At 66.9% G+C, this 57,671-nt stretch carries 45 protein-coding genes (2 of these 45 only partly in view); 38 read left to right on the top strand and 7 right to left on the bottom strand.

The genetic code is table 11. The annotated features are described in order from the left end of the window. The 13 genes from AC5QAB_RS03545 to AC5QAB_RS03485 form a co-directional block, all read left to right on the top strand. Nucleotides 1-425: the end of a RelA/SpoT family protein gene (locus tag AC5QAB_RS03545; protein WP_005418955.1), read on the top strand. The gene continues 1,738 nt to the left of window position 1, outside the view; the window shows 425 of its 2,163 coding nt (coding positions 1,739-2,163); the start codon falls outside the window, past its left edge; it ends in the stop codon at nt 423-425. Nucleotides 426-574: 149 nt separating this feature from the next. Further along, nucleotides 575-961: a RidA family protein gene (locus tag AC5QAB_RS03540; protein WP_005418954.1), complete on the top strand. Its 387-nt coding sequence runs from the start codon at nt 575-577 to the stop codon at nt 959-961. A 7-nt stretch (nt 962-968) separates the two neighbouring features. Further along, nucleotides 969-3,080, top strand: coding sequence for an ATP-dependent DNA helicase RecG (gene recG, locus AC5QAB_RS03535; RefSeq protein WP_197562146.1), 2,112 nt, complete (start codon nt 969-971; stop codon nt 3,078-3,080). Nucleotides 3,081-3,403: 323 nt separating this feature from the next. Continuing rightward, nucleotides 3,404-4,342, top strand: coding sequence for a nucleoside hydrolase (locus AC5QAB_RS03530; protein WP_049465719.1), 939 nt, complete (start codon nt 3,404-3,406; stop codon nt 4,340-4,342). A gap of 88 nt (nt 4,343-4,430) precedes the next feature. Next, nucleotides 4,431-4,673, top strand: coding sequence for a type B 50S ribosomal protein L31 (locus tag AC5QAB_RS03525; RefSeq protein WP_005410871.1), 243 nt, complete (start codon nt 4,431-4,433; stop codon nt 4,671-4,673). Nucleotides 4,674-4,969: 296 nt separating this feature from the next. Then, a complete protein-coding gene (locus tag AC5QAB_RS03520) occupies nt 4,970-6,247 on the top strand; it encodes a citrate synthase (RefSeq protein ID WP_014038331.1) in 1,278 nt (425 codons plus the stop codon). Nucleotides 6,248-6,539: 292 nt separating this feature from the next. Beyond that, a complete protein-coding gene (locus tag AC5QAB_RS03515; protein ID WP_197561502.1) occupies nt 6,540-7,628 on the top strand; it encodes a hypothetical protein in 1,089 nt (362 codons plus the stop codon). Nucleotides 7,629-8,004: 376 nt separating this feature from the next. Next, nucleotides 8,005-8,511, top strand: coding sequence for a CS1 type fimbrial major subunit (locus tag AC5QAB_RS03510; protein WP_046984294.1), 507 nt, complete (start codon nt 8,005-8,007; stop codon nt 8,509-8,511). Nucleotides 8,512-8,560: 49 nt separating this feature from the next. After that, nucleotides 8,561-11,284: a TcfC E-set like domain-containing protein gene (locus AC5QAB_RS03505; RefSeq protein ID WP_197561501.1), complete on the top strand. Its 2,724-nt coding sequence runs from the start codon at nt 8,561-8,563 to the stop codon at nt 11,282-11,284. Between the two features lie 20 nt (nt 11,285-11,304). Then, on the top strand, nt 11,305-12,414 hold the full coding sequence (locus AC5QAB_RS03500; RefSeq protein WP_197561503.1) for a CblD like pilus biogenesis initiator family protein: 1,110 nt from the start codon (nt 11,305-11,307) through the stop codon (nt 12,412-12,414). 19 nt (nt 12,415-12,433) lie between these two features. Further along, nucleotides 12,434-13,132 carry a pilus assembly protein gene (locus AC5QAB_RS03495; RefSeq protein WP_105164584.1) on the top strand — a complete coding sequence of 233 codons (699 nt, stop codon included), beginning with the start codon at nt 12,434-12,436 and terminating at the stop codon, nt 13,130-13,132. A gap of 67 nt (nt 13,133-13,199) precedes the next feature. Then, nucleotides 13,200-18,023: an ESPR-type extended signal peptide-containing protein gene (locus AC5QAB_RS03490; RefSeq protein ID WP_495233159.1), complete on the top strand. Its 4,824-nt coding sequence runs from the start codon at nt 13,200-13,202 to the stop codon at nt 18,021-18,023. A 69-nt stretch (nt 18,024-18,092) separates the two neighbouring features. Further along, complete coding sequence (locus tag AC5QAB_RS03485; RefSeq protein WP_197561499.1) at nt 18,093-18,836, top strand: hypothetical protein; 744 nt, start codon at nt 18,093-18,095, stop codon at nt 18,834-18,836. Nucleotides 18,837-18,972: 136 nt separating this feature from the next. Here AC5QAB_RS03485 and AC5QAB_RS03480 read toward each other — a convergent pair whose 3' ends face one another. Both AC5QAB_RS03480 and AC5QAB_RS03475 read right to left on the bottom strand, forming a co-directional pair. Further along, nucleotides 18,973-19,617 carry a hypothetical protein gene (locus AC5QAB_RS03480; protein ID WP_495233158.1) on the bottom strand — a complete coding sequence of 215 codons (645 nt, stop codon included), beginning with the start codon at nt 19,615-19,617 and terminating at the stop codon, nt 18,973-18,975. Nucleotides 19,618-19,799: 182 nt separating this feature from the next. Continuing rightward, complete coding sequence (locus tag AC5QAB_RS03475) at nt 19,800-22,223, bottom strand: PBP1A family penicillin-binding protein (protein ID WP_197561497.1); 2,424 nt, start codon at nt 22,221-22,223, stop codon at nt 19,800-19,802. Nucleotides 22,224-22,442: 219 nt separating this feature from the next. On the opposite strand from AC5QAB_RS03475, the gene AC5QAB_RS03470 reads away from it, so the two are divergent. From AC5QAB_RS03470 to AC5QAB_RS03400, 15 genes are all read left to right on the top strand, one after another. After that, a complete protein-coding gene (locus tag AC5QAB_RS03470; RefSeq protein ID WP_014038321.1) occupies nt 22,443-23,501 on the top strand; it encodes a pilus assembly protein PilM in 1,059 nt (352 codons plus the stop codon). Continuing rightward, on the top strand, nt 23,501-24,385 hold the full coding sequence (locus AC5QAB_RS03465) for a PilN domain-containing protein (RefSeq protein WP_087923501.1): 885 nt from the start codon (nt 23,501-23,503) through the stop codon (nt 24,383-24,385). The genes AC5QAB_RS03470 and AC5QAB_RS03465 overlap by 1 nt, the downstream gene beginning before the upstream one ends. Continuing rightward, nucleotides 24,382-25,038: a type IV pilus inner membrane component PilO gene (locus AC5QAB_RS03460; protein WP_005418916.1), complete on the top strand. Its 657-nt coding sequence runs from the start codon at nt 24,382-24,384 to the stop codon at nt 25,036-25,038. Before AC5QAB_RS03465 ends, AC5QAB_RS03460 begins: the two co-directional genes overlap by 4 nt. Beyond that, nucleotides 25,038-25,571, top strand: a complete 534-nt coding sequence (locus AC5QAB_RS03455; RefSeq protein WP_005418914.1) for a pilus assembly protein PilP — start codon at nt 25,038-25,040, stop codon at nt 25,569-25,571. Before AC5QAB_RS03460 ends, AC5QAB_RS03455 begins: the two co-directional genes overlap by 1 nt. Before the next feature lie 21 nt (nt 25,572-25,592). Continuing rightward, a complete protein-coding gene (locus AC5QAB_RS03450) occupies nt 25,593-27,563 on the top strand; it encodes a type IV pilus secretin PilQ family protein (protein WP_197561496.1) in 1,971 nt (656 codons plus the stop codon). Nucleotides 27,564-27,736: 173 nt separating this feature from the next. Further along, nucleotides 27,737-28,762, top strand: a complete 1,026-nt coding sequence (locus AC5QAB_RS03445; protein ID WP_197561495.1) for an AAA family ATPase — start codon at nt 27,737-27,739, stop codon at nt 28,760-28,762. Between the two features lie 8 nt (nt 28,763-28,770). Then, nucleotides 28,771-29,700: a DUF58 domain-containing protein gene (locus tag AC5QAB_RS03440; RefSeq protein WP_197561494.1), complete on the top strand. Its 930-nt coding sequence runs from the start codon at nt 28,771-28,773 to the stop codon at nt 29,698-29,700. Continuing rightward, on the top strand, nt 29,697-30,146 hold the full coding sequence (locus AC5QAB_RS03435; RefSeq protein WP_014648253.1) for a DUF4381 family protein: 450 nt from the start codon (nt 29,697-29,699) through the stop codon (nt 30,144-30,146). The genes AC5QAB_RS03440 and AC5QAB_RS03435 overlap by 4 nt, the downstream gene beginning before the upstream one ends. After that, nucleotides 30,143-31,147, top strand: a complete 1,005-nt coding sequence (locus tag AC5QAB_RS03430) for a vWA domain-containing protein (protein ID WP_014648252.1) — start codon at nt 30,143-30,145, stop codon at nt 31,145-31,147. The genes AC5QAB_RS03435 and AC5QAB_RS03430 overlap by 4 nt, the downstream gene beginning before the upstream one ends. Further along, nucleotides 31,144-32,982, top strand: coding sequence for a VWA domain-containing protein (locus AC5QAB_RS03425; protein ID WP_495233157.1), 1,839 nt, complete (start codon nt 31,144-31,146; stop codon nt 32,980-32,982). Before AC5QAB_RS03430 ends, AC5QAB_RS03425 begins: the two co-directional genes overlap by 4 nt. Next, nucleotides 32,979-34,694: a BatD family protein gene (locus AC5QAB_RS03420; RefSeq protein WP_197561492.1), complete on the top strand. Its 1,716-nt coding sequence runs from the start codon at nt 32,979-32,981 to the stop codon at nt 34,692-34,694. The genes AC5QAB_RS03425 and AC5QAB_RS03420 overlap by 4 nt, the downstream gene beginning before the upstream one ends. A gap of 57 nt (nt 34,695-34,751) precedes the next feature. Further along, nucleotides 34,752-36,071, top strand: coding sequence for a dicarboxylate/amino acid:cation symporter (locus AC5QAB_RS03415; protein ID WP_014648249.1), 1,320 nt, complete (start codon nt 34,752-34,754; stop codon nt 36,069-36,071). Between the two features lie 216 nt (nt 36,072-36,287). Then, nucleotides 36,288-38,285 carry a transketolase gene (gene tkt, locus AC5QAB_RS03410; RefSeq protein WP_014648248.1) on the top strand — a complete coding sequence of 666 codons (1,998 nt, stop codon included), beginning with the start codon at nt 36,288-36,290 and terminating at the stop codon, nt 38,283-38,285. Nucleotides 38,286-38,591: 306 nt separating this feature from the next. Continuing rightward, the gene (locus AC5QAB_RS03405) at nt 38,592-38,870 is read left to right on the top strand and encodes a type II toxin-antitoxin system RelE/ParE family toxin (RefSeq protein WP_032962148.1); all 279 of its coding nucleotides are present in this window, start codon (nt 38,592-38,594) and stop codon (nt 38,868-38,870) included. Between the two features lie 11 nt (nt 38,871-38,881). Further along, nucleotides 38,882-39,187 carry a HigA family addiction module antitoxin gene (locus AC5QAB_RS03400; protein WP_495233156.1) on the top strand — a complete coding sequence of 102 codons (306 nt, stop codon included), beginning with the start codon at nt 38,882-38,884 and terminating at the stop codon, nt 39,185-39,187. Nucleotides 39,188-39,274: 87 nt separating this feature from the next. On the opposite strand, the gene AC5QAB_RS03395 is transcribed toward AC5QAB_RS03400, so the two are convergent. Together AC5QAB_RS03395 and AC5QAB_RS03390 are read right to left on the bottom strand one after the other, a co-directional pair. Continuing rightward, on the bottom strand, nt 39,275-41,227 hold the full coding sequence (locus AC5QAB_RS03395; protein WP_495233155.1) for an acetyl-CoA hydrolase/transferase C-terminal domain-containing protein: 1,953 nt from the start codon (nt 41,225-41,227) through the stop codon (nt 39,275-39,277). Nucleotides 41,228-41,260: 33 nt separating this feature from the next. Next, the gene (locus AC5QAB_RS03390; RefSeq protein ID WP_069118237.1) at nt 41,261-41,818 is read right to left on the bottom strand and encodes a flavin reductase family protein; all 558 of its coding nucleotides are present in this window, start codon (nt 41,816-41,818) and stop codon (nt 41,261-41,263) included. A 118-nt stretch (nt 41,819-41,936) separates the two neighbouring features. On the opposite strand from AC5QAB_RS03390, the gene AC5QAB_RS03385 reads away from it, so the two are divergent. From AC5QAB_RS03385 to AC5QAB_RS03375, 3 genes are read left to right on the top strand one after another with little or no spacing between them, the layout of a single operon-like run. Then, nucleotides 41,937-42,302, top strand: coding sequence for a BlaI/MecI/CopY family transcriptional regulator (locus AC5QAB_RS03385; protein WP_014648244.1), 366 nt, complete (start codon nt 41,937-41,939; stop codon nt 42,300-42,302). Next, nucleotides 42,295-43,536: a TonB family protein gene (locus tag AC5QAB_RS03380; protein WP_197562136.1), complete on the top strand. Its 1,242-nt coding sequence runs from the start codon at nt 42,295-42,297 to the stop codon at nt 43,534-43,536. Before AC5QAB_RS03385 ends, AC5QAB_RS03380 begins: the two co-directional genes overlap by 8 nt. Beyond that, entirely contained in the window at nt 43,533-44,096 is a 564-nt protein-coding gene (locus AC5QAB_RS03375; RefSeq protein ID WP_197562135.1) for a hypothetical protein, read from the top strand. Before AC5QAB_RS03380 ends, AC5QAB_RS03375 begins: the two co-directional genes overlap by 4 nt. A gap of 53 nt (nt 44,097-44,149) precedes the next feature. On the opposite strand, the gene AC5QAB_RS03370 is transcribed toward AC5QAB_RS03375, so the two are convergent. The 3 genes from AC5QAB_RS03370 to AC5QAB_RS03360 form a co-directional block, all read right to left on the bottom strand. After that, nucleotides 44,150-44,950, bottom strand: coding sequence for an MBL fold metallo-hydrolase (locus AC5QAB_RS03370; RefSeq protein ID WP_014648241.1), 801 nt, complete (start codon nt 44,948-44,950; stop codon nt 44,150-44,152). Nucleotides 44,951-44,961: 11 nt separating this feature from the next. After that, entirely contained in the window at nt 44,962-45,780 is an 819-nt protein-coding gene (locus AC5QAB_RS03365; protein WP_049406223.1) for a S1/P1 nuclease, read from the bottom strand. A 558-nt stretch (nt 45,781-46,338) separates the two neighbouring features. Continuing rightward, nucleotides 46,339-46,968 (bottom strand): OmpW/AlkL family protein, encoded by a 630-nt coding sequence (locus AC5QAB_RS03360; RefSeq protein WP_495233154.1) that lies wholly within the window; start codon nt 46,966-46,968, stop codon nt 46,339-46,341. Nucleotides 46,969-47,161: 193 nt separating this feature from the next. On the opposite strand from AC5QAB_RS03360, the gene gap reads away from it, so the two are divergent. The 7 genes from gap to AC5QAB_RS03325 form a co-directional block, all read left to right on the top strand. Continuing rightward, complete coding sequence (gene gap, locus AC5QAB_RS03355; protein WP_005414333.1) at nt 47,162-48,166, top strand: type I glyceraldehyde-3-phosphate dehydrogenase; 1,005 nt, start codon at nt 47,162-47,164, stop codon at nt 48,164-48,166. Nucleotides 48,167-48,291: 125 nt separating this feature from the next. Further along, on the top strand, nt 48,292-50,970 hold the full coding sequence (locus AC5QAB_RS03350; protein WP_495233153.1) for a DUF2339 domain-containing protein: 2,679 nt from the start codon (nt 48,292-48,294) through the stop codon (nt 50,968-50,970). Further along, on the top strand, nt 50,967-52,343 hold the full coding sequence (locus tag AC5QAB_RS03345) for a DUF3999 domain-containing protein (RefSeq protein WP_032962132.1): 1,377 nt from the start codon (nt 50,967-50,969) through the stop codon (nt 52,341-52,343). Before AC5QAB_RS03350 ends, AC5QAB_RS03345 begins: the two co-directional genes overlap by 4 nt. A 625-nt stretch (nt 52,344-52,968) precedes the next feature. Continuing rightward, entirely contained in the window at nt 52,969-54,144 is a 1,176-nt protein-coding gene (locus tag AC5QAB_RS03340) for a phosphoglycerate kinase (RefSeq protein ID WP_049405010.1), read from the top strand. Next, a complete protein-coding gene (locus AC5QAB_RS03335) occupies nt 54,141-54,794 on the top strand; it encodes an HAD hydrolase-like protein (RefSeq protein ID WP_197562082.1) in 654 nt (217 codons plus the stop codon). The genes AC5QAB_RS03340 and AC5QAB_RS03335 overlap by 4 nt, the downstream gene beginning before the upstream one ends. 210 nt (nt 54,795-55,004) lie before the next feature. Beyond that, nucleotides 55,005-56,471 carry a pyruvate kinase gene (gene pyk, locus AC5QAB_RS03330; RefSeq protein WP_014648234.1) on the top strand — a complete coding sequence of 489 codons (1,467 nt, stop codon included), beginning with the start codon at nt 55,005-55,007 and terminating at the stop codon, nt 56,469-56,471. Between the two features lie 224 nt (nt 56,472-56,695). Further along, nucleotides 56,696-57,671 carry the 5' portion of a class I fructose-bisphosphate aldolase gene (locus tag AC5QAB_RS03325; protein ID WP_014648233.1) on the top strand. Its footprint extends 29 nt past the window's final position, so 976 of the gene's 1,005 nt are visible here — the first part of the coding sequence; it begins with the start codon at nt 56,696-56,698; its stop codon lies off the right edge, out of view.

Below are 57,671 nucleotides of genomic sequence, written 5' to 3'. Positions count from 1 at the left end.
TCAACGGCAGCGAGCGTGGCGTGGTCACCTTCGCCGGCTGCTGCCAGCCGATTCCCGGCGACGAGATCATGGGCTACCACACCGCCGGCAAGGGCATCGTGGTGCACCGCATGGACTGCCCGAACCTGGCCGAGCTGCGCAAGTCGCCCGAGCGCTGGGTGCCGATCGGCTGGGACACCACCGTCTCCGGTGACTACGACACCTCGCTGGTGGTGGAAGTGGAGAACGGCACCGGCGTGCTGGCACAGCTGGCCGCTGCCATCGCGCAGAGCCACTCCAACATCGAGCGCGTGGACTACCTGGATCGCGATTTCAACGCCGCCGTGCTGGCGTTCAACATCCAGGTGCGCGACCGCAACCACCTGGCCGAAGTGATGCGCCGCCTGCGCCGCCTGTCGGTCGTGCAGTCGGTACGCCGCCAGTAGGTCCACGCCATGCGTGGATGACGTTCCGCGCACACGACATACGGGGTCGGATCCGTTTCCCGCCGGGAAACGGATCCGACCCCCAGCCGATGCCGCGCCCACCCGGTACAATCACCGCTCTGTTTTCCCCCAAAGCACCGGAGCGACCCATGTCCCGCCAGATCATCAACACCGAAAAGGCCCCCGCCGCCATCGGCCCGTACTCGCAGGCCGTGCGCGCCGGCAACACCGTGTACTTCTCCGGCCAGATCCCGCTTGACCCGGCCACCGGCGACATCGTCGGCGCTGGCGACGTCGAAGCGCAGGCCCGTCGCGCCTTCGACAACCTCAAGGCCGTGGCCGAAGCCGCCGGCGGCTCGCTGGACAAGGTCGTGCGTCTGGGCCTGTACCTGACCGACCTGGGCGAGTTCGCCAAGGTCAACGCGGTCATGCAGGACTACTTCCAGGCCCCGTACCCGGCCCGTTCCACCATCGAAGTCTCCGGCCTGCCGAAGGGCGCCAGCTTCGAGGTCGACGCGGTGATGGTCATCGACTGACCACCACGTGGCACGCAAGGCGGCGGTCACCCCGGTCCTGTCACCGTCCGGCGAAGCATCCCTGGCGATGCTCGCCGGCGTCGGTCCGGCCGTGGCCGCCAAACTGCAGGCGCGTGGCCTGGCCACCCTGCAGGATCTCTGGCTTCACCTGCCCCTGCGCTATGAAGACCGGACCCGGCTGACCCGCATCGAAGACCTGCGCAACGGCGTGCCGGCCCAGGTGGAAGGGCGGGTGGTCGCGGTAGAGCGCGGCATGCGCTACCGGCCGATGCTGAAAGTGGCGGTGGAAGACGAAGGGCAGGGCACCCTGGTGCTGCGCTTCTTCCATTTCCGCCAACAGCAGGTCGGCCAGTTCGCGGTCGGCAACCGGCTGCGCTGCTTCGGCACGCCCAAGCCCGGCCACCTCGGCCTGGAAATCGTCCATCCCAGTTACCAGGTGCTGGGGCGCAACGACAATCCTGAACTCGGCGACCGCCTCGACCCGGTGTACCCCATCATCGAAGGCGTCGGCCCGATGACCATGCGCAAGCTGATCGGCCAGGCGCTGGACCGCCTGCCCGAGGAAAGCGCGCTGGAACTGTTGCCCGGCGGCTGGCTCGATGGCCTCGGCCTGCCGTCGCTGCGCAGCGCGCTGCTGACCGTGCACCGGCCACCACCGGACGCCGACCTGGCCGCGCTGGCCGCCGGCACGCACCCGGCGCAGCGCCGCCTGGCGATGGAAGAACTGCTGGCCCACCACCTCAGCCTGCGCCGCCAGCGCATTGCCTTGCAGGCACACCACGCGCCGCCGCTGGCGGGCCCCGGCAAGCTGGCCAAGGCACTGCTGAAGCAGCTGCCGTTCGCCCTGACCGGTGCGCAGGCGCGCGTGTTCAAGCAGATCCGCGAAGACCTCGCGCGCCCCAGCCCGATGCTGCGCCTGGTGCAGGGCGATGTGGGTTCCGGCAAGACCGTGGTCGCTGCGCTGGCCGCGATGCTGGCGGTGGAGCAGGGCAAGCAGGTTGCGTTGGCCGCACCCACCGAACTGCTGGCCGAGCAGCACCTCAACAACCTGCGCGGCTGGCTGGAGCCGCTGGGCGTGCGCATCGCCTGGCTGGCCGGCAAGGTCACCGGCAAGGCACGCGCCAAGGTGATGGCGCAGGTCGCCAGCGGTGAAGCGCAGGTGGTGGTGGGTACCCACGCGCTGATGCAGGAGGCGGTGGTGTTCCAGGATCTGGCTCTGGCCATCGTCGACGAGCAGCACCGCTTCGGCGTGCACCAGCGCTTGGCGCTGCGCGACAAGGGCGCGGGTGGCAACAGCGTGCCGCACCAGCTGGTGATGACCGCCACGCCGATTCCGCGCACGCTGGCGATGTCCGAATACGCGGACCTGGATGTGTCGGCCATCGACGAGCTGCCGCCGGGCCGCACGCCGGTACAGACCGTCGCCCTCAACAATGACCGCCGCCCGGAGCTGATCGAGCGCATCGCGCTGGCCTGCCAGGAAGGGCGGCAGGTCTACTGGGTGTGCACGCTGATCGAGGAAAGCGAAGAGCTGGATGCCACTCCGGCGCAGGCCACCTACGAATCACTGCAGGCACTGCTGCCCGGCGTGCGCGTGGGGCTGGTGCACGGGCGGCTGAAAGCGGCCGAGAAGCTGGCGACGATGGTGGCCTTCAAGGCCGGCGAGATCGACCTGCTGGTCGCGACCACGGTCATCGAAGTGGGTGTGGACGTACCGAATGCTTCGCTGATGGTGATCGAGAACGCCGAGCGCCTCGGCCTGGCCCAGCTGCACCAGCTGCGCGGCCGCGTCGGCCGTGGTTCGGCGGTGTCGCGCTGCGTGCTGCTGTACCAGGCTCCGCTTTCGCAGATGGCGCGCGAGCGCCTGCAGACCATGCGCGAAACCAACGATGGGTTCGTCATCGCGGAGAAGGATCTGGAACTGCGCGGCCCCGGCGAGCTGCTGGGCACCCGCCAGACCGGCCTGGCCGGTTTCCGCATCGCCGACCTGGCCCGCGACGCCGGGCTGCTGCCCGGCGTGCACGCACTGGCCGAGCGCCTGCTGGAGCAGCAGCCTGCACTGGCCGATCGGGTGGTGCAGCGATGGATCGGCACCGCCGTGCGCTACGCCTCGGCGTAAGCACCCTGGGGTCAGAGCCCTTTGCGCAGCAATGGCCTCTGACCCCATTTCCGGCACGCTCATCCACGCACGGCGTGGATCTACTGTAGAGCCGAGCCCACGCTCGGCTGCCGTGCGCGCTGCGCGCGGGAGTCGAGCATGGCTCGACTCTACAGAGAGCTCTTCCCTGCCATCCGCGGGAAACCCGTTTTCGGCGTTGCTGTTGAAGTTGTCGGCCAGCGGCCGGCACTACCGCGGGTGCAGGTCGCAGCCCTGCCGCCCCCCATACTTGCAACGGTCATCATCCCGGTCCACACTTCGTTGCCGATCTGAAGACGGCAACGATGACCCACAAGATCCCCCTGTTGATCGACACCGACCCCGGTGTGGACGACGCCCTGGCCCTGCTGATGGCCTTTGCCGATGAACGGCATGACGTGGTCGCCCTGACCATCGCCGCCGGCAATGTCGGCCTGCAGTACACCGTCCGCAACGCCCTCAAGCTCTGCGACATCGTCGGCCGCACCGACGTGCCGGTGTTTGCCGGCAGCCCGGATCCGCTGCTGCATCCTTCCGTAGACGCTGCCCACGTGCATGGCCGTGATGGCTATGGCGACGTGGACCTGCCGCCGCCGAGCCGCCAGGCCGAAGCCGAGCATGCTGCGCTGGCCATCCTGCGCCTGTCGCACGTGCATGCCGGCGAACTGATGCTGGTGATGCTGGGCCCGCTGACCAACCTGGCACTGGCGCTGAAGCTGGACCCGACCCTGCCCCAGCGCATCAAGCGCATCGTGGTGATGGGCGGCGCAGTCACCTGTCACGGCAACATCACTCCGGCGGCCGAATTCAACATCGCCTTCGATCCGGAAGCTGCGCACGTGGTGTTCACCGCGTTCAAGCACCTGCTGGTGTCGGACTGGGAGGCCACTGTTGCCCACGGTCTGCCGCTGGAAGAAGCCGAGAAATGGCTGCAGGCCGATTCCGATCGCGCCCGCTTCTACGAGCTGATCTCGCGCAAGACTCGTGGCCTGTCCGAGGACAGCAAGGGCGGGCGCTGGTACACCGCCGACGCGGTGGCCATGGCCTGGGCACTGAACCCGGAAGGGCAGCTGCGGGTCGAGTCGCGTCCGCTGAACGTTGAGCTGAACGGCACGTTCAGCCGCGGCGCCACCATCGTCGACTGGAACCGCCAGACCGGCCAGCCGGACAACTGCGATCTGCTGATGGCCTACGACCAAGGGCGTTTCGAAGCCCTGGTGCGCCAGGCCCTGGGCGCGGACTGACGTCCGTTGCCCGGCACCGGTTGCCCCGAGCGGCAACCGGTGCTTATAATGCCGCTCTTGACCACCAGCCCATTTACGGTGTGAGCCCATGAAGGCCGATATCCATCCGAACTACCGCGACGTCGTCTTCCATGACGTCACCTCCGATTTCAAGATCCTGACCCGCTCCACCATGGCGACGAAGGAAACCATCCAGTGGGAAGACGGCAACGAATACCCGCTGGTCAAGGTTGAAATTTCCTCGGCTTCGCACCCGTTCTACACGGGCAAGCACAAGGTCATCGACACCTCGGGCCGCATCGACAAGTTCCAGAAGCGCTACGCGCGCTGATCTGTCGATCCAGCTTCGAACCGACGGCCGCGCTCTGCGCGGCCGTTTGTTTTTCCCCAACGCCAACCCAACGGGCGTTTGGATGGACAGAACACTGCGTTCGTGTGACAACGCTTTTGCCGATCCGGGCCGCTTGCTGGCCGGGTTCTGGCCGCCTGCCGTCTACGACTTCTGTCTAGCGCCGGGCAAATGCTGCTGTGCGATAATGGCATGATCCCCGGCACAGGCCGAGGACGTCATTCACGTGCCTGACCAATGCGCTTGGGCAGGCGCCTTCCCATGAAGGAGCGCACACAGTGTCCGATCTTGATCAGGTCACGCTCAACGCCGGCGATAAGTCCGTCGTTCTGCCCGTCATCAAACCCACCCTTGGCAACGACTGCGTCGACATCGCGAAGCTGACCAAGGAAACGGGGTTTTTCACCTACGATTCCGGCTTCACCGCGACGGCCAGCTGCAAATCCGCCATCACTTACATCGACGGCGACAAGGGCGTGCTGCTGTATCGCGGCTACCCGATCGAGCAGCTGTCGGAAAAGTCGAGCTACGTCGAAGTGGCCTACCTGCTGATCAACGGCGAGCGCCCGAGCGCCGAGCAGCTGAAGGCCTTCACCGATGAGCTGACTGCCGAAGCCAATGTCGACGACTCGATCAACACCCTGATCGGCAGCTTCGCCAAGGACGCCCACCCGATGGCCATACTGGCTGCTGCGATCGCGCAGCTGTCGGCCATCTACCACGACTCGCTGGACCTGTCCGACGCCGAACAGCGCCGCCAGGCCGCCGTGCGCCTGATCGCCAAGGTGCCGACCCTGTCGGCGCTGATCTACCGCCATGGCAAGGGCCTGCCCGCCAACAAGCCGGACACCTCGCTGGACTACGTCAGCCGCTTCCTGAAGCAGACCTTCGAGTCGGCTGACGGCCAGTACGATCTGAACCCGGACGTGGTCAAGGCGCTGGACCTGCTGTTCATCCTGCACGCCGACCACGAGCAGAACGCCTCGACCTCGACCGTGCGCCTGGTCGGTTCGACCGGTGCCAACCCGTACGCGTCGGTCGCCGCTGGCGTCACCGCGCTGTGGGGTCCGGCCCACGGCGGTGCCAACGAAGCCGTGCTGAAGATGCTGGAAGAGATCGGCAGCGCCGACAACGTCGAGTCCGCCGTGGTCAAGGCCAAGGACAAGACCTCCGGCTTCCGCCTGATGGGCTTCGGCCACCGCGTCTACAAGAACTTCGATCCGCGCGCCAAGGTCATCGGCGAGATGACCAGCAAGGTGCTCAAGCAGCTGGGCGTGCAGGATCCGCTGCTGGACGTGGCCGTGAAGCTGGAACAGGCCGCGCTCCAGGACGAGTACTTCGTCGCCCGCAAGCTGTACCCGAACGTCGATTTCTACAGCGGCATCATCTACAAGGCGCTGCAGATCCCGACCGAGATGTTCACCGTCATGTTCGCCCTCGGCCGCACCTCCGGCTGGGTCTCGCATTGGCTGGAACAGCAGGTCGACCCGGAAATGAAGATCGGCCGTCCGCGCCAGGTCTACACCGGCAGCGACGTGCGCGACTACCAGGGCTGATCTCCTGCCGTAGTTCGTGATGAAACGCCCCGCATCCGCGGGGCGTTTTTTTTTGCGCGGACCTGGTAGGTGCGGACCGTTGGTCCGCACGATTTCGGCGCCCGCGAAAAATCATCCACGCATGGCGTGGATCTACCACCGCATCCGCCTTCGGTAGGTGCCAACCTTGGTTGGCACGCGCTTCACCGCGCCAAGACCGCGTGATTCAAGGGTCTCGCCAGCTTCACAACCGCTCGCGCAGCCTCAGGACACCAACTGCATCCGCAGCACCTGAAATGGAGCATCCATCCCGATGAGTACCCGATTCGACCCACCCGAGCGCGGCCCGCTCGGCCCAGACGTCGCCACTGTCGTCACCGCCCCCATCGTCGCCCCTCCCAGCGAAAGCGCCGTGTCCTGGGGCGCGATCTTCGCCGGCGCCGCCGCTGCCGCTGCACTCTCCCTCATCCTGCTGATTCTCGGCGTGGGCCTTGGTCTGTCATCGGTGTCACCGTGGTCGTTCGAAGGCGTCAGCAAGGAAACCTTCGGCTGGTCCAGCATCATCTGGCTCACCTTCACCGCGCTGGCCGCTTCCGGCCTGGGCGGTTATCTGGCCGGTCGCCTGCGCACCAAGTGGACGCAGATCCACGGCGATGAAACCTACTTCCGCGATACCGCGCACGGCTTCGTGTCCTGGGCCGTGGCCACCCTGCTCACTGCTGGCCTGTTGACCTCGGCCATCGGTGGCGTGCTGGGCGCTGGCGCAAAGGTTGCCGGCGCCACTGCAGGCGCCGCTGCATCCACGGCCGGCGTTGCCGCCGCGGGTGCCGGTAGCGCCGCTGCGGCCGCACCGGAAGGCGACCTCAACTATTGGGTGGACTCGCTGTTCCGCAACGCCACCCATGCAGACCCCGCAGCTGCGAGCGCGCCGCCGGCCCCGGGCGCCGCCGACGCTACGCCGGGCGTGCCGCCCATGGGCCCGGCCACGCCTTCCCCGGTCGCCAGCGTCGGCCCACGTGACGCCCGCACGGCCCCGCCGCCGCGCCCGATGTTGGGCAATGGCCCGATGGGTGACCGCCGCGAACTCCGTGCCGAAGTGAACCGCATCATCGTCAACAGTCTGCAGGGCGATGGCCTGGATCCGGCCGATACCCAGTACCTGTCGCAGCTGATCGCGCGCGAGACGGGCATGAGCCAGGCTGAAGCGCAGGCCCGTGTGACCGACGTGCAGACCCGCATGCGTGCTGCGCTGGAAAAGGCCAAGAACACCGCCAAGCAAGCTGCCGACGATGCGCGCAAGGCCACGGCCTATGCCGCACTGTGGCTGTTCATCACCCTGCTGATCGGCGCGTTCTTCGCCAGCCTCAGCGCCACCTGGGGCGGCCGTCGCCGCGACCTGTAACCCCATCTGATGCAAGGAGACCTGCCATGAAAACGCTTCTGCTCTGGTTCCTGGGTGTGCCGATTCCGCTGTTGATCCTGTACGCGATCTTCTTCTAGGCACCGCACCGTTCATCGCATCAGGCCGCCGAAAGGCGGCCTGATGCATTTTGGCGTCAGTGCAATGAGGGTTGTTGCAAAGGACTGGTGAGGACAATTGCATAGCCCTCAAACATTGAACGCCTTCAAGGAATCTCCTTAACACGCATCTATTTAGGAAAGCTTGAATGGCCGCAGGGTAGGGCGCTGCCTACCATTCTCTCCGTCGCCCGCCCCCACGCAGGCGGGTGATGCCTCCGCACTGGAGGCCTCATATCCCACCGTCCGAGAGAGACACCATGAACTCCATCCTGAAGAAGGCCGCGCTCGCTGCAGCGCTGGCTACCGTTTCGCTGTCCGCCAATGCATTTGACGCCGACATCAAGGTCTGGGCCAACGTCGATCCGACCCTGGCCCTGCTCAAGGCCGATGGCACGGCGCTGGATTCGGTGGTCAACATGGTCCACAACCCGGTCAGTGGCCTGGTGCCCTGGTCGCAGCAGGTGCGCATCTACTCCAACGATGAAAGCAAGGACATCGAAGTGCGTGTTGGCAGCACCCCGCAGCTGCTCAACACCGATGGTGGCGGTACGCCGGTGCCGCTGACCGTCAGCCTCAACGGCAGGGCGCTGACCGTGGCGGCGCAGGATTTCACTGCATCCGATCTGTTCGATGGCGCCATGCCCGGTGCGTCGATCCCGATGGCGCTGCGTATCGCGCAGACCAGCCCGGCGCCGATCACCCGCGGTGGCCGCTACGAAGGCATCGTCACCATCGCCATGCAGCAGAAGACCACCAGCCCGTAAGGCACCCGCGCCGGCCCGCTTGCCGGGCCGGCTGCTTCCGGTAATCCCCATGAATGCTCCCGCACCCGCCGTCACCCGGCTGGCGGTCGCGCTCGCCCTGTCGCTGGCCACACCCCTGGTCGCGGCGCGCGGCGTTCCCGCCGGTTTCGAGGATCTGGTCGAAGGCCAGACCGAACAACTGGAGATCCGTCTGTTCGGTCGTTCGACCGGGCTGGTGCCGGTGCGCGTGACCCTGGAACACGTGCAGCTGGAAACCCCGGCCGAGGCGCTGCAGGCATTGCAGCTGTCCGCCGAAGCGCAGGCAGCGCTGCTGCCGGCGTTGTCGAAGCCGCTGCCGCGCAACAGTCATCTGGCATGCCGTTACGGCGGTGCCAGTGCCGGTTGCGGGTACATCGATCCTCCCCAGGAGCCCACTGCCGTGCGCGCGCTGTATGACGAAGGCGAGGGCGCTGTGCGCCTGTTTGTCGCCCGCCAATGGATCCCCGGCGAGCCGGCCGCCGAGCGCTACCACCAGGTCAGTGCCAATGCCGAGAACGCCTTCCTGCACCAGCACACCTTCAATGTCAGCGGTGGCCGCGGCTACCAGGCGCTGGCCGCGCAGGGCATGGGTGCACTGGGCGTGTTCCAGCGCGGGCACCTGTCCGCCGACTGGACCTTCAGCCAGCAGCACTACCGCGGCGGTCTTGCCAGCCGCCGTTTCCAGCTCGACAACGCCTACTACCGCCATGACCTGGGCCAGCAGCACTACCTGCAGGCCGGGCGCATGGACCGCCGCAACCTGAGCAGCCCGCAGGGCGGCACCTTCAGTTTCAGCATGCTGCCGATGGATCGCTTCCAGGGCCTGCGGCTGGGCACCACGCAGGCCTACGTGGACTCCGCCGCCGCCGTGCAGGCCACGCCGCTCACCGTGCTGCTGGCGCGCGATGCGCGTGTGGATGCGTTCGATGGCGAGCGCCTGTTGCAGACCTTCTACCTGCAGGCAGGCATCAACCAGCTCGATACGCGCCGGTTCCCCATGGGCAACTACACCGTCAGCCTGCGCATCTACGAAGACGGCGTGCTGGTACGCAACGAGGACGCGCCGTTCGACAAGGGCGGTGACTGGACCGACAGCAGCGTGCAGTGGTTCCTGCAGGGCGGCCGCCGCAACGAGCGCCGCAGCGACCGCTTCAACGACGAACTGGCGGCCATGGGCGGTCTGCGCGTGCCGATGGGGCGCAACGTGGCCATGACCGCTGGCATCGCCGATCTGGGCGGTTTCAGCTACGGCGAACTGCGGGTGGACCTGCGCCATGTGTTTGCCACCCAGGAAGTCCGCGCCACCTTCAGTGGCATGCACGGCAGCGATGGCAGCCGTGGCCAGCAGCATCAGCTTTCCTACCGTCGCCGTGCTTCGTGGAATGTGTACCACCAGCGCATGCGCGGCCGTGCCTGCCAGTTCGAGGATGACGCGCGCGACCGGCTGGGCTGCGCCGATTCGCTCAGCGCCTCGATGGCGCTGCCGGTGGCCGGCGGCAACGCCTACGTGGCCTATACGCGCCGCCAGACCTGGCGTGCAGGCACCGTGCGGCCGGGGCTGGATGATGATCCGCTGGCCGGACTTGACCCGCTGCTGCCGCCGTGGATGCCACAGCCCACGCGCATACCGCAGCTCAGCCGCACCTGGCAGGCCAGCTACAGCCGCAGCCAGCGCTGGGGCGAGTTCAGTGTCTCCAGCCGCATCGGCGTGTGGCAGCAGACCAGCGGCGGTGGGCTGCGCGACGGCCGTGACCGCGGCATCTACCTCAATTTCAGCCTCAACCGCCTGCAGCACGATGACCGCGGCAGTTCGCAGCGACGCTATGGCGTGGACGTGCGGCAACCACAGCATGCGCGCCCGGACATCAACTACAGCGCCGGGCAGACGCTGCGCCAGGAATACGAGGATCAGTACCGCGAGGTATCCGGCGAACTGCGCGGCAACAACAACGAGCGCTACAGCGCCACGCTGAGTACCCAGCTGCAGAACCGCATCGGCCAGACCGGTGCCACGGTGTCGCGCTACCAGCACCAGGGTGGCAACGAAGTGGCGTACAGCGCCACGCACAGTTCCGGCCTGGCCATCGGCAAGCGCGGCGTGTACTGGGGCGCTGGCGTTGGCGCCGACGCGGGGCTGGCGGTGCAGGTGGATGACACCGACGACCTGGACCTGAGCGGCGTTGCCGCCGAGCTGCAGGTGGGCGGGCTGCGCCGGCAGCGACTGAAGCTGGGCGAGCGCCGGCTGCTGCCGATTTCCGCCTACCAGTCGCACCGCGCTGAAGTGCAGGACGCCAGCGCCTTGGACAGCATCGCCGCCGTGCGCGTGAGCGGTGTGGGCGGCGCGCGTCCGTTGTTCCTGCCACCGGGCCGGCTGGTGCGCATGCCGGTGCCGATTGAAGTGACCTACACCTTCATCGGCAACGCCCAGGACATCGCCGGCGCACCGCTGCGCGGTGCCCGCATTCTCAACGCGCCGGTGCCCGGCACCGGCAGCAACGGAGGTTTCGTGGCCGACTTCCCACGACGCGAGAAGACCCTGTACCTGCTGCAGGACGACCGGTTGCTGCACTGCCCGCTGCAGGTGCGCGAGCGCCGCAGCGTGGTGATGCTGGTCGGCGCCGTGCAGTGCGAACCGCTGGCCGTGGCCCAGCTGCCCGCCGACATCCGCCACCAGGCACGGGTGACGCGGCTGCTGCAGGAGCAGGCGCTGATTGCCGCCACGCCACAGACCGCAGCAGCGGGAGGTGCGAAGTGAGCCGGCGCGTGTGGTGGGTGATGGCGGTGATGTGTGCGATGGTGGTGTTGGTGCCGCGGGCGAAGGCGCAACAGCCGCCGGAGACCGACCCCAGCCCGATAGTCCAGCAGGTCACCCGCGCATGGGATCGATCATCCATGCCCGGTGATCTCGAGATTTGGCCAGACCGGACTGTTCTGGGCTTCAGTCGCGACGTCTCCCGCAAGCTCGGACAAATACACCTGACCTGCCGATCTAACATCGACCCGTCGCAAGGCAGCTGCAATATCTCTGGCGATGAGAGTGTTTCATTCAGGCCGTCAGACATCGTACTTCGGATGGTCGAACAGCGATCTGGTCTTCCAACAGAAGTGAGGTTGAACGGATGGCTACGACGGATTGTGTCCGGTCGCGCATGCTCTGGCGATTTCTGGACCCCACACGTGTATCCGCTTTACTCGGCTGCTTGGGACCAGTGCAATGTTGATTCCCCACTAGGTACCGGGGTGAGGCTTGTACTTCCCCAAGAAGAACTGAGCCGATTGGTCGCCGGCCACTGGCGGGGCGAACTCCTCCTCGATCTCAGAGTGGATCCAAAACAGGCCGCAGTGCTCACCAACACGGTCTCCTTCGACTTTACCATCACCGACCACAACGCGGTCTCCATCTACTTCCCGCTTTTCGACCAAGTCACCCCGCACGTCGGCCTGAACCTGCAGTACGACCCGATCGCGCAGACCGTCGGCGGCCGTACCCAGCTCGACATGTGCCTGTACGACGGACTCGGTTCGCAGAGCAGCTACCTGGGCGTCACCGTGCGCGACAGCGGCACGCAACCTCCCGGGCCCTCGGGCTACTCGGTATGGCACGTCGATGGCGGCAGCGATGCCAGCCAGCGCGTGGACTACACCGTCACCCTGGATCACAACGGCAGTGCAGTGCCCCTGCCCAACGGCGTGGAACAGCTGCTGCACGGCATCGACAGCGCGCGGCTGCGCTTGGTGTTGCTGCCCGGCATGACGCAGCCGGTGTTCTGCGTGCCTACGCCATTGACGCTGGAAACACCGCGCGTGCCGGTCAGCACCAAGCGCCCCGGCTACTACAGCGGCGATCTCAAGGTGGAACTACGTGTTCCCACCGTCACGCCCTGAACCCCACATGGAGTCCCCGATGAAACCCCTAGTCCGCTGCCTGCTGCCGCTGTCACTGCTGATGGCGTTGCCTGCCCATGCCAATCTCACCGTGCACCCCATGCGTACGTCGGTAGACGCGAAGAAAGGCGCACAGATACGCATCTACTCGCAGTCCACCCAACCGCAGTACGTGCAGGCATCGATCAAGCGCATCGTCGACCCGGCGGGGGCAGGTGAACAGGAGGTTGAGGTGGAGCCGAATGAGGCCGCAATCGCCATCACGCCGGGAAAGTTCGCCCTGGCCGGTGGCGGCAACCGGCTGATCCGTGTGATTCCGCTGCAGCCAGTCGAAAAGGAAACGGCATACCGCGTGTACTTCGAGGGCGTGCGCGGCCCCGAACGTGCAGACCCGGCAGGCGAGGGTGAGAAGGCCCAGGCCAATGTCGGCGTCAGCCTGGTCTGGGGCGCGCTGGTCAATGTACTGCCCGCGCAATCGACGATGGACGTGCAGGTGGAGGGAAATCAGCTGCGCAACACCGGCACGGTACGCGTGGGCATCACCAGTATCGCTGACTGCGATGGCGCGCGCTGCACCGCGCATGACGTCTCGCGCAGCCTGTACCCCGGCAGCGCGCTGGAACTGCCATTTCCCCTGCAGCCGGGCCACACGCTGCAGCTGCGCTATCGGCTGACCCGCGATGGCTATCGCGAGCACGTGCACAACGTCGCGCTCTGAGTGCATCTCACCGCTGCGACCTTACACCGCAGCGGTTCCTTCTGTTCCGTTTGTTAAGGAGAATCCCTTGAACAAGATCTATCGACGACTCTGGTCCGCCGCCCGCCAATGCTGGGTGGTTGCAAGTGAACTTGCCACAGCCCGCGGCACGCGCAGGCACACGTCGCGTGGCCCCGGACTGGCGCTGATGCTGGCCATGCTGCCGGCATCGGTCATGGCAGCCACAGCGGGTCATTCCGATACAAGCGCTGATGAGTGGACGGAAGATGCCCTCTACGCTGCCTTTGGCCCGTTCAACACAAGCGCCATGCTTGCGCACGAAGATGCCGCCATCGCTCCCAGCGGGCGAGCGTTCTCGCGCGCGAACGCGCTTCCGCTGGCCTACAGCGATTTCGTCCAGCTCGGTTCGTACGCCGGTGCCCGTGACAGGGCGGTCGCGGTCGGTGTATGGGCATTCTCCAACAGCTACGGCGCGGCACTCGGTTACCAGGCCAATGCCAATGGGCAATACGCGACCGCGCTTGGGCACAAGTCGGTCGCTTGGGAGCTCGGCGGAGTCGCGGTGGGCAACGATGCGAAGTCATACGCGCATAACGCGGTCGCACTGGGAAGTGGTGCGCTAGCTTCCGGACGCAATTCCGTCGTACTGGGGGCTGACTCCAACGACTACGGCGACAATCAGGTGTCGGTCGGTAACGGCAGCATGCGGCGCAAAATCGTATACCTTGCCGACGGTGCGGTCGACGCCAACAGCAGCGATGCAGTGACCGGCAGGCAGCTGCATGCTACCCAGCAGGCGCTGGCCAGCGTGAGCCAGAGTCAGAAGTTGCTGGCGACGGGGACCGCGGCGACCAATGCCAACGCTGCCCAAGCAGTGGGTAATCGTGCGCTTGCGATGGGCATTGGGTCAACGGCTGATGGCGATGATACCGTTGCGTTGGGCGGGGGCGCTCGCACAGCGTCCGGCTCGGGCATCTCCCGCATCGCCATCGGTGCAGGCGCCTTCGCGGGCACCAGCGGTTGGACGGGTGCCATCGCCTTGGGTGGGAGCGCCAGTTCCACGCATGACGGCGTTGCCATCGGCTATCAGGCCAAGACAAGCAGCAGCGGTACGGCCGCGCTTGGCCGCGGGGCAACGGCAACGCACGGAAACTCTGTTGCACTTGGTGCCAACTCTGTGACCTCCAGCGCCAATACGGTGTCGGTGGGCAGCAGCAGCAACAAGCGCAGGATCCAATACCTCGCCGATGGCGTGATTGCGGCGGGCAGTACCGACGCGATCACCGGCAACCAGTTGCACGCCACCAATGCGTCGGTGGCGGCCGCTGCGGCGGCGGCGAATGCAGCCAAGGCGGGCGTTGATGCGGTCAACAACCGACTCAACGCAGAAGCGCTGGCGCTGGGCAGCGGTGCGCTTGCTGAGTTCAATACCTATGGCATCAGCACCGCAGTCGGGCGCAACGCCAAGGGCTACAACGGCAAGAGCCTCGCACTGGGCGACGACGCGCGTTCCGGCGTGGACAAGGACGGGAACCGTGTTGCCAATGCCAATGCGGGCGTCTCGGTGGGGGCCATGTCACGCAGCGGCAATGGCGCTGTTGCGGCAGGGCTGCAGGCCAGCGCGGTAGGTGACCGTGCCATTGCCATCGGCCATGAGGCGTCGGCGGATGCAATTCATGCCACCGCCACCGGGTACCAGAGCAAGGCCAGCGCCGGCCAGTCCACGGCACTGGGCCGTGGTGCGCAGGCCAGTGCAGCCTTCGCAACGGCCGCGGGTAATCTGGCCAGGGCCTCGGCCGAGAGTGCCGTGGCCATTGGTGATCGCTCCGTAGCTCAGCACAAGGGATCGGTGGCGTTGGGTAACGGGTCGCAGACCAGTGACACCAATCAGATCTCCGTCGGCAGCAGCGCCATCAAGCGCAAGCTGGTCAATCTGGCTGACGGTGCGCTCAGTAGTTCCAGCACCGAGGCCGTGACCGGCAAGCAGCTCAACGCTACCAATGCCAATGTGACCACTGCACAGAATGCGGCCAATGCCGCGCAGACGGCGGCAACCGGCGCCAAGGCTACTGCGGACAATGCGCTGGGCAGGGCCACGGCGTTGAGTGGTCTGGTCAGCCAGGTATCGGCCACGGGCAATGTGCGCCTGGGCGCAGACAATGCGGGCACCGTGGTGGATGTGGCCAACAAGGACGGCGCGAAGCGGCGCGTCAACAACGTTGCCAACGGCGTGCTGAGCGGCACCAGTACCGATGTCGTGACCGGACAGCAGCTTCATGCCACCAACCAGTCTGTTTCCACGCAGGGTCAGTCGCTGGTACTGCACGGCCAGCAGCTGGCAACACACGAGCAGGCTCTGGTGGAGCAGGACAGGCGGGTCGCGACCAACCGCGCCGACATCGATCAGCTTCGTACGGACGTGGACAACTTCGACCCGGACCTGGATGGGGTGGTGAAGTTCAGTGCTGATCGCCTGCTTGTGGACATGGAAGGTGCGCGCGTATCGGGAGTGGCGGCAGGGGATGTCAGCTCTGCGGCCAGTACTGATGCGGTAAATGGTGGGCAGTTGTTTGTGGCCAACGAGCGTATAGCGGAGATTGAAAGCGCTGGGCGATTCCTGAGCATAGGAACTGACAGCCTCAGTGAGGCGGCAAGGTCGGGCTCTTTTGGTGTGGCCATTGGTGATTCCGCACAGGCAAGCACTGATCATGAGGGAGGAACGGCGGTCGGGGCCTTTGCTGTCGCGGGCGGTAAGAATTCTGTAGCCCTTGGCAGAGGGGCGCTTGTGGAGAATGGGGCAGAAGGCTCTTTTGCTCTAGGTACTGGCTCACGCGTAGCGGGAGTCGAGGCGACTGCGATTGGCGCGAACAGTAGAGCTGAACCAAGTGCTGTCAGAGCGGTCGCCGTAGGAGCTGGATCAGTCGCAAGGGAATCAGACACCGTTTCATTCGGCACTGATGTTTACCAGCGACGCTTGGTCAATGTCGGTCGGGGCATAGGGAAGGGGGACGTATCAACAATCGCGCAGCTCGAGGAGGCTCTTGCTGCATTAGGTGGCGGATCCGATCTGGACGGTAGTGGTTCAGTCATTGCTCCAACCTATAACGTGCAGGGCGGTACGCAGAATAATGTTGGTGAAGCCTTGGCTGTGCTCGATGGCGCAGTGATCAAGGCCGGCAGTCGCGTAGATGGCGTTGAAAGCCAGTTACGCGCGACGTTCCAACAGTCGCCATCAATCAGCACGGATGGAATCGGTCAACTGAACCTGGCTGGTGCGCAGGGGATGGTTCTGTCGAATCTCGCCGATGGGCGTATTGCCGCGGGTAGTCGTGATGCGGTGACCGGGAGTCAGCTGTATGCGGCGAAGCAGGACATTGCTCGCAACAGGAGTGATTTGGAAACTCTGCTCGATGCAAACGTATCCAGAGTTGCTCCTGCTGCGAAAGCAAACAGCGTGATCGACTTTGGCGGCGCAAAGCTTACAGGTGTGTCCGATGCAAAGCTGTCTGCCGAGAGCCGGGAAGTGGTAAACGGATCGCAGCTGCATGCAACAAATTCAAAGATCGAGAAAATGGAGGGCCACGCAGAGATGTTCGCGGTCGGTTCGGAAGTCAATAGGGAGCGTGCCGAGGCGGGAATCTACGGCGTTGCTGTGGGTAATGGAGCGCAGGCTTCGATGGGATCTGAAGGTGGGACGGCTGTTGGCAGCTACACGAGCGCACTCGGTAAGAACTCTGTTGCCTTGGGGCGTGGGGCGTATGTCAGTTCTTTCGCAGAAAATGGCTACGCACTCGGCGCAGGATCGAGCGTGGATCAGCGCAATGGAGTTGCATTGGGAAGTTATGCACTTGTCACGGAGGGCGCCATGGAGTCCGTCGCTCTCGGCGCATACTCTTTTGCTGGAGAAAGCCGAGTGGTTTCCTTTGGCAATGCGTCGCTCAAGCGAAGATTGACTAACGTCGCTAACGGCCGCAACACCAACGACGCCGCCACCATCGGCCAGCTCCGTGGCGCACTGTCTGCCCTCGGCGGCAACATAGACGCCAACGGCAACGCCACAAGCCCCGGCTTCAACGTCCAGGGCCAGCACCAGAACACCATCAGCGAAGCTCTCACCACGCTCGACTCGGCCGTAGTCACCGCCCACTCCCGTGTCGACAGTGTGGAAACCCAGCTCCGCTCGGTGGTCCAGGAATCTCCCTCCATCCGCAGCGACGGCACCGCCCAGCTCACCCTGGCGGGTGCCAACGGCATGGTCATCTCCAACGTCGCCAACGGCTTGATCGCCGCCGGCAGCCGCGAGGCGGTCAACGGTGGCCAGTTGCATGCCGCGCAGCAGCAGCTCAACGGTCGCATCGATGGCCTGGAGCAACGCGTGGACGGCCAGCCGCAGGCGCGTGCAATGGCTACGGCATCGGCGGCGCCGACCGAAGAGATCATGCCAAGCCCGGAAGCCAGCGGTTCGCCGCAGGTCGCTTCGGCAGGCGAGGGCGCTTCGACTGCATCGCAGCCGAAGGCGAGAAAGGATGACTCGCCCGCGCCCACGCCGCAGGTTGATACCGCCGAGCTGGAAAAGATGCTGGCCCGCGCCAACGAGTACACCGATGGTGCGATCAGCAACGTCGAGCGCCGCCTGGACAAGATGGACAAGCGCTTCAACCGCATGGCGGCGATGAGCAGTGCGCAGACGGCCATGGCCATGAACACGGCCGGCCTGGCCACCTACAACCGCCTGGGTGCGGGCGTGGGCTACGCCGAGGGCGAGTCGGCCATGGCGGTGGGCTACCAGCGCGTACTCAACGACAAGGGCTCAGCCACCTTCAGCCTAAATGGTGCCTTCACCAACAGCGGTGAACGCAGCATGGGCGTCGGTGTGGGCATCGGCTGGTAAGCCATGGAGCCCTGGCGTGACGCGCGTAATCCACCCCGTCGCGCCGGGGTCCTTGCCGAGGAGATGGCCATGTACCGATGGGTAAGCCGGTTCATCAGCTACCGCACGTTCTATCTGTGGCGGGCGCGGTACTTCTACTACACCCGCAATCTGGACAGCTGGGTGCTGTTCACCCTGCTGTGCCTGACCGGCATGGTGCTGGTGCTCTGGTACCACTGGCGGGTGGTGAGCGTCCCGCCGCCGCGCGTGCACCCGGAGGTGGCAGCGCTGCGCGTGGAGAACATCACCGGCGAGGCGATCCATCGCATCGTGCTGGTGCAGCATGGCGGCACCACGCCCGGCGAGCCGTTCACCACGCCGGAAGAAGTCCGGGCCGGTACGCTGCGCACGATGCGGGTGCGGGAGCTGCTGGACAGTTCGATGGTGTGGCAGCTGAAAGCTCACATGCTGGCCGACATGGCGTCGTACATCGAAGCCACGGGCAGCTGCTTCCCGTACCCGTGCTGGCAGCTGAAGCATCGGCTGTCGCTCCTCCGCGCAGCGGAGGCGGAAAACACCGCCATTAACGAGGCGCTGGCACCGGTGCTGGAGGTGCCGCTGGACAGGATGCCCAACCTCAACGGGGGGGAGCGCGCGCGGATACAGACGGCCTGGTCCGACACGTTCGGCGACGTCTACAACCAGACCTGGCTGTTGGCTGACCTGCAGGACATGCACGCCCGGATGATGGTGGAGTACCCACGGCGCGCGGGTGCGCCGTGGCTGGCACGCCTGCTGACCGGCGATGCCAAGGAGCCGCATGAGCTGCGGTAGGCGGGCTTGAGCCAGGCTCGACTGCTCTTCGGTCAGGTATCCGGACGCCTGAAGGACCGTGCGGACCAACGGTCCGCACCTACCAAAGGCGAGCGCGGACCAACGGTCCGCACCCACCAAGAGACCGTAGCTACCGTCACCCGCCGACGTACGCGGTGATCTCCGCCTCGGCCAGCACCTGCCGCAGCTGCGCCACCGACGCGCGCCGCATCGGCTTCTCATCCACCGGTGACAGCGGCGCCTGGCGCAGGGCGTCGTAGGGCAGCACGGCGAGGTCGAAGGTCAGCTCTTCGGCACTGAACACCCACACCGGCACGTCCAGGCAGCGTTCGCGGTCCATGCGCAGGCGGCGCGTCCGCGACTCGGCAGGAATGCCGTGTTCGTCCAGGAAGCGGTGCACGGCCTCCGGGTCGTCGCTGTGCAGGTGCAGCTGCACGGGGCTGTTGGCGTCGGCGGTGCCGTCCAGCACGGGACCGACCAGGCGCGGGGCGAAGCCGTGCAGGAACTCCAGCGCGCGCATCGCGGCTTCGCGGCGGCGCTGCAGTTCGTTGCCATGCTGGGGCCCGGAGAACAGCCGCTGGTACTCGCGCAGGGCGTCCTCGATCTCGGTGTTGCGGGGCAGGGAGGCATCGTCGTGGATGCCGAGCCGGCTGGCGGCCTTCAACTTGGCCTGGTGGTAGTCGCGGATGCCGCCTTCGGCCATCAGGCGGGCGGCTTCGTGGGCGAGGCGGTGGCGCCGCTCGCGGGTCTGGCTGGCAGCATGCTGACGGGCGCGATGCATGCGATGACTCCTGTTGCGACCTGACGACAGACTAGCGCACGGATGTGACATCCGCGTGGGTATGGCGGATGCAACCGCTCTGGTAGGTGCCGACCCTGGTCGGCACGGGGCGCCAACTAAGGTTGGCGTCTACCGGAGCCGCATCGGTGCCAATTGACCGTTGGCACCCACCAAACCGTTCCTCAGAAGATATCGAACGCGGCGGCGTCGGCCTGCGGCGTATTGAGGTTCAGGTCGTAGTCGGTCAGACGGTCCATGTCTTCCACCTTCACCCACTCGGTCGCGCCGTTGAGGGTAGCCTGGACCATGCCGCTGGGCGGCTCGTTCTGCGCGATCGGGGTGTCCTTCAGCGCGGTGCGCATGTAGTCGATCCAGATCGGCAGCGCCGCCTTGCCACCGTACTCGCGGTAGCCCAGCGAGCGGAAGTCGTCGCGGCCCACCCACACGGTGGTCACGTACGGGCCGCCGAAGCCGGAGAACCAGGCGTCGCGGTGGTCGTTGGTGGAGCCGGTCTTGCCGCCCACGTCCTCGCGGCCGAGCACCTTGGCCTGCACGCCGGTGCCGCGCTGGACCACGTCGCGCATCATCGACACCAGCTGGTAGGCGGTACGGGCGTCGATCGCGCGCGGGGCGGTACGGGCATCGGGGTTGGCCGGCGCGGCCGGGGTTTCGGTCTTGGCTTCGGCCTTGGCCGCAGCGGCCGGGTCCACCTTCGGGGCCGGGGCGCCGAAGTTGAAGCCGTCCACCACCTGGTTGACCGGCTGGTCGCTGCTGCCGGCGCAGTCGCGGCAGGCCAGCGCCGGGTTTTCCTTGAACACCAGGTTGCCGTCGCGGTCATTGACCTGGTCGATCAGCCAGGTATCCACGCGCGAGCCGCCATTGGCGAACACCGCGTAGCCACGGGCCACCGACAGCGGGGTCAGCGAGGCGGTACCCAGCGACATCGACAGGTTCGGCGGCAGCTCCGATTCGGCAAAGCCAAACTCGCTGATGTACTTGCGTGCGTAGTCCACGCCCATGCCGTCGAGCAGGCGCACCGAGACCAGGTTGCGCGACTGCACCAGCGCCTCACGCAGGCGCATCGGGCCGCGGAAGCCGCCGCCGTCGTTCTGCGGGGCCCAGGTCTTGCCGCGGCGATCGCGGAACACGACGGGCGCGTCGAGCACGATCGAGGCCGGGTTGTAGCCCTTGTCGAAGGCAGCTGCGTAGACGAACGGCTTGAAGCTCGAACCCGGCTGGCGGCGGGCCTGGGTGGCGCGGTTGAACTTGTTGCCGGAGAAGCTGAAGCCACCCACCAGCGCCTTTAGCGCGCCGCTGTGGGCATCCAGCGAGACCAGCGCGGACTGGCCGCGCGGGATCTGGTCCAGCAGCCACTCGCCCTCCTTGGCACCGGCGCGCACGCGCACGATGTCGCCGCGCTGCACCAGCTTGCCCGGGGTCTTGTTGGTCCACTTGGCGGCACCGGCCGGCAGCACGATCTCGCTGCGGTTGGCCAGCACCACGGTGGCGCTGCCGTCGGCGCCGGTGCTGGCGACGATCGCCGGCAGCAGGCCGGCCTGGCCGTACATGCCGCGCAGGTGCTCGGCCAGGGCGGCGGCGTCTTCGCCAGCACCCACCTGCACCTGTTTCTCCACGCCGTGCCAGCCGTGGCGGTGGTCGTACAGCAGCAGGCCGTCGCGCACCGACTGGTTCGCGGCGGTCTGCAGGGTGGAGTCGATGGTAGTGGTGACGTGATAGCCCTTGTTGACCACGTCGCCGCCGAAGCGGGCGATCATCTCCTGGCGCACCAGCTCGGCCACGTACGGGGCATCGACCTGCACCGGCGGCTCATGCGCGGTGGCGTGCATCGGCACGGCCTTGGCCGCGTCGGCCTCGGCCTGGCTGACGAACTTCAGGTCGGCCATGCGCTGCAGCACGTAGTTGTCGCGGCGCTGGCGGGCACGCTCCGGGTTGGAGATCGGGTTGCCCGACGAGGGGAACTTGGGGATGCCGGCCAGCGAGGCCATCTCGTCCAGGTCCAGCTCGTTCAGTTTCTTGCCGTAATAGAACTCGGCGGCAGCGGCCACGCCGTAGGCGCGGTTGCCGAAGAAACTCTTGTTCAGGTACAGCTCGAAGATCTCGTCCTTGCTCAGCTCGGACTCGATCTTGCGCGCCAGCAGGATCTCGGCCAGCTTGCGGGTGTAGCTGTACTCGGAGCTGAGGAAGAACTGGCGGGCCACCTGCTGGGTGATGGTGGAGCCACCCGGCACGCGCTTGTCGCTGGTGGTGGCCAGCAGCCAGACCGCCCGGCCGATGCCCATGTAGTCCACGCCGCCGTGCTCGTAGAAGCGGGCGTCCTCGGTCGCCAGGAAGGCCTGCTTCAGCTTCTCCGGCACGTCCTTCATGGTGATCGGGGTACGCCGGGTCTCGCCGAACACCGCCATCAGCTTGCCATCGGCAGCATAGACGTACATCGGCTCCTGCATTTCCACGTCGCGCAGGGTCTGCACGTCGGGAAGCTTGGAGGAAACGGCATAGTACAGACCGCCCACGGCGGCCGCGCCGATCAGCGCCAGGACCAGGACAATCAGGAAGATCCAGCGCAGCCAGCGGCGGAGTCGAGTCATCGGGTTCAGATTCCGATTGCGAATTTCGTGGTCGCAGAGTATAGATTACGCAAGGTGCCGGCTGGGGTCGGCACCGGGGAGCGCAAGGGGAACAGTCAGGGGCTGCATGGTGAATCCGTGAAGGAATTCACAGCAGGGCCGTTGCCATTTGCTAAGAATACGTTATTAATGCTTGGGCGCAGGTCTTGCGTCCAAGTGCCCGTCGGCAGGGGAGAAACCGTGGGGCTCATCCCAAAAAGTCAGTCGCCGCTCGTAGGCGTCGACATCAGTTCGACTGCGGTAAAGCTTTTGCAGCTGTCCCGCAGCGGCAATCGTTTCCGCGTGGAACATTACGCTGTGGAACCTCTGCCGCCCAATGCGGTGGTGGAGAAGAACATCGTTGAAGTGGAGGCCGTGGGTGAGGCCATCCGTCGGGCGATGAACCGTTCAGGCAGCAAGGCCAAATTGGCCGCTGCCGCCGTCGCGGGGTCGGCAGTGATCACCAAGGTGATCCCGATGCCGGCCGATCTCGACGAAAACGACATGGAAGCCCAGATCGAGCTGGAAGCGGTCAACTACATTCCGTATCCGATCGAGGAAGTGAACCTGGACTTCGAGGTGATCGGGTCGATCCCGAACAACCCGGAGATGGTCCAGGTGCTGCTGGCCGCGTCGCGTTCGGAGAATGTCGAGCTGCGCCAGTCGGCGCTGGAACTCGGTGGCCTGCAGGCCAAGGTGATGGACGTGGAGGCCTTCGCGGTCGAGAACGCCTACGCCCTGGTCGCCAGCGAGCTGCCGGTATCCATCGACGGCGTGGTCGCGCTGGTCGATATCGGCGCCACCATGACCACCCTCAATGTCCTGCGCGGCGGCCGCAGCCTCTACAGCCGCGAGCAGGTGTTCGGTGGCAAGCAGCTGACCGACGAGATCATGCGCCGCTACGGGCTGAGCTACGAGGAAGCCGGGCTGGCCAAGCGCCAGGGCGGCCTGCCGGAAAGCTACGAGATGGAAGTGCTGGAGCCGTTCAAGGAAGCCACGGTCCAGCAGATCAGCCGCCTGCTGCAGTTCTTCTATGCAGGCAGCGAGTTCAACCGCGTCGATCACATCGTGCTGGCCGGCGGCTGCGCCGTGCTCGGTGGCCTGCCGGAGATGGTCGAGGAACAGCTGGGTGTGCCGACCGTGGTCGCCAACCCGCTGGCGCAGATGACCCTGGGGCCGAAGGTGAACGCACATGCGTTGGCCCAGGATGCCCCCGCGCTGATGATCGCGACCGGTCTGGCGCTGAGGAGCTTTGACTGATGGCACGCATCAATCTATTGCCCTGGCGCGCCGAGCGGCGCAAGCAACGCCAGCGCGAGTTCTACGCAATGCTGGGCATGGCCGCTGTCGGTGGCCTGCTGCTGTCGCTGATGATCTGGTTCTATTACGACCGCCAGGTGAGCGGCCAGATGGACCGCAACGCCTATCTGGAAGCCGAGATCGAGAAGGTCAAGGAACAGAACAAGGAGATTGATCGCCTCGACGCGCAGAAGGAACGCCTGCTGGCCCGCAAGAAGGTGATCGAGGAGCTGCAGGCCAAGCGCTCGCAGATGGTCCACCTGTTCGACGCGCTGGTGCGCACCATCCCCGACGGCGTGGTGCTGACCGCGCTGAAGCAGGAAGGGGATGTGCTGACGCTGGAAGGCCGCACCCAGTCCAACGCCCGCGTTTCGGCCTACATGCGCAACCTGGAGACCTCCGGCTGGATGACCAACCCGGAGCTGTCGATCATCGAAGCGCGTGACCCGGAGAAGGACAAGGACGGCAAGGCCGGCCCGCTGGCCGACATCAAGGCGCTGCCCTACGTGTTCGTGGTCAAGGTGAAGCTGCCGGCACAGAGCGAAGAGGTTTCGGCGACGCCGGGCCTGAACGCCGATGGCTCGGTGGCGACGGCTGCTCCGGCACCGGTGGCTCCGTTGGCCGCAGGTCCGGATGCCGCGACGCCTGCGGCTCCGGCAGCGGGCCAGCCGGCAGCGGCTCCCGCCGCACCGGCCGCTGCACCGTCGGCCACTCCGGCCAAGCCTAACCAGCCGGCCGCTCCGGCCGCCGCGCCGGCCCCGGCACCTGCCCCGAAGCCTGAGGGCAGCCGCCTGGCGCAGCCGCCGCAGGCCTTCAATGCGCTGCTGCAGGGGGACCGCGCATGAGCCAGAAGATCGACATCAAGAACCTGGATTTCAACGACATCGGCAACTGGCCGCAGAAGGCCAAGATCGTCTTCTGCTCGTTGCTGGCGCTGGTCATCATGTTCGTGGCGTGGATGCTGCTGATCAGCGGCAAGCGCGAGGAACTGGCCGGCCTGGAATCGAAGGAAGTCGAGCTGCGCACCGAGTTCACCAAGCAGCAGGAACGCGCGGTGAACCTGGGGCCGCTGAAGCAGCAGCTGGCGCAGATGGAGCAGGTGCTGCAGCAGATGCTGCGGCAGCTGCCGAGCAAGACCGAAATGCCCGACCTGATCATCGACATCTCGCAGACCGCGCTGTCCAGTGGCCTGACCAACGAGCTGTTCGAGCCGGAGCAGGAGCAGATCAAGGAGTTCTACGCCGAAAAGCCGATCAAGCTGCGCATGGTGGGCAGTTACCACCAGTTCGGCGCGTTCGTCAGTGGCGTGGCCTCGCTGCCGCGGGTGGTGATCCTGACCATGCATGACATCAACCTCAAGCCCAAGGAAAAGACCGGCGGCAACGTCCGCAGCGGTGCACTGGAACTGTCCGGTACGGTCAAGACCTACCGCTACCTCGACGAGACCGAAGTGCAGGCGCAGCAGGCGGCCGACGCTGGCAAGGAGGGCAAGAAGTGATGCGCGCGCAGACCGTACGTGGTGCGATGGTGCTGGCTGTGCTGCTGCTGGCCGGTTGCGGCCGTGGCGTGACCAGCACGCCCGGCGACGCACCGAACCTTGAGAAGTGGGTGGAAGGCGAGCGTGCGCGACCGGCGCAACCGCTGGAACCGCTGCCGGTGATGCAGCAGTTCGAGACCTTTGAATACTCCGCGCAGGGCATGCGCGATCCGTTCACCGATGCCTGGACCAATCCGCAGCAGGGGAACGGCGGATTGCGACCGGACCCGAACCGGCGCAAGGAGCCGTTGGAAGGCTTCCCGCTGGATGCGCTGGACATGGTCGGCACCATCGGCACCGGTGCAGGCACCGTGGCGCTGGTGATGGGGCCGGACAAGGTCACCTACCGGGTGCGCCCGGGCGGTTACCTGGGGCAGAGCGACGGGCGGGTCACGGCGGTCTTCGAAGACCGCGTGGAGCTGATCGAACTGGTGCCGGATGGCGCGGGTGGCTGGCTGGAACGGCCGGCAACGCTCTCGCTTGAAGATCAATGATCGTTTACTGGGGATAGCACGATGACCTTTCACCAAGCCAAGGGGCTGCGTCCCATCCGGCGCTCTACCTTGAACCGTGTCAGCGCGCTGGGAGTCGCGCTGATGCTGGCCTGTGCTCCGGCGCTGGCTGCCGCACCGGCGGAAAAGCCGGTGGGCGCCACCGTGGCACCGGCCGCCGCGCCGGCAGGCCTGTCGGTGGCCAAGATCGATTTCAAGCGTGGCGATGACGGCGCCGGGCGCCTGATCGTGCAGTTCGACGGGCAGGGCGCGATCCCTGACCTGCGCACGCAGGGCAACAGCGTTGTGGTCGACGTCGGCAATGCCCGACTGCCGGCCAACCTGCAGAAGCCGATGAACGTCACCGACTTCGCCACGCCGGTACAGCGCATCGACGCCAAGCCGTCCGGTGCCGGCACCCAGCTGGTGCTGAGCACCGGTGGTGCAGTGGAATCGCTGGCCTACCAGAGCGGCAACGAGTACGTGGTCGAGATCAGCCCGCGGCAGGCCCAGGCCGCCGTTGGCGCGGTCACCGCCGGCAGCGTCACCCAGGCGGCCAAGGCCGTCGGCCAGCGCGGTTTCACCGGCAAGCCGGTGACCTTCAACTTCCAGGACGTGCCGGTGCGCACCGTGCTGCAGTTGATCGCCGAGGAGTCCAACCTGAACGTGGTTGCGTCCGACTCGGTGCAGGGCAATGTGACCCTGCGCCTGGTCAATGTGCCGTGGGACCAGGCGCTGGACATCGTCCTGCGCGCGAAGGGCCTGGACAAGCGTCGCGACGGCAGCGTGATCTGGGTGGCGCCGCAGGCCGAACTGGCCAAGTTCGAGCAGGAGAAGGAAGACGCGCGCATCGCCATCGAGAACCGCGAAGACCTGCAGACCGACTACATCCAGATCAACTACCACAGCGCCACGCAGATCTTCAAAGCGCTGACCGAGGCCAAGGGCATCGGCGGCAGTGGCGGTGGTGGCAGTGGTGGCGGTGGTGGTGGTTCCTCGCAGGAAGACAGTGGCTTCCTGTCCTCGCGCGGCCGCATCGTGGCCGACGAGCGCACCAACACGCTGATGATCAGCGACATTCCGAAGAAGATCGCGCGCATGCGCGAGCTGATCAACGTGATCGACCGCCCGGTCGACCAGGTGCTGATCGAAAGCCGCATCGTCATCGCCACCGATACCTTCGCCCGTGAGCTGGGCGCGAAGTTCGGTGTCAGCGGCAGCCGTGACAACGTGTACTTCAGCGGCAGCCTGGATGCCAATGCCGAGACCCGCAAGTCGCAGGTCGCGACCGACCTGGCCAATGCCAAGGCCGAGCGTGACTGGGAAGCCGGTGGCCGGGTCGGCCCGCCGCCGGTGAAATCCGGCTCGGCGATCACCCGTGGCCTGAACTGGAACCTGCCAGTCGCCGCCGCCAGCAATCCGGGTTCGCTGGCGCTGTCGATCCTCAATGCCGGTTACCTGCTGGACGTGGAGCTGTCGGCCATGCAGCAGGAATCGCGAGGCGAGGTGATCTCCAACCCGCGCGTGGTCACCACCAACCAGCGCGAAGCGATGATCAAGCAGGGCAAGGAGATCGGCTACGTCACCATCAGCGGTGGTACCGCTGGCGGCGTGGCGACGCCGAACGTGCAGTTCAAGGAAGTGGTGCTGGAGCTGAAGGTCACCCCGACCATCACCAACGACAACCGCGTGTTCCTCAACATGCAGGTGAAGAAGGACGAAGTCGACCAGCTGATCCAGCTGGAAGGCTACGGCACCGTGCCGTCGATCAACCGCCGCGAAGTCAACACCGCGGTGCTGGTCGAGGATGGGCAGACCGTGGTGATCGGTGGTGTCTACGAGTTCACCGATCGCAACAGCATCAGCAAGGTGCCGTTCCTGGGCGACGTGCCGTTCCTGGGCAACCTGTTCAAGAAGCGCGGCCGCAACAAGGACAAGGCCGAGCTGCTGGTGTTCGTCACCCCGAAGGTGCTGCGCGTGGCCAAGCAGAACTGAGCCCGCGCCACCCGCGAAACGAAGAAGGGCCGCCATGCGCGGCCCTTCTTCGTTTCCACAAGTAGATCCACGCCATGCGTGGATGGGCCGTTCAGCCGTTCTTGATGCCAATCGCAAGGCACCCTGCGATGATGTCGGGAACCCGTGCCGTCCTGCGCCGGTCAAAGGCCCCCATGAACCTGCCACCGCCGATGCCCGAAACTGTCTCGCCGCCGCCCGCGCCGGCAACCTCCCGCCTGCATGCGGCATTCACCCAGCTGCGCGATGCGTTGTCGGCCGAGATCGTCGGCCAGGTGGCACTGGTCGAACGCCTGCTGATCGCGCTGCTAGCCGACGGCCACCTGCTGGTGGAGGGCGCGCCGGGCCTGGCCAAGACCACGGCGATCCGTGCACTGGCCTCGCGCCTGGAAGCGGACTTTGCCCGCGTGCAGTTCACCCCGGACCTGCTGCCGGCCGATCTGACCGGCACCGAGATCTGGCGCCCGCAGGAGGGCCGTTTCGAGTTCGTGCCCGGCCCGATCTTCCACCCGATCCTGCTGGCCGACGAGATCAACCGCGCGCCGGCCAAGGTGCAGTCGGCGCTGCTGGAAGCGATGGGTGAGCGCCAGGTCACCGTTGGTCGCCACACCTACGCACTGCCGTCGCTGTTCCTGGTGATGGCCACGCAGAACCCGATCGAGCAGGAAGGCACCTTCCCGCTGCCGGAAGCGCAGCTGGACCGTTTCCTGATGCATGTGCGCATCAGCTACCCCGACCAGGCCGCCGAATCGGAGATCCTGCGGCTGGCCCGCGAGCGTGCCCGTGGTGCATTGGGCGAGGCGGCACCGGCACCGGAGAAGCTGCCGATGCAGGATGTGTTCGACGCCCGCCGCGAAGTGCTGGACCTGCACATGGCGCCGGCGCTGGAGCGTTACCTGATCGAACTGGTGCTGGCCTCGCGCGATCCATCGCGCTACGACGCCGGCCTCGGCCGCCGCATCGCCTGGGGGGCCAGCCCGCGTGGCTCCATCGCACTGGAACGCTGCGCACGTGCGCGCGCCTGGCTGGCCGGCCGCGACTTCGTCACCCCCGATGATGTGCGTGCGGTGGCCGCCGACGTGCTGCGCCATCGCGTGCTGCCCAGCTATGAAGCCACCGCCGAGGGCTGGGACGGCGAGCGCCTGGTGCAGGAGCTGCTGGCCCGGGTGCCGGCACCCTGAGCCTGCGCATGACCGATCCATCCCTGGAACAGGCACCGTCTGCGCTCGAAGGTGACGGGCTGCGCCCGCAGCTGGCCGAACTGGTCGCGCTGCGCCGGCTGGCACAGCGGCCACCGCCGCCGCGACGTGGACGCACCGGCAACGCAGGGCAGGCGCCGTCCCCGTTGCGCGGCCGCGGCATGGAATACGCCGAGTCGCGCGAGTACGTGGCCGGCGACGACGCGCGCCACATCGATTGGCGCGTGACGGCACGCACCGGCCGCGCCCATACCAAACTGTTCCAGGCCGAGCGCGAGCGGGTGAGCCTGATCGTGGCCGACACGTCGCCGGCGCTGTACTTCGGTACCCGCGTGCGCTTCAAATCGGTGCAGGCCGCACGCGCGGGTGCTGTCGCCGCGTGGTCGGCGCAGCGCCGTGGCGATCGCGTGGGTGCGCTGCGTGGCAGCGACCGCGAAGCGCCGATCGCCCCCGCAGGTGGTCCACGCGGCGTGCTGCGCGTGCTCGACGCGCTGACCCGCTGGTACGCACAGCCGCCAGCCGACGATCTGGGCCTGGAGCGCGCGCTGGATCATGCCGGTCGCGTGCTGCGCCCGGGGGCACGCATGCTGGTGCTGGCCGATCCGCAGCAGGCCATCCGCATTCCGCCCGCGCGCTGGAGCGCGCTGGCCCAGCATCACGATCTCAGCCTGGTGCTGCTGGTTGATCCGCTGGAACTGCATCCCCCCTCGGCGGCGCTGCAGTTCCAGACCGCACAGCAGCGCATCGGCCTCGACCTGCGCCGCAGTGAAGTGCAGGCGCATTGGCAGGCACACTTCGTCGAACCGCTGCAGGAACTGCGGCGCCAGCTCGGCGCACGCCGTGTCGATGTGCAGGTGCTGTCCACGGATGCGCCCAGCGACGCGTGGCTGGCGCCATCACCGACCGAGGTGCCGGCGTGAGCGCCGCGCTGCCGCTGCGCGATGTGCAGTTGCCACCGGCACCTTCATGGTGGCCGCCTGCCCCCGGTTACCTGATGGTCGGCGCGGCGGTTGTGCTGGTGCTGTTGGTGATCGCCGTGCTGATGTGGCGGCGTCGCCGTCGCCGCCAGCGTTGGTTGCAGCTGTTCGATAGCGAACTGGCAGCCACCACCGACGCTGCGGCCGAACTGGCGGCCATTGCCGGATTGCTGCGCCGTGCCGCACGCCGTGCAAAGCCGGGCAGTGAATCGCTGCGCGATGATGCCTGGTGGCAGCGTGTAGACCCGCAGGGCACGTTGCCCGATGCGCGTCGCAGCCTGCTGGCCGAAGGCGCGTATCGCCCACGCGTCGACAGCAGCGACGTGGCGGCCGTGCGCAGCTGGGCCCGCGAGCGCTATCTGGCGATGCTGCTGGAGCGCCGCCGATGAACCTCTGGACGACCTATTGGCCATGGCCGGACCTGCAGCTGGCATGGCCACTGGCATTGCTCGCGCTGCCGTTGCCGTTGCTGATGCGCTGGTGGAAGCGCCGTGCAGAACCGGGCGCCGCGCTGCGTGTGCCCTACGCCGCCGCCGAGCTCGAAGCGCTGTCCGGTGGGGGCCGCGTCGACGTGTCGTGGCTGCGCACGCTGCTGCTATGGCTGGGCTGGTGCGCGCTGTGCATCGCGCTGGCACGGCCGCAGCAGCTGGGCGAAGCCATCACGCCGCCGCAGCAGGGCCGGCAGATGATGCTGGCGATGGACGTGTCCGGCAGCATGGGCGAGGGTGACATGGTGCTGGGAGCCCAGGCGGTTGATCGCCTCACCGCGGCCAAGGCCGTGCTGGCCGACTTCCTGGATCGTCGTGCCGGCGACCGCGTCGGCCTGCTGATTTTCGGTGATCGCGCCTACACGCTTACGCCGCTTACCGCAGACCTGGCCAGCGTGCGCGATCAGCTGCGCGACAGCGTGGTCGGCCTGGCCGGGCGCGAGACCGCCATCGGTGATGCCATCGGCCTGGCGGTGAAGCGCCTGCGCAGCCAGCCGGAGGGACAGCGCGTGCTGATCCTGTTGACCGATGGTGTCAGCAACGCCGGTGTGCTGGAGCCGCTGCGCGCCGCGGAAGTCGCGCGCGCCGAAGGCGTGCGCATCCACACGGTTGCATTCGGCGGCGATGGCAGCATGCGCCTGTTTGGTATCCCGATTTCCACCGACCAGGATCCGGTCGATGAGGCCACCCTGAAGAAGATCGCCAGCATGACCGGTGGCCAGTTCTTCCGCGCGCGTGACACCGCGCAGCTGGCCGGGATCTACGCCGAGCTCGATCGCCTGGAGCCGGTCGCCGCGAAGGGGCCGAGCCTGCGTCCGCGCGAAGAACGCTATGCCTGGCCGTTGGGGCTGGCGTTGCTGCTGGGCGTGCTGGCCTGGCTGTGGCCGGAGCGTCGCCGATGATCGCGTTTGCTTCGAATCTCCCCGATTTGAGCGCATTGCACTTCCTGCGACCGGAGTGGTTGTGGGCGCTGCTGGCGTTGCCCCTGATCCTCGCGCTCGCGGTGTACCGGCAGCGACGCAGTGATGCGTGGCGGCAGGCGGTGGACGCACACCTGTTGCCACATCTGCTGGCCGCGGGCGCGAAGCGTCGAGTGCGCCTGCCATGGGCGCTGCTGCTGGGCTGGACACTGGCATCGCTGGCCATGGCCGGGCCGAGCTGGCGCCAGCAGGCACAACCGATGTTCCAGGCCAGCGCACCGCTGCTGGTGGTGCTGGACCTGTCCAGCCGGATCACGGCAACCGATCTTCCGCCGTCGCGCCTGCTGCAGGCGCGGGCGAAAGTGGGCGAACTGCTGCGCGCGCGCCAGGGCGGGCAGGTGGGGCTGGTGGTGTATGCCGATGATGCCTACACCGTGGCGCCGCTGACCGACGACGGCAGCAATGTTGCGTTGTATCTGGATGCGCTGTCGCCGGACGTGATGCCGCGTGATGGCCAGCGTGCCGACCGCGGCATCGACTGGGCGACACGCTTGATGCGGCAGATCGGCGCGTTGCAGGGGCAGATCCTGCTGGTCAGCGATCAGGCGGACAGCGAAGCTGCACTGGCGGCGGCGCAGGCACGCAGCCTGGGCCTGCAGGTGTCGGTGCTGGGCCTGGGCACGCCTGCCGGTGCGGCGTACCGCGATGGCAATGGGCAGATCCGCCAGGCCGCGCTGGATGAGGGCAGCCTGCGTGCAGTCGCCACTGCCGGTGGCGGCCGCTATGCGCGCATCTCTGCCGATGACGGCGATCTGCGTGCGCTCGGTGTACTCGACGCGCGCGACGGCACGGCGGCGCAGCGGCCGGGCGAAGGCAAGCAGTGGCGTGACGAAGGCTTCTGGTTGCTGCCGCCGGTGATGCTGCTGGCATTGCTGGCCTTCCGCCGTCGCGCGGTGCTGGCCGCGGTGCTCGCGGTGGGTCTGCTGCCATGGATGAATGACGCGCAGGCGCAGGCCCCTGCGACGCCTGTCTCGCAGCCGGCGCAGGGCACGCTGTGGAAGCGCAGCGACCAGCTGCAGCATCAACGCCTGGCCGAGGGGGTTCAGGCCTACCGCAGGGGCGACTTCGCCACTGCACGCAGACAGTTCGAAGGCATCGACAGCGATGCCGGTTGGTACAACCTGGCCAACACGCTGGCACGCGAAGGCAACTACGACGACGCAATTGCCGCCTACGACCGCGCGCTGGCGCTGCATCCGGGCATGGCCGATGCGGTGGCCAACCGTGCCGTGGTCGATGCCGCACGCAAGCGCAGGCCATCCGGGGGCGGCCAAGGCCAGGATCAACAGAAGCCACCGCAGAACGGGCAGCAGAAACAACCGCAGGGCCCGCAGGGCCAGCAGAACCCACAGGGACAGCCGAAGCAGGGCCAGCAGCAACCCGGCCAGAGCCAGCCGCCGTCGGGCCAGCAGGGCCAGCCCAAGGCGGGTGACAACAACGCGCAGTCGGAGCCTCAGCCTGGCGAACGTGGCCGCGATGGCCAGCAGGCACCACCGCAGGTGGAAGATGCCAAGGCGCAGGCGCAGGCCGATGAACAGCAGCGCCAGCGCATGCAGCAGGCGATGCAGCAGGCACGCGAGGGTGAGGCCGGCAAGGGGGGCAAGCCAGTGCCGGGTGGTGAGGGCCGCACGCCGCGCCAGCGCGAGGAGCAACAGGCGGTGGAGGCATGGATGCGGCGTGTGCCGGATGATCCGGGCGCATTGCTGCGGGCCAAGTTCCAGCTGGAAAACGAACGCAGGAAGAGGGAAGGGCGATGACGCGGTCGATCAACATGCACGGGCACTGGCCTCGACAGGTACTGGCGGCGCTGCTGTTGTGGCTGCCGCTGCTGGCCTGGGCGCAGCCGCGCGCGTGGCTGGACCGCGACCGCATCGCGATGGGCGACACGGTCACGCTCAATGTCGAGAGCGACCAGGGCGCCCCTGACTTCACGCCATTGCGCACCGACTTCGACCTGAGCGGGCAGACCAGCAGCCGCCAGGTGGAATGGAGCAATGGCAGCATGCAGCAGCGCAACCTGTATGGCGTGGCGCTGACACCACGACGTAGTGGTGCGCTGGTGGTACCGGGCCTGCAGGTGGGCAGTGTGCGCACCGCACCGCTGACGCTGCAGGTCGATGCGGCCGCCGTGGCGGGGCCCGACAGCAATGCGATGGCCTTCATCGAAACCGTTGTCGATGACGATACGCCGTATGTGCAGCAGAGCGTGGGCGTGGTGGTGCGGCTGTACTTCGCCTCGCAGCTGGCCTCCGGCGAGCTGGTGCTGGATACCCCGGCGGGCGCGTCGTTGCAGCGTGTGGGCGACGACCGCACCGATGTACGCCAGGTCAACGGGCGCCGCTACAACGTGGTCGAACGGCGTTTCCTGCTGATCCCCGAGCGCAGCGGCGCGTTGCGCCTGGCCGGTGCCCGTTTCAGTGGGCGCAGTGCGGGTGGCTTCTTCGACGACTTCTTCGGCGGTGGCGATGGCCGCATGAATGCCACCGGCGCAGACCGCACGCTGCAGGTGCAGGCACAGCCGGCGCAGGCCCCGCAGCCGTGGCTGCCACTGCAGAGCCTGCAGCTGCGCTACACCAGTGCGCCGACCAGTGCCCGCACCGGTGAGGCCGCCAACGTGGTGGTCGAAGCGGTTGCCGAAGGCGCGACGCGCGCGCAGTTCACCGACCTGCCGGTGCCGGATGTCGGCACCAATGCGCAGGTGTTCGCCGAACCGGCACAGTACGAAGAGACCTTCAACGGCAGCACGCCGCGCCTGAAGATCACCCGCCGCTATTCGATCGTGCCGCGCCAGCCGGGTTCGCTGGTGGTGCCGGGGCCGCGCCTGCCCTGGTGGGATGTGCGTAACGGCAAGGCGCAGGAGGCGAAGCTGCCGGACCTGACGCTGGCCGTCGCGGCCGGCACCGGCACCGGCACTGCCTCACCGGCGCCATTGCCGCCGATCGACACCGATGCCGCGCTGCCGGGCGCCGATGGCCGGGACAGCCGCATCGCCGCGACCGATCCGCGTGCCAGCGGCCTGTCCGAGCGTCCGTGGCCGTGGATGGCGGCGGCCATCGGCCTGGCGTTGCTGTGGCTGCTGACTCTCCTGTGGGGCTGGCAGCGAGGTCGGCGCCCGCGCGCAGTGGCGCCAGTAGCGGGCAAGGCCTCTGTGCCGACTGCGGCGGGCGGGCGTGCCGGCCTGGCAGAACTGCGCCGCGCGCTGGATGGCGAGGGCTTCGACCAGGTGGAAGCACAGCTGTGTGCGATGGCTGGTGTCGAACGCATCGAGCAGGTCATCGCGCGGCTTGGGCATGCAGCCCAGCGTCAAGTGCTACAGGACCTGCAGCAGGCGCGGTGGGGCGGGCAGGGGGATCTGGCGCCGCTGCGCACGCGCCTGCGCGAGGTCTTCCGTGACGGACCGCACTGGTCGGCGGCTGCGGGCACCGCCGACACTGACCTGGCGCCGCTGTATCCGCCGCGGCGAACCTGAACCGGCGCCGCTTGCGCGCTTTGTTAGAGTGCATTCATTTTTCGAGGAAACCCGCGTATGACAGCAGCTGCTGCCGACAAGAAGAAGTTGCCCCTGCATTGGAAGATGGGCATCGGCTTTGCGATCGGCCTGGTCCTGGGACTGATCGTGCACGCCCTGGGCGGCAGCGTCGATGGTCTGCAGGCTGGTGCCAAGTGGGTAATGGACTACGTCACCACCCCGGCGTCGGGCCTGTTCCTCAACCTGATCTTCATGCTGATCGTGCCGCTGATCTTCTCGGCGCTGATCATGGGCGTGTCGGAGATGGGCGACATCCGCGCCCTCGGCCGCATCGGCTGGAAGACCCTGGCCTACACCGTGCTGCTGTCCGGCATCGCGGTGGGCATCGGCCTGGTGCTGGTCAACCTGCTCAAGCCGGGCGCGGGCGTCGATCCGCAGACTGCGGCACTGATGCTCTCGGAGAACGCCGAGCGCAGCAAGGAAATCGTCGCTGGCATCCACGGCACGCCGAAGGGCATGGACATGCTGCTGTCGATCGTGCCGAGCAACGTGCTGCAGGCCGCGTCGGACAACGGCGCGATCCTGTCGCTGATGTTCTTCGCGCTGATGTTCGGCATCGGCATGGTGCTGACCGACAATGAAAAGGTTGCCCCGCTGCGCCGCGCCATCGAAGGCGTGTTCGAAATCTCGATGACCCTGATCAACCTGGTCATCCGCCTGGCCCCTTATGCGGTGGCCTGCTTCATGTTCAACCTGGCCGCGCTGTTCGGCTTCGAGTTGATCATCCGCCTGGGTGCCTATGTGGGCGTGGTGGTGCTGGCGCTGGGCCTGCACATGATCGTGACCTACGGTACCGCGGTGTGGCTGTCCGGCCGCTCGCCGCTGTCGTTCTTCCGCGATACCCAGGAAGCAACGGTGATGGCGTTCTCCACCGCCTCCAGCAATGCCACCCTGCCGACCGCGCTGCGCGTGGCCGACCAGATGGGCTTGCCGCAGCGCGTGTCGCGCTTCGTGCTGACCGTGGGTGCCACCGCCAACCAGAACGGCACCGCGCTGTTCGAGGGTGTGACGGTGATCTTCCTGGCCCAGTTCTTCGGCGTGGACCTGAGCATCGGCCAGCAGATCATGGTGATGGCGGTCTGCATCCTCGGTGGCATCGGCACTGCCGGCGTGCCGTCGGGCTCGCTGCCGGTGGTGGCGATGATCTGCGCGATGGTCGGTGTGAACCCGCTGGGCATCGGCCTGATCCTGGGCGTGAATCACTTCCTGGACATGTGCCGTACCGCGCTGAACGTGACCGGCGACCTGGCCCTGACCACGCTGGTGGCCAAGGGCGAGTCGCACGATGGCCCGGCGCTGGGTCCGCAGCAGGACTGAGTCCAACGCCCCTCCTGGCGACCTGATCGGGGTCGGATTCCTTTCCTCAGGGGAAAGGGCTCCGGCCCCTTTTCACATGCGGAATCCGGCGGAGATCACGTCCTTGCGGGCCAGCGGCCGGCACGACCGGGCAAGGTGAACCGACCCCCCGCCCGGCGACTATGGGACAATAGGCCGCCCGCACGTCCGCGGCCGCCTCCCGATTCCGACAGAACCATGACGCAGCCTACCCGTCGCCAGTTGGCCAACGCCATCCGCTTCCTTGCCGCCGATGCGGTTGAAACCGCAAAGTCCGGCCACCCCGGCATGCCCATGGGCATGGCCGACATCGCCGAAGTCCTCTGGAACGACTACCTCCGCCATAACCCGAGCAACCCGCACTGGTTCAACCGCGACCGTTTCGTGCTGTCCAACGGCCACGGTTCGATGCTGCAGTACGCGCTGCTGCACCTGAGCGGCTACGACCTGCCGATCGAGCAGCTGAAGCTGTTCCGCCAGCTGGGCAGCCACACCGCCGGTCACCCGGAACGCCACGAGACCCCGGGCGTGGAGACCACCACCGGCCCGCTGGGCCAGGGTTTCGCCAACGCCGTGGGCTTCGCCCTGGCCGAGAAGCTGCTGGCACAGCGCTTCAACCGCCCGGAGCTGGAAGTGGTCGACCACCGCACCTGGGTGTTCATGGGCGATGGCTGCCTGATGGAAGGCGTGTCGCATGAAGCGGCCTCACTGGCCGGTACCTGGGGCCTGCACAAGCTGGTCTGCTTCTGGGACAACAACCACATCTCCATCGACGGCAACGTCGAGGGCTGGTTCACCGACAACACCCCGGAGCGTTTCGAGGCCTATGGCTGGAACGTGGTCCGCGACGTCGATGGCCATGACCCGGACAGCATCAAGGCCGGCATCGAGGCCGCGCTGTCGCAGAGCGACAAGCCGACCCTGATCTGCTGCCGCACCACCATCGGGTTTGGTTCGCCGAACAAGGCGGGCAAGGAATCCAGCCACGGTGCACCGCTGGGCAAGGACGAGCTGGAAGCCACCCGCAAGCAGCTGGGCTGGGAATACGGCCCGTTCGAGATCCCGCAGGCGATCTACGACGGTTGGCGCGCCAATGGCGCCGGCACCCTGCGCCAGGCCGAGTGGGAACAGCTGTTCGACAAGTACGCCAGCCAGTACCCGGCTGAAGCAGCCGAACTGACCCGCCGCTCGCATGGCGAACTGCCGGCCGACTTCGTTGCCAAGGCCGATGCGTACATCGCCCAGGTGGCCGCGGAAGGCCCGACGATCGCCTCGCGCAAGGCCTCGCAGCTGGCCATCGAAGCCTATGCCCCGCTGCTGCCGGAAATCGTCGGCGGCTCGGCCGACCTGGCGCACTCCAACCTGACCCTCTGGAAGGGCAGCAAATCGGTTGCCAGCGACGACGCCAACGCCAACTACGTGTACTACGGCGTGCGCGAGTTCGGCATGACCGCCATTGCCAACGGCCTGGCCCTGCACGGTGGCTTCATTCCGTTCGACGCCACCTTCCTGGTGTTCAGCGATTACGCCCGCAATGGCGTGCGCATGAGCGCGCTGATCCCGGCGCACGCCATCCACGTCTACACCCACGACTCGATCGGCCTGGGCGAAGACGGCCCGACCCACCAGCCGGTGGAGCACCTGGCCTCGCTGCGCTACATTCCGAACAACGACGTGTGGCGTCCGTGCGATGCGGTCGAGTCGGCGGTGAGCTGGAAGGCCGCGATCACCCGCCAGGACGGCCCGAGCTGCCTGGTGTTCAGCCGCCAGAACCTGCCGCACCAGCCGCGCAGCGCCGAGCAGATCGCGCAGATCGAGCGCGGCGGTTACGTGCTGGCCGATGCCGCCGGTACCCCGGATGTGATCCTGATCGCCACCGGTTCGGAAGTCTCGCTGGCCACCGAAGCCAAGGCCCAGCTGGATGCGGCTGGTCTCAAGACCCGCGTGGTCTCGATGCCGTCCACCGACGTGTTCCTGCGCCAGGACGCGGCCTACCGTGAATCGGTGCTGCCGAACGCGGTGCGCAAGCGCGTGGCTGTGGAAGCCGGTGTCACCGGCTTCTGGCGCCAGTTCGTCGGCCTGGACGGTGCCGTGATCGGTATCGACACCTTCGGTGCCTCCGCCCCGGCCGACCAGCTGTACAAGCACTTCGGCATCACCACCGCGCACGTGGTGGAAGCCGCCAAGGCGCTGTAAGCAGCATCGCGACGTAATGAGGAAAGGCCGGCGCACGCCGGCCTTTTCTTTGCCGCAGGAAAAAGGGGACGGAGGGGATTAAGTCGTTTGTGCACAAACGACTTAATCCCCTCCGTCCCTATTTCTTTGTCCGGCATGTTCCACCCGGCGGTCCCGGCGTCGCGTTGGCCTCTTCATCTGACCTGCGTTCTCTGCGAAAAAAGGACCTGCCGAGGAACCCTCAGAAGTAGGCATGGATAAGAAGCGCGGCGCAGAAAACCACGGTGGATTTGCGGGGTGTAAGGTCATGCCTTACACTTGCGCTGCATGATCGTCAGCTTCAGGCACAAGGGCCTGAAGGCGCTCTATGAGCGGGGCGACATTTCCGGAGTCCGTGCCGATCATGTGGCTCGGTTGCGGCGTTTGCTTCTGCAGCTGGATCAGGCCCGGCTGCCTGGGGACATGGGGCTTCCCGGAAATCGCCTGCACCCCCTGCGCGGAAGCTATAGCGGCTACTGGGCTGTAAGTGTTTCGGCGAGTTGGCGATTGGTGTTCCGCTTTCGTGGGCTCGACGTTGAACTGGTCGATTACCTTGACTACCACTAAGAGGCTGCTCGATGCCGTTGCATGATCCGCCGCATCCCGGAGAATCGCTGCGCGAAGACATCCTGCCGGCGATCAGCATGTCGATCAGTGCGTTGGCGCAGCATCTTGGCTATTCGCGCGGACAGCTGTCGACCGTCATCAACGGGCACGCCGGTATCTCCGCGGAACTCGCGTACCGTCTTGAACTTGCAGGTCTGGGCAATGCCCGCATGTGGCTGGCGATGCAGGCGGCATATGATCTGTGGCAGGTCGAGCATCGAGCGCATCCACCGATTGCCCGCCTGTATCTTGAGGAAGCAGTAAGGATTGGTCAGTAGATTCGCGCCATGCATCGATGAGAAAAGGGGACGGAGGGGATTAAGTCGTTTGTGCACAAACGACTTAATCCCCTCCGTCCCCTTTTCTCAGGCGGTGCGCGCCAGTGCCAGCCGCAGCAGGCGCGCGTCCAGGCGTTCGGCGAAATCCTTCGGTGCCTGCAGGCCCATGCGCTGCAGGTACACCGCATCGCCGTCGCCGGCCGGTTGCCGTAGTGCTGCCCAGACGGTACGCAGCTTGTCGCCGCGGGTCTGCGTATTGGCCTTCAGCCACGCCAGCGCTTTCACCAGCACCTGCTCGATCTCGTTGAAGTCACTGCCCAGCGGATAGTCCGGCAGGCTGCCATCGGCGCGGAACGGGGCCAGCGCCGCTGTCAGCGCCTGCGGCGTATTGCGCTGCTGCCGCTGCGGATCCGGTTGCGCGACCGCCAGCAGTTTGCGCGAGGCGTGCGCCTGCTGCAGCAGGCCGCCCTGGAACGGGGCCTCGGTGATTGCGGTCATCGCATGCACGCAGTCCTCGTCGGTCAGCCCACGCAGATCGGCGATGCCGTATTCGTTGAGGTAGATGTCGCGCAGGTGGCGCGGGATGGTGGTGTGGCCGTAGTTCCAGCGGATGTTGGATTCGCGCCGGCCCTTGTCATCGCGCGCGGCGCGGAACATCAGCACGCTGCGGGCTTCCGGCAGGGCATGTGCCATCGCCACGAAGTTGTACTGCCCGCCCACGCCGGACACCACGCGTCCATCGTCCAGCGCATCCGACACCGCCGCGCCCAGCGCGGTGGCCATCATGCAGGAGTTGAAGAAGCGCGCGTGCCGGCGCTGCAGGCGTTCCAGCGTTTCGTTGCCGCCGTACAGCTGGTTGATCTCGCTGATGCGGCGCATGCCGATCGCACGGCACTCGTCCTCCGGCAGCGTGCGCAGCCACTCGTAGAATTCCGGCGAGCCCAGGTAGAACGCGCCGTGCAGGTACTCACCTTCGGCCGCCAGGGTGGCGTGGTCGATCGACAGCGTGCTGCCGTTCTCGATGCGCTGCATCAGCGCCAGGTCATCGTGTACCTTGCGCTTGATCACCCCGGTCTGCACCAGCCTGCGGAAGCCCTCGTTGAGCATCTCGCTGCAGCCGTACAGGCCCACTTCGAACGGGTCCACGCCGCCGATCTCCTGCACCAGCGGGTGGCTGGCCAGCTGCGGATCCAGCGCGTGCAGCACGCGGCGGTAGCGCGCGTTGTCGGTGTGGCGCAGCACCAGCGCATGGCTGAGCGCGTCGGCCAGCGTACCGATGCCGATCTGCAGCGTGCCGCCATCGCGCACCAGCGTGCTGGCGTACAGGCCGATGGCGTAGTCGACATCGCCGACCGGCTGCCGCGGCAGCCCGAACAGCGCCGGGTACGGCGGCGGTGGGGTGATCACCAGATCGAAGAACGAGACATCGACCGTGGCCGAGCCGCCCAGGTAGGGCAACTGGGGATCGATCTCGGCAATCAGCAGCGGACGCGGCAGGCCACGTGCGGTCATCGCGTCCAGCGTGTCCTGGGTGATGTCGTTGTTGCACGACAGGGAAAGCCGGCGGTCGTTCGGGCGCATCGCCACTTTCTGCACGATCACCTGTGGCGCGCGCTGCGCCACCGCGTCGGCGGCGTGGGTGTAGTTCAGGCTGGTATAGCTGGACTGCGCCTGGCGCGACCCGAGCAGGGCGCCGGATTGCATGTAGAACTCTTCCACCTGCACATGTGCCGGCAACGCGTCGCGTGCGATCGCATCGGCATAGGCCAGGCGCGGGAAGTCGTCGCCGAAATGGCGCTGCGCGAACGGCGCCAGGAAGCGCGCCTCCAGGCCGTTGCCCCGCGCCTTCGGCGGATTCAGCGACAGCGCGGTATACAGCTGCAGCGGCCGCGAAGGATCATGTTCGACGCGTGCGTAGAGGGCATTGAGCAGCCGATGCGGCTTGCCCAGTGCCAGCGGTGCCCCGATCCGCAGCGGCCCGTCCACGCGCGCAAACAACCAGTCGACGGCGGCGTCCAGGTCGGTGAGGTGTTCGGTCATGCGCGGCGGTCCTGCGTCGGGGGAGTGCGGGCATTACAGCATGTCGGGCTTGAACCGCCGTCGACGCGAGACTTCCGCGCCGGCCACCATGAACTGCCCATCGCCGCGGTAATGCACCGTGCGCGGCAGTTTCGGCCGGGGCGCAACATGGGCGCGCACGATTTCCCAGACAAACAGATTGCTCGACGCCACCTGGCTGTCGTCGTACAACCGGCATTCGAAGCACGAATGGCATTGGCCAACCAGCGGCGCGCCGACCTCGCGCGCGGGCAGCGCATCGAGCTCGAAACGGGCGAACTTGTCGACCTCGCGGCCGCTGCAGTTGCCGATATCCACCACGGTATCGAGCAGTTCCACCCCGGGCACGTTGATCACGCACTCGCCGCTGCTACGCGCCAGCGCATGGCTGTGGTTGGCGTCCCACAGGTAGGTGGCGACCAGCGAAGGCGAGAAGCCCATCACCATGTGCCAGCCCATCGTCATCAGGTTGCGCTGGCCGCGCCAAGCGGTGCTGACCAGCACGATCGGGCCAGGTTCGAGGAAGCGGCGGGCCTGCTCGACCGGGAAATCCTTCTTGGGCAGCGCTTTCATCCGATGCCTGGGGCGGGAGGAATCGATGCTGGCGCAGCCGGGATGAACCCGGAGTCGAGGGGCTTGACAGGCAGTTCGATTACGCGCGTAATCAATCCGTCGATTACGGATGTAAACCATGACCCCGATCAGCGAAGCCGAAGCCGTCGTGATGGAGGTGCTGTGGCAGCAGGCACCGCGTAGTGCCGATGACGTGGTGGCCGCGCTGGCCCATCGCGACTGGGCCGAGCCGACCATCAAGACCCTGCTCAACCGCCTGCTGACCAAGGGCGCGATCACTGCCGAGCGCGATGGACGGCGTTACCTGTACCGGCCGCTGCTGCAGCGACAGGCGTGGGTGGAGGCGCAGAGCCAGGACTTCATCGGCCGTGTCTTCGAAGGGCGCGTGGCGCCGCTGGTCGCGCACTTCAGCGAACGCGGCCAGCTGAGCGCGCAGGACATCGCCGAACTGAAGAAGCTGATCCAGGAGCTGGACCATGACTGAGCTGCTCGACGGACTGTGGGGGGCCAGCTTGTGGCTGGCCGTGGGTGTGGTCCTGCTGGCGGTGCTGCGACCGCTGCTGGTGCGGTTGGGGGGCGCTGGGCTGGCCTACCGCAGCTGGTGGCTGCTGCCGCTGCTGCTGGTGGCCCTGACGCTGCCATTGCCACAGGTTGCGGTGTTGCAGCAGGTACCCACGCTGCCGCTGAAAGTGATGCCCGGTGCCCTCGATGCCCTGAGCGGGCCCTCGCTGCCATGGGCCGGGCTGTTGTTCGCGCTGTGGGCATTGGGCGCGGGCATCCGCCTGTTGCGCGACCTGCACGCACAACATCGTTTCGAACGGCGCATGGGCCCACTGACGCCGCGCACCGATGGCAGCTGGCAGGCCAGCGGCGATCCCGGCTTGCCCGCGCTGGTTGGCCTGTGGCGCCCACGCATCGTGGTTGGTCCCGACTTCGACCTGCAGTTCACCGCACAGGAACAGAGCTTGATCCTGCAGCACGAGCGCAGCCATCACCGTCATGGCGATCACTGGGCCAACGGTGCGCTGCTGCTGGTGCGCGCGGTGTTCTGGTTCCACCCGCTTCTGCCGTGGGCTGCGGGCCGCTTCCTGCGCGACCAGGAACTGGCCTGCGATGCCCGCACCATGGCCCCGCAGCCGGCGCTGCGCGGCCTCTACGCCAGCACGCTGCTGAAGGCGCAGCTGGTCCACCCGGTTGCGCCCGCGGTCTGCCATTGGCGCAGCCAACCCGTTTTGAAGGAGCGTATCGCCATGTTGAAGCAGTCCAAGCGGAAGGCATTGCCGTGGGTGTCCGGGCAGGTGCTGGTGGTCGGGTTGTGTGTGGGCATGGGCGCGGTGGCATGGGCCAGCCAGGGCGGCGCGGCCGGGAGCCCGGGGATCGGTGTCGAGCCGTACGCGACTGCGGAAGAAGATGCGGCCAAGGCTGGGCTGGACCGTCCGATCCAGATCGACAGGATGCCACCGCCGTCCTATCCGAAATCCGCGTTCGAGCAGCGCCAGGTAGGTGTGGTGAACCTGCGCGTGGAGGTGGATGCGCAGGGGCGTCCCAGCGATGTCCGCGTGCTCAGTGCCACCAATCCGGGCGTGTTCGATGCGGTGTCGATCGCTGCGGCACGCAGCTGGACCTATCGGCCGGCGATGAAGAACGGTAAGCCGGTTGCAGCGGCGGTGAAGATTCCGATCACGTTCGCCATGGACAACACCGAGGACACCCAATGAAGTCCGCTGCGCTGATCATGGCGGCAGCGCTGCTGGTGGGGTGTGCGAGCCAGGACCGCCTGACCACGGTGGATACCCGCAGCGAAAATGTCGGCCACCAGCGCCTGCAGCCGCAGGCGGGCAGCGGCGGTGGACAGCTGCAGGTGTATTCGCTGGGTGCGACCGAAGGCTACCGGATGCCCCAGCTGTACGCGGCACCAGACCCGGAGGTTGGCGATCGTGACCCGCGCGCGGAACTGGCGCCGACCACGATCTGCCTGCAGGTGGTGGTTGATGCCAATGGCGCCGTGGAGCGAAGCGTGCCATTGACCGATCGTCCGGAGTGCGCGGCAGGTGCTGCGGGCGAGAATGCGCCCCTGCTGCAGGCTGCCCAGGAAGCCGTGGCGATGTGGAAGTACTCGTCCGCAGCGGTCTGCCACTTCGCGGCGGGCAAGGTGCCTGCCGACCGCGGTGACTGCCGGGGCGCCGAGCGCGTCGAGCCGGTAGCGGTCACCCTGCAGTACGCCTTCACGTTCGAGATCGTGAAGGGCCGGCACGTGGTGCGGATGCAGGGAAAATGAACGCTCGCGGTCCGTGATGGAAACCGATGGCGCCGGGCTCTGCCCGGCGTACGTCAGGCCCCGCCCTGGATATTGGCCTTTACCGCAGGCTGCATCAGCTTCGGTTCTTCCAACGTCGCATCGCGGGCCTGGCGCACGCTGACGAACTCCGCCTCGGCCACGCCGTCGTGCACGTGGATGTTGTGCGCGCGCTGTTCACCGATGGTGGTTTCGTTGGCGAAGTCGCGGCCGCCCGGGCCGTAGTCGTGGCAGACGAACACGCGGGTGGCATCCGGCAGGGCCAGCAGGCGCTGGATCGAGCGGTACAGCTGTGCGGCATCACCGCCGGGGAAGTCGCAGCGGGCAGTGCCGCCGTCGGGCATGAACAGCGAGTCGCCAGTGAACAGCGCATCGTCGATCAGGTAGGCGATGCTGTCGCTGGTGTGGCCGGGCACGGCGATCACCTGGCAGCGCAGTTCGCCCAAAGTGAAGGTCTCGCCGTCACTGAACAGGTGGTCGAAGATTTCATCGGCGCCCGGAAGCTGCAGGCCATAGCGTGGCGCAAACGTCGCCTGCACCGCACGGATGCCTTCACCGATGGCCAGCGTGGCCTGCGGAAAGCGCTGCTTGAGCCGGCGCCCGGCCGACACATGGTCGGCGTGGGCATGCGTCTCCAGCAGCCAGCGCAGCTGCAGGCCCTGTTGTTCGATGGCCTGCAATGCCGCGCGCAGCGGTGATTCGCTGCTGGCGTCGGTGTCCGGGTCATAGTCCAGGACCGGATCGATCAGCGCCGCCTCGCCGCTGGCCGGGTCGCTGACCAGGTAGCTGAAGGTGTTGCTGTCACGGTGGAAGAACGACTGCACCTGGACCGGCATTGGAGCTCTCCTCAGCGCGTGCCGAGCACGCGGTTCAGCAACTGCGCCAGGTTTTCACCGGCCAGCCGCAGCTGCGCTTCGGCCAGCGGCCGGTAGCGCTCGGTGTACTCGTCACCGATTTTACGCGAGGCCGGATAAACGCCAGGTTGCATGGAGATGCGGCAGCTGGCCTCGGCCCAGGCCTGCGGGTCGCGCTGCGGGTTGGACTGGCGTGCCAGCTTCGGTGCTCGCTGGCTCTGCAGCACCGGCAGGTAGCCGGCATCGTCCAGCTTGCGGGTGTTGAGCATGCCGCTGTCCCACAGCGAGTGCAGGTTGGTACCGCGGTTGCCGAACTGCAGCTGGAAATCATTGCCGCCCTTGTCGTGGGCGTAGCCGGCGTGCATCGGCTGGTGGATGTCGCCGACCAGGTGCACGACGAACTTCAGCGCCTGCAGGCGCTCGCCGTCAGTCAGGCTGCGGTCGCCCAGAATGGCGCTCTGCGCCTTGAGGGCTTCGACGATGCAGTTGCCGTTCCTGCAGTGCTTCGGTGCTTCGTAGTGGCAGTCGTCTTCGGCAATGTTGACGTAGTGCCAGCCGGCCGAGCGACGGCCCAGGCCCGGGTCCTTGGCGCGCAGCTGGTCGGCCCAGGGCGCGATGCTGGCCAGGGTGGCGTCCGGTTCGGTGGCCAGCAGGCGGTCCACTTCGGCGCGGGCGGCGGGGGTGAGGCGGGCGTCGGCGACTTCGGCGACAAGGCGGTGGCCTTGCGCGCCCCAGGCATGGGCAGGGGCGGAGACGGACAGCAGGGCCGGCGCCAGGGCGGCGGCGAGGAACAGGGAGTGCAGGGCTTTCATGCGCCCATTCTAGCGGGGTAGGTGGATTGAAGAGCGGCGCGTTCCTGTTCCGAAGTGGAAGCGTAGAGGGAGGGGCGGCGGGACACGCCGTAAATCCGTCCCTGGGGGCTCGATGGCGCCATCCATGGCGCCAACGGTCCCGCCGCCCCTCCCTCTGCGCTCCCCTCCAAACATGGCCGCGGAGGCGGATGCAAACGTCAAATGCAACATCAAAAACAAATGCAGGATCAAAATCGGCCTCCTGCAATTACAGGCAATCACTGCGCCTCGGATGCACGGGTTCTGCTCTTGCCTTTGCTTGAGCTGGTACGCACGCGGTGATGGGAAGGGGCAAGGCGGGGAGCGGAGCCGGGACCGTTGGCGCCATGGATGGCGCCATCGAGCCCCCAGGGATGGGTTTACGGCGTGTCCCGGCTCCGCTCCCTGCCTTGCCCCAGCTCCGGAACCGCTTCAGTCCCAGGCACAAAAAAGCCCCGGCAATTACCGGGGCAACATGCTGCGAGGGTTCTGCGTGTAGCGGGGGAGCGGGGGCGAAGCCCCCGCGCCCAATACACCGCTTTAGAACTTGAAGACGTACGAAGTGCCGTAGACCAGCGGATCGATGTTGACCGTGCCGATCTTCTCGCCGTTCAACTTCACCTTGCTGTCGATGTCGATCCAGCGCATGTCCACGCGCAGGGCGCCCTTCTCGCCGATCGCGAAGTCCACGCCGGCGTGTGCGGCCAGGCCCCACGAATCCTGCAGCTTCAGCTTGCTGCCGGCCAGCGCACCCGTAGTGTCTTCGCTGAAGAAGGTGGTGTAGTTCAGGCCGGCGCCGACGAACGGCGACACCTTGCCCTTGCTGTTGAAGTGGTACTGCAGGGTGACCACCGGCGGCAGCTGCTTGGTGCTGCCGACGCGGCCCAGGCCGTTGATGTTGATGTCGTGCTTGAACGGCAGCGCGGCCAGCACTTCGATGCCCAGGTTGTCGGCGATGAAGTACTCGCCGGTGATGGTCGGCTTGACGTCATTGTCGACGTCGACCTTCAGGGTGCCGCCGGCCAGCCAGCCGTTGTTCGACTTCGGCGCCACCTGGTGCACGCCGGCCGAGACGGTCCAGTCGCCCTTGGACTGCGCCATGGCCGGGGCGGCGGCGAGCGACAGGGCGGCGGCCAGGCTGGCCACGATCAGGGGGGAGGTCTTGCGCATGGGGGTCTTCTCGTTGCTGGGTGGATGGCGACAGTCTCGGCCTCACGCCGCGCTAACGCTTTGATCCGGATCAAATCCTGTCCGTGGGCCGGCCGGCGGTCCCGGCTGGCCCACGGTGGCCGGCGGCGGTTTGCTAGACTTGTGGGCCCTATCCATCCCGCCGCACCTGTCGCGGCCGCAGGAGCTTGAGAACATGGCAATCAAGGTTGGTATCAACGGTTTCGGTCGCATCGGGCGTAACGTCCTGCGCTCGGCGGTGCTGAACTTCGGCGACGACATCGAAATCGTGGCCATCAACGATCTGCTGGAGCCGGACTATCTGGCGTACATGCTCAAGTACGACTCCGTGCACGGCCGCTTCAAGGCCGACGTGGCGGTGCAGGGCAACGATCTGCTGGTCAATGGCAAGAAGATCCGCCTGACCCAGGAACGCGACCCGGCCAACCTGAAGTGGGATGAAGTCGGCGCTGATGTGGTGCTGGAAGCCACCGGCCTGTTCCTGACCAAGGAAACCGCGCAGAAGCACATCGATGCCGGCGCCAAGAAGGTCATCATGTCGGCCCCGTCGAAGGACGACACGCCGATGTTCGTGTACGGCGTGAACGACAAGACCTACGCCGGCCAGGCGATCATCTCCAACGCTTCGTGCACCACCAACTGCCTGGCCCCGCTGGCCAAGGTCATCAATGACAAGTGGGGCATCAAGCGTGGCCTGATGACCACCGTGCATGCGGCCACCGCCACCCAGAAGACCGTCGATGGCCCGTCCAACAAGGACTGGCGCGGCGGCCGTGGCATCCTGGAAAACATCATTCCCTCGTCCACCGGTGCGGCCAAGGCCGTCGGCGTGGTCATCCCGGAACTGAACAAGAAGCTGACCGGCATGAGCTTCCGCGTCCCGACCTCGGACGTGTCGGTGGTCGACCTGACCGTCGAGCTGGAAAAGGAAGCCACCTACGCCGAGATCTGCGCCGAAGTGAAGGCACAGAGCGAAGGCCCGCTGAAGGGCATCCTGGGCTACACCGAAGACAAGGTGGTGGCCACCGATTTCCGCGGCGAAACCTGCACCTCGGTGTTCGACGCCGATGCCGGCATCGCCCTGGACGGCACCTTCGTCAAGCTGGTGACCTGGTACGACAACGAGTGGGGCTACTCGAACAAGTGCCTGGAAATGGCCAAGGTCATCGCCGCCAAGTAAGGCCGGCGTAGATCGCAGACGAACCCCGGCCTGGCCGGGGTTCGTCGTTTAAGGGGCCCACCCTGTCGTAGCATGGGGCGGTCGACCGCTGCCGCTGGGGCGCGGGAACGCAATGGAAGCACGCAATGGAAGCACTGATCGCACTGGTCGTATTGGTCCTGTTGGCCATCCCCCTGCTGCTGGTGGTGGCGCTGGTGATGATCTCCGGCCTGCGCCGCCGCGTCGCGGCGCTGGAAAGCGCGATGGCCGCCGCGCCTGCCACCGCCAGGCCGGCCGCCAGCGCGCCCACGCCTGAACGGGCTGCGGCCACGCCCACGGCCAGTGCCGATCCACCGTTCCTGCGGCCGGTCGCCGCTGCTGCGCCGCACCCCACGCAGCCACCGGTGCGCGAAGCAGCGCCGACCGAGGCGCCTGTTCCCCGACCTGCTGCGCCACCGCCGGTGCCACCGGTGCCGGTGCAGCCGCCGCTGCCTTCCGAGCCGGCACTGCCCAACGTCATCGAGCGCGGCATCAGTGCGGTCAAGCGCTGGTTCACCGAAGGCAACGTCCCGGTCAAGATCGGCATGCTGGTGCTGCTGGCCGGTGTCGCGGCGCTGCTGAAGTACGTCAGCGACCAGGGCTGGCTGGTGTTGCCGATCGAGCTGCGCCTGGCCGGCATCACTGTGGGCGCGCTGGGCCTGCTGGCCTTCGGCTGGCACCAGCGCGAGCGCCGGCGCCTGTTTGCGCTGGCCTTGCAGGGCGGTGCCATCGGCGTACTGCTGCTGACCATCTTCGCGGCCTTCAAGCGCTTCGACCTGATTCCGCCGGGCTTCGCCTTCGCCAGCTCCATTGCCCTGGTGGCCGGGCTGTGCGTGCTGGCGGTGGTGCAGAACTCGCGCACGCTGGCCGTGCTGGGCATCCTGGCCGGCTTCATGGCACCACTGTGGCTGTCCACCGGCAGCGGCAATCACGTGGGGCTGTTCAGCTATTACGCGGTGCTCAACGCGGGCATCTTCGCCATCGCCTGGTTCCGCCCTTGGCGCGCACTGAACCTGCTGGGCTTCGCCTTCACTTTCGGCATCGGCACCTTCTGGGGCGTGCTGCAGTACGTACCGGACAAGTTCAGCAGCACTGAGCCGTTCCTGCTGTTGTTCTTCGTGTTCTACCTGCTGATCCCGCTGCTGTACGCGCGCCGCCAGCCGGCCGGCCGGCGCGATCTGATCGATGGCAGCCTGGTGTTCGGCGCGCCGCTGGTCGCATTCTCGTTGCAGGCAGGCATGCTGCACGAACAACCGATGACGCTGGCACTATGCGCGTTGGGCCTGGCCGCGATCTACGCGGTACTGGCACGGGCGCTGATCGCACGTGCGTCGTATACCATGCTGGCGCAGTCGCATGCCGTGCTTGCGGTGGGCTTCGCCACGCTGGCGGTGCCGCTGGCCTTGTCGGCGCGCGCCACCGGCGCGGTGTTTGCGCTGGAAGGTGCCGGGCTGGCGTGGCTGGGGCTGCGCCAGAAGCGCTGGCTGCCGCAGGTATCCGGCGCGTTGCTGCAGATCGGCGCCGCATTCGCCTTCGTTGCCGGTGGCGACCACTGGCACGAAGACCTGCGCTTCCTGATCAACCCGACCGCCATCGGCGCGCTGTTGCTGGCCCTGGCCGGCTTCGCGTCGGCGTGGAGCTACCAGCGCAGGCCACGTCATGAGGTCGCACTGGTGTACTACCTGTGGGGCCTGCTGTGGTGGCTGGGCGGCCTGGTCCATGAGATCACGCGCTTCTTCCCGTACCGCACCGAAGTGGACGCGTTGCTGGTGCTGGCCGCGGTCACTGCCTGGCTGGTGGCCGAAGTGCAGCGTCGCCAGCCGGCGCGTGCACTGGGCGTGACCGCACTGGCCATGCTCGCGCTGGGCTTCCCGCTGGCCCTGGTGCAGAGCGATGCACACCACCAGCCGTTCGCCGGTTATGGCGCGCTGGCCTGGGCGGTGTTCGCGGTGCTGGGCGTGCGGACCCTGCTGTGCCTGCGCCAGGGCGGCGATACCGTGGCCCGCATCGCGCAGTTCCTGTGGTGGCTGCTGTGGCCGTCGCTGCTTTCGCTGCTGGCCCTGTGGGGCGGTGGCGAAGCCGATCTGGCGCAGGGCTGGACGACCCTGCTGGTGACCTTGCCATGGCTGCTGATGGCGGCACTGTCGCTGTGGCGCTGGAATGCGCTGCGCTGGCCATTGGGACAGGCCTTCGACAGCGTGCGCGTCCCGCTGCAGTGCGTGCTGTTCGGCCTGCTGTCGATCGGCTGGCTGTTGGGCCAGCTGCTGCCGGGCGACGCCGCACCGCTGTTGTGGCTGCCGGTGCTGAATCCGGCCGAGATCGGCCAATGGTTGAGCCTGTTGCTGCTGGCGCGCTGGCTGTACAGCAATCAGGGATCGCAGGCCCCGCAGGCATTGCTGAACATCCGCATGCCGCTGCTGGCACTGGCGGCCTTCGTCGCGCTGACCAGCCTGGTGCTGCATGGCGTGCACCAGTGGGGTGGGCTGGCGTGGAACGCGTCGATGATGCGCTTCAGCCTGGCCCAGACCAGCCTGACCGTGTTGTGGAGCGTGCTGGGCGTGATTGCCTGGGTGTGGGGTTCGCGTCGTGGCCAGCGTGTGCTGTGGATGGTCGGTGCCGTGCTGATGGGCGTGGTACTGGCCAAGCTGGTTATTGTCGATCGCCAGCACCTGGGCAACCTGCTGGGCATCGCATCGTTCATCGCCTACGGCCTGCTGTGCACGGTCGTGGGTTATCTGGCACCGGCTCCGCCGAGCGTGGCGCCGACCGTGGAGGAAAAGCAATGAGGAAGTGGAGCAGGGCGCTGCTGCCGGCGATGTTCGGCATGCTGGCCGCCGTCGTGGTGCAGGCGGCTGATTACCGCACGCAGTATGCCGAGCAATGGCCGCTCACATTGTCCAGCGCGCAGTCCGGTGCCTACCGCATCGTGCTGGAGCCGGCGATCTACCGCCGTGCCGTGAGCCCCGACCTCAGCGACCTGCAGGTGTTCAATGCAGCCAGCCAGCTGCTGCCGTCGGCACTGCTGGCGCCGGACCAGCCGCTGGCGCAACCGCCGGTGCAGCGTGAACTGCCGTGGTTCGTGCTGCCGCCGCTGGCCGATGCCCAGCGCAACGATCTGCAGCTGCTGACCGAGCGTGATACCGATGGGCGCGTGCGCCGGGTCGAAGCACGGGTGAGTGGCGGGGCGACGGCGAACGGGCAGGGCGGCTGGCTGATCGACGCCAGCATGCTCGACCAGCAGCCGCTGGCGGCGCTGGTGCTGGACTGGGCCGACAGCGGCCAGCCGCTGCAGGCGCAGGTTCAGCTGGATGCCAGTGATGACCTGCAGCACTGGCGATCGATGGGTCGCGACGTGCCGCTGGTGGATCTGCAGCGCGCCGGCAAGCGCCTGCTGCAGCGCCGCCTGCAGGTGGACGGCACTGCACGCTACCTGCGCATCCTGGCGCAGGGCGACTCGCGGCTGCCGACCCTGCGCGGCGTGTTGGCGGAACTGCCGCCAGCGCCGGCCACGCTGCCGTGGGAATGGCTGTCGCTGGAGCCGACGTCGAAGGGCAAGGGCGAATACACCTTCGAGATGGATGGCCGGTTCCCGGTGGCGCGCGCCGATGTGGCCAGCACCGACAACAGCCTGGTGCAATGGACGCTGTTCAGTCGTGATGACGAGAGTGCCGAGTGGCAGCGCCGCAGCGCGCCGTGGATCGCCTACCAGGTGCAACAGGGCACGCAGGGCCAGCGCCAGCAGTCGGCGGCGCAGCCGCTGGGCGGCGTGCACCGCGACCGCTACTGGAAGCTGGTGGCCAATCCGGCGGAATCTGCCACTGCGCCGACGCTGCGCCTGGGCTACCAACCGGAAGTGCTGGTGTTCCTGAGCCAGGGTGCGGCGCCCTACGCACTGGCGGTGGGCAGCGCGACCGCGCGCCGCACGGACGCGCCGATCGGGGTGTTGATCGAGGAACTTCGGCAGCGCAACGATCCGTCGTGGCAGCCGACGCTGGCGCGACTGGAAGGCAGCCCGGAGCCGCTGGCGGGCGATGCGGCGCTGAAGCCGCAGCATGACTGGAAGTCGTGGCTGTTGTGGGCGCTGCTGGGTCTGGGCGTGCTGGTGGTGGGTGGTCTGGCGCTCAGCCTGCTTCGGCAGAAGCCGACGCCTTCGGCGTAGGTTCCGGCGAACGGCGCAGCCCCTCGTGGGTGGCTGCAAAGCGCGATCCCGGGGATGGGCCGAGCGGGTGGGCTGGGCAGGGGACGCCGTGAATCCGTCCCTGGAGGCTTAGCCGCGCCATCCATGGCGCGGATACCCCTGCCCAGCCCACCCGCCCGGCCTCTGACAGTTTCCGTGTGCGTCCACCCACGGAAATAAAAAAAGAAGAGCAAAAGCTGCTTGGCTGGGCGCTCTTTGTAGAGCCGAGCCCACGCTCGGCTGCTGCTCGCGGTAGACCCAGCCGAGCATGGGCTCGGCTCTACATTGGTTTCTCCGACATCAGAAACCGCTCTTGCTCCTGCCTTTGCCATCCGCTCCGCCTCATGAACCTGTCGAGGCCGGGATGGTGTGGGGTGGCAGGGGTGTGAGCCGCATGGATGCGGCGACCAAGCCCCCATGGACGGGTTTACGGCGTCCCCTGCCACCCCACAGCACCCCGGCTCACCCTCAGCACCAAGAAGCGCCAGCGCTTTGGCTGTTGCAGTTCGCTGTTGCCGTACGCCTCTGCCTGCCGCAGGCATCGCCACCCGATACAATGGCCGCCTGCCGTAGCCCGGCATCCCGTCCCTGAGCCAAAGAGTTGCCCATGTCCATCGTCCGCATGACCGACCTCGACCTCTCCGGCAAGCGCGTGCTGATCCGCCAGGATCTGAACGTGCCGATCGAGAATGGCCGCATCACCTCCGAACAGCGCATCACCGCTTCGCTGCCGACGCTCAAGCGCGCGCTGGAGCAGGGCGCGGCGGTGATGGTCACCTCGCACCTGGGGCGCCCGAAGGAAGGCGTGTGGAGCGAAGCGGAGTCGCTGGCGCCGGTCGCCCAGCGCCTGTCCGAGCTGCTCGGCCGCGAGGTTCCGCTGGTGCGTGACTGGGTCGACGGCGTCGACGTGCAGCCGGGCCAGCTGGTGCTGCTGGAAAACTGCCGCATGAATGTCGGCGAGGGCAAGGACGACGAGGCCCTGTCGAAGAAGTACGCCGCCCTGTGCGACGTGTTCGTGATGGATGCCTTTGGTACCGCACACCGCGCGCAGGCCTCGACCCATGGCGTCATCCGCTTCGCCCCGGTCGCGGCCGGTGGCCCGCTGCTGATGGCCGAGCTGGACGCGCTGGCGCAGGCGCTGGACGCACCGGCCAAGCCGCTGCTGGCCATCGTTGCCGGCAGCAAGGTCAGCACCAAGCTGGAACTGCTGGCCAACCTGGTCGGCAAGGTCGACCAGCTGATCGTTGGTGGTGGCATCGCCAACACCTTCATCGCTGCCGCCGGCTACAAGGTCGGCAAGTCGCTGTATGAGCCGGACCTGCTGGACACCGCGAAGAAGATCGTGGCCGATGCCAAGGCGCGTGGCGCCGACATCCCGCTGCCGGTCGACGTGGTCACCGCCAAGCAGTTCATGCCGGACGCTGTTGCCGAAGTGAAGGCGGTCGACGCCGTCGCCGAGGACGACCTGATCCTGGATATTGGCCCGCAGACCGCTGCGCAGTACGCGCAGCTGATCGGAAAGGCCGGCACCGTGGTCTGGAACGGCCCGGTCGGCGTGTTCGAGTTCGAAGCCTTCAGCAAGGGCACCGAAGCGCTGGCCCGCGCCATCGCCAGCTCGCCGGCATTCTCCATCGCGGGCGGTGGCGACACCCTGGCGGCGGTCGACAAGTTCGATATCGCCGGACAGGTCAGCTATATCTCCACTGGCGGTGGTGCGTTCCTGGAGTTCCTGGAAGGCAAGACCCTGCCGGCCGTCGCCGCGCTCGACGCGCGCGGCGCATGAGTGCCGACCGTAGCAAGGATGTCCTGTTCTTCGACCTCGACGGCACGCTGATCGATTCGCAGGTGGGCATCACCGCCTGCATCGCCTATGCGCTGCAGAAGATGGACCATCCGGTGCCGCCGCAGGAGACGCTGCTGGGCTGGATCGGTCCGTCGCTGCGCACCACCTTCACGCCGCTGTTCATCGAACCGGCGCGGGTGGAACAGGCGGTGGGCTATTACCGCGAGCGGTTCGACGTCGAAGGCTGGCGCGAACACACGGTGTACCCGCAGGTGGAAGACACGCTGCGCACGCTGCATGGCCGTGGCCACCGCCTGGCGGTGGTCACCGCCAAGAACGAGCCGCATGCGCGTCGCATCCTTGCGCACCTGCCGTTTGGCGGGCTGTTCGAGGAGATCATCGGTTCGACCCTGGATGGCTCGCGCAGCCACAAGCCGGAGCTGGTCGGGGAAGCTCTGCGCCGGCTGCAGGTGCAGCCCGCACAGTGCTGGATGATCGGCGACCGCCGCATGGACATCGAAGGCGCGCGTCACCACGGCCTGCGCAGCGTGGGTGTGCTGTGGGGCTTTGGCGGTGAGGCGGAACTCACCGCGGCCGGCGCTGGCCAGCTGGCACGCGAACCGGCGCAGCTGGAAACGCTGCTGGCCTAGCTTGCTGTAGCGCCGAGCCGATGCCCGGCTGCTCCGGCGAGTGGCCAGCCGGGCATGGGCTCGGCTCTACGGAATGCCCTGCGCCAGCGTATGTCCGGACAATGTCCGTTGCATGACCTGCGGAGTCAGGCAGCACAAGGCTGTAACCGTATACATGCGGCGTGAAGGATGTGCTAATTTCCGTTCTTTAACGGGAGAGGCCCATCCACCATGTTCGAGCGTCAGCGTCGCACCAAGATCCTTGCCACCCTCGGTCCGGCCACTGATCCGCCGGGCGTGCTGGAGGATCTTTTCCGCGCCGGCGTCAATGTGGTGCGCCTGAACTTCAGCCATGGCGATCCGTCCGGCCAGGCCAAGCGTGCCGCCGAAGTGCGTGCTGCTGCGGCCCGCGTAGGCGTGGAAGTGGGCATCCTGGCCGACCTGCCGGGCCCGAAGATCCGCATCGAGCGCTTCGCCGAAGGCAAGGTGCAGCTGAAGGCGGGTGACCGCTTCGACCTGATCGCCAGCGAGAACGCCGGCCCGGGCAACGCCAGCCAGGTGGGCGTGAGCTACCTCGGCCTGCCGCAGGACGTGGGCCCGGGTGATGTGCTGCTGCTCGACGACGGCCTGATGCAGCTGCAGGTGGTGGAAGTGCAGGGCGAGCGCATCGTCAACACCGTGCTCAACGATGGTGTGTTGTCCGACCGCAAGGGCCTGAACAAGCAGGGCGGCGGCCTGTCGCTGGGTGCCCTGACCGAGCGCGACAAGGAACTGATCGGCATCGTTGCCAAGATCGGCGTGGACTTCATCGCCGTGTCGTTCTGCCGCAACGCGCAGGACATGAACGACGCGCGCGACATCGCCCGCTCGCACGGCTGTGATGCCGCCCTGGTGTCGAAGATCGAGCGCACCGAGGCGATCGAGAACCTGGAAGAAATCGTCGAGGCCAGCGACGTGGTGATGGTTGCCCGTGGCGACCTTGGCGTGGAAATCGGCGATGCCGAGCTGCCGGGCCTGCAGAAGAAGATCATCAAGGCCTCGCTGGCGCAGAACAAGGTGGTGATCACCGCCACGCAGATGCTGCAGTCGATGGTGGAAAGCCCGATCCCGACCCGCGCCGAAGTGCTGGACGTCGCCAACTCGGTCATCGACGGTACCGACGCGGTGATGCTGTCGGCGGAAACCGCCGCCGGTGCCTACCCGGTCAAGGCGGTGGAAGCGATGGCACGCATCTGCCTGGGTGCCGAGCGCCAGTTCCAGACCGAGACCGATTTCAACGCCTCGCCGCGCAACCTGGAACGTGCCGACCAGGCCATCGCCATGGCCACCATGTTCCTGTCGCAGCATGTGGGCGTGCGCGCGATCGTGGCCATGACCGAATCCGGCGGCACCGCGCGTTACCTGTCGCGTTTCCGCGCCAAGGCGCCGGTGTTCGCGGTCACCCGCCACGACGGTGCGCGTCGCCAGATGGCGCTGATGCGCGATGTGTTCCCGATCAACTTCGACAGCCGCGGCCTGACCCCGCGCGAAGCGGCGCGCGGCAGCATCCGCCTGCTGGTCGAATCGGAACTGCTGCAGGCCGGTGACCGCGTTGTGTTTACCAGCGGCGAGCACATGGAAACCCACGGTGCCACCAACACCCTGCGCCTGCTGGAAGTGGGCGAGGATGGCCGCGCCATCGGCCTGGGCGATCTGTAAGCCTTGACGGTCGGGTCGGCGCTGCCGATCTGGGGTCAGAGCCCCTGCGGGGATCTGACCCCGTACTGACCAGGGGTCAGATCCCCGAAGGGGCTCTGACCCCATGCCGCAGGACATCCTTTGTCCTGCGTAGACGTGGAAGCGTTTCCATCCTGTCCTCCACGGCGAGGCAACGGGCAGCAGGGCTATACTTACGTTTTTCCCGCACCCGCCACAGGAAATACATGAGCATCGAACAGCTGGCTGAAACCGCCCAGGCCATGGTCGCCCCGGGCAAGGGCATCATCGCGATCGACGAATCCACCGCTACCATCGCCAAGCGTTTCGCCGGCGTCGGTATCGAGAACACCGAGGAGAACCGTCGCGCCTACCGCGAGCTGCTGCTGACCACGCCGAAGCTCAACGAGCACATTTCCGGCGCCATCCTGTACGACGAGACCATCCGCCAGTCGACCAAGGACGGCGTGCCGTTCGCCAAGTACATGGCCGACCACGGCATGATTCCGGGCATCAAGGTGGACAAGGGGGCGCACCCGCTGGCCGGCTGCCCGGGCGAGCTGGTGACCGAAGGCCTCGACGGCCTGCGCGAGCGCCTGCAGGAGTATTACAAGCTGGGCGCGCGCTTCGCCAAGTGGCGTGCGGTCATCAACATCGGCGAGAGCATCCCGTCGGGCACCTGCATCGAGTCCAACGCCCATGCGCTGGCCCGCTATGCAGCGCTGTGCCAGGAATGCGGTCTGGTGCCGATGGTCGAGCCGGAAGTGATCATGGACGGCGACCACGACATCGAAACCTGCTACGAAGTCACCGAAGCCACCCTGCGCTCGCTGTTCGACGCGCTGTACCAGCAGAACGTGCTGCTGGAAGGCACCATCCTGAAGGCCTCGATGGTCATCTCCGGCAAGGACTGTGAAGAGCAGGCCGATGTCGAGGAAGTGGCCGAGTCGACCGTGATGTGCTTGAAGAGCACCGTGCCGGCGATCCTGCCGGGCGTGGTGTTCCTGTCCGGTGGCCAGAGCGACGAGCAGTCCACCGAGCACCTGAACGCGATGAACCAGCTGGGCAACCTGCCGTGGCCGCTGAGCTTCTCCTACGGCCGCGCCATGCAGCAGGCTGCGCTGAAGCTGTGGGCCAAGGACATGAAGGGCAACTACGCTGCTGCCCAGAAGACGGTGTACGAGCGCGCCAAGGACAACGGCC

This window comes from Stenotrophomonas sp. YJH_SMC_127, from assembly GCF_059372445.1.
Note: the sequence above shows the minus strand (reverse complement) of the source record. Positions and strands in the feature narration are given on the sequence as shown.

Excerpts from the sequence above, each read along its gene's own strand:
- AC5QAB_RS03540 (WP_005418954.1), top strand. The coding sequence starts at position 575 with ATGTCCCGCCAGATCATCAACACCGAAAAGGCCCCCGCCGCCATCGGC.
- AC5QAB_RS03530 (WP_049465719.1), top strand. The coding sequence starts at position 3,404 with ATGACCCACAAGATCCCCCTGTTGATCGACACCGACCCCGGTGTGGAC.
- AC5QAB_RS03525 (WP_005410871.1), top strand. The coding sequence starts at position 4,431 with ATGAAGGCCGATATCCATCCGAACTACCGCGACGTCGTCTTCCATGAC.
- AC5QAB_RS03515 (WP_197561502.1), top strand. The coding sequence starts at position 6,540 with ATGAGTACCCGATTCGACCCACCCGAGCGCGGCCCGCTCGGCCCAGAC.
- AC5QAB_RS03510 (WP_046984294.1), top strand. The coding sequence starts at position 8,005 with ATGAACTCCATCCTGAAGAAGGCCGCGCTCGCTGCAGCGCTGGCTACC.
- AC5QAB_RS03505 (WP_197561501.1), top strand. The coding sequence starts at position 8,561 with ATGAATGCTCCCGCACCCGCCGTCACCCGGCTGGCGGTCGCGCTCGCC.
- AC5QAB_RS03500 (WP_197561503.1), top strand. The coding sequence starts at position 11,305 with ATGGCGGTGATGTGTGCGATGGTGGTGTTGGTGCCGCGGGCGAAGGCG.
- AC5QAB_RS03495 (WP_105164584.1), top strand. The coding sequence starts at position 12,434 with ATGAAACCCCTAGTCCGCTGCCTGCTGCCGCTGTCACTGCTGATGGCG.
- AC5QAB_RS03485 (WP_197561499.1), top strand. The coding sequence starts at position 18,093 with ATGTACCGATGGGTAAGCCGGTTCATCAGCTACCGCACGTTCTATCTG.
- AC5QAB_RS03480 (WP_495233158.1), bottom strand. The coding sequence starts at position 19,617 with ATGCATCGCGCCCGTCAGCATGCTGCCAGCCAGACCCGCGAGCGGCGC.
- AC5QAB_RS03475 (WP_197561497.1), bottom strand. The coding sequence starts at position 22,223 with ATGACTCGACTCCGCCGCTGGCTGCGCTGGATCTTCCTGATTGTCCTG.
- AC5QAB_RS03465 (WP_087923501.1), top strand. The coding sequence starts at position 23,501 with ATGGCACGCATCAATCTATTGCCCTGGCGCGCCGAGCGGCGCAAGCAA.
- AC5QAB_RS03460 (WP_005418916.1), top strand. The coding sequence starts at position 24,382 with ATGAGCCAGAAGATCGACATCAAGAACCTGGATTTCAACGACATCGGC.
- AC5QAB_RS03455 (WP_005418914.1), top strand. The coding sequence starts at position 25,038 with ATGCGCGCGCAGACCGTACGTGGTGCGATGGTGCTGGCTGTGCTGCTG.
- AC5QAB_RS03450 (WP_197561496.1), top strand. The coding sequence starts at position 25,593 with ATGACCTTTCACCAAGCCAAGGGGCTGCGTCCCATCCGGCGCTCTACC.
- AC5QAB_RS03445 (WP_197561495.1), top strand. The coding sequence starts at position 27,737 with ATGAACCTGCCACCGCCGATGCCCGAAACTGTCTCGCCGCCGCCCGCG.
- AC5QAB_RS03440 (WP_197561494.1), top strand. The coding sequence starts at position 28,771 with ATGACCGATCCATCCCTGGAACAGGCACCGTCTGCGCTCGAAGGTGAC.
- AC5QAB_RS03430 (WP_014648252.1), top strand. The coding sequence starts at position 30,143 with ATGAACCTCTGGACGACCTATTGGCCATGGCCGGACCTGCAGCTGGCA.
- AC5QAB_RS03425 (WP_495233157.1), top strand. The coding sequence starts at position 31,144 with ATGATCGCGTTTGCTTCGAATCTCCCCGATTTGAGCGCATTGCACTTC.
- AC5QAB_RS03420 (WP_197561492.1), top strand. The coding sequence starts at position 32,979 with ATGACGCGGTCGATCAACATGCACGGGCACTGGCCTCGACAGGTACTG.
- AC5QAB_RS03415 (WP_014648249.1), top strand. The coding sequence starts at position 34,752 with ATGACAGCAGCTGCTGCCGACAAGAAGAAGTTGCCCCTGCATTGGAAG.
- tkt (WP_014648248.1), top strand. The coding sequence starts at position 36,288 with ATGACGCAGCCTACCCGTCGCCAGTTGGCCAACGCCATCCGCTTCCTT.
- AC5QAB_RS03405 (WP_032962148.1), top strand. The coding sequence starts at position 38,592 with ATGATCGTCAGCTTCAGGCACAAGGGCCTGAAGGCGCTCTATGAGCGG.
- AC5QAB_RS03400 (WP_495233156.1), top strand. The coding sequence starts at position 38,882 with ATGCCGTTGCATGATCCGCCGCATCCCGGAGAATCGCTGCGCGAAGAC.
- AC5QAB_RS03395 (WP_495233155.1), bottom strand. The coding sequence starts at position 41,227 with ATGACCGAACACCTCACCGACCTGGACGCCGCCGTCGACTGGTTGTTT.
- AC5QAB_RS03390 (WP_069118237.1), bottom strand. The coding sequence starts at position 41,818 with ATGAAAGCGCTGCCCAAGAAGGATTTCCCGGTCGAGCAGGCCCGCCGC.
- AC5QAB_RS03385 (WP_014648244.1), top strand. The coding sequence starts at position 41,937 with ATGACCCCGATCAGCGAAGCCGAAGCCGTCGTGATGGAGGTGCTGTGG.
- AC5QAB_RS03380 (WP_197562136.1), top strand. The coding sequence starts at position 42,295 with ATGACTGAGCTGCTCGACGGACTGTGGGGGGCCAGCTTGTGGCTGGCC.
- AC5QAB_RS03375 (WP_197562135.1), top strand. The coding sequence starts at position 43,533 with ATGAAGTCCGCTGCGCTGATCATGGCGGCAGCGCTGCTGGTGGGGTGT.
- AC5QAB_RS03370 (WP_014648241.1), bottom strand. The coding sequence starts at position 44,950 with ATGCCGGTCCAGGTGCAGTCGTTCTTCCACCGTGACAGCAACACCTTC.
- AC5QAB_RS03365 (WP_049406223.1), bottom strand. The coding sequence starts at position 45,780 with ATGAAAGCCCTGCACTCCCTGTTCCTCGCCGCCGCCCTGGCGCCGGCC.
- AC5QAB_RS03360 (WP_495233154.1), bottom strand. The coding sequence starts at position 46,968 with ATGCGCAAGACCTCCCCCCTGATCGTGGCCAGCCTGGCCGCCGCCCTG.
- gap (WP_005414333.1), top strand. The coding sequence starts at position 47,162 with ATGGCAATCAAGGTTGGTATCAACGGTTTCGGTCGCATCGGGCGTAAC.
- AC5QAB_RS03350 (WP_495233153.1), top strand. The coding sequence starts at position 48,292 with ATGGAAGCACTGATCGCACTGGTCGTATTGGTCCTGTTGGCCATCCCC.
- AC5QAB_RS03345 (WP_032962132.1), top strand. The coding sequence starts at position 50,967 with ATGAGGAAGTGGAGCAGGGCGCTGCTGCCGGCGATGTTCGGCATGCTG.
- AC5QAB_RS03340 (WP_049405010.1), top strand. The coding sequence starts at position 52,969 with ATGTCCATCGTCCGCATGACCGACCTCGACCTCTCCGGCAAGCGCGTG.
- AC5QAB_RS03335 (WP_197562082.1), top strand. The coding sequence starts at position 54,141 with ATGAGTGCCGACCGTAGCAAGGATGTCCTGTTCTTCGACCTCGACGGC.
- pyk (WP_014648234.1), top strand. The coding sequence starts at position 55,005 with ATGTTCGAGCGTCAGCGTCGCACCAAGATCCTTGCCACCCTCGGTCCG.